Below are 54,213 nucleotides of genomic sequence, written 5' to 3'. Positions count from 1 at the left end.
ACCCAGGTCTACGTTTTGCGATCCGTGAAGGTGGTCGTACTGTAGGTGCTGGTGTTGTTGCGAAAGTAACTGCATAAGCATATTATAGTGACGGATTACGTCTCAGGTTGAGGGCTTTGGCTCTCAACTTGCATTATAGGTCAGTAGTTCAATTGGTAGAGCGTCGGTCTCCAAAACCGAATGTTGGGGGTTCGAGTCCCTCCTGACCTGCATATTTTGAAATAAAAAGCTTGATGCTGGCTTAGTTGTTCATATAATAAGTCGCGAGTTCTACGACGAGTACAAAAATGTCGAATGATAAATCGCGTGACGCATTGAGCGACGCGCCAATTCCTCAAAGAAATAATTCTGCTGAAGTTGTTCGTTCTGGTTCGCCTCTAGACATTGTTCTATGGGTGATTGCAATAGCATTGTTGCTTTTAGCTACCATGGTGAATCAGCACTTACCAGCGTATTGGGCGCCTGCAAATAATGTTTGGGTGCGCGTTGGGGCAATTTTTGCTTGTATCGTTGTGGCTTTAGGTTTATTATACGCCACCCATCAAGGTAAAGGCTTCGTTCGTTTGCTAAAAGATGCACGAGTCGAATTGCGTCGAGTAACTTGGCCAACAAAACAAGAAACAGTCACTACTTCGTGGCAGGTTCTATTGGTTGTAGTTGTTGCATCACTGGTTTTATGGTGCTTTGACTATGGTTTGGGTTGGTTAATTAAGTTGATTATCGGGTAAAAGAGCTATGAAACGTTGGTACATTATTCATGCCTACTCTGGCTATGAAAAACAAGTGTTGCGTTCACTTACAGAACGAATCCAGCGTAGCGCTGTTGCTGATAGCTTTGGTGATGTCCTTGTTCCTACCGAAGAAGTGGTGGAAATGAAGGATGGTAAGAAACGTAAATCTGAGCGTAAATTCTTTCCTGGCTATGTGTTAGTCGAAATGGAAATGAATGATGATACTTGGCATATTGTTAAAGAATGTCCAAAGGTTCTAGGTTTTATCGGTGGTACACCTGAAAAACCAGCACCAATCACTCAGCGTGAAGCAGATGCGATTCTTGCGCGTGTACGTAATACTGGTGAAGCACCACGTCCTAAAACGATGTTTGAGCCAGGTGAAGAATTACTTGTTATTGACGGTCCATTCACAGACTTTAAAGGTGTGGTGGAAGAAGTTCAATACGATAAGTCACGTTTAACGTTGACGATTAATGTATTTAATCGACCAACTCAGGTTGAACTCGAATTTCGCCAAGTCGAAAAAACGATTTAATCTTAATTGGTTGAAAAGCGCCCGATTTTATCGGGCATTGTTGTTGTAACAGTAGTGTTGCGTAAAGATTGGGGAGCCTAGCGGCGTTTGTACCCAGAGGTATTTTAAAATGGCTAAGAAGATTGACGGCTATATCAAGCTGCAAGTTCCAGCTGGTAAAGCAAATCCATCTCCACCAATTGGTCCTGCGTTAGGTCAACGTGGTGTAAACATCATGGCATTCTGTAAAGAATTCAATGCTGCTACACAAAAAGTTGAACCAGGTCTTCCAATTCCTGTAGTGATTACTGTGTACAACGACAAGTCGTTCACATTCATCATGAAAACTCCTCCAGCTTCTATTCTTCTTAAGAAAGCTGCTGGTATTCAAAAGGGTTCATCTGTACCAAACAAAACTAAAGTTGGTAAGTTGACTCGTGCTCAGTTAGAAGAAATTGCGACTACTAAAGAACCAGATTTAACTGGTGCTGATTTAGACGCACGTGTTCGTACCATCGCTGGTTCTGCACGTTCTATGGGCTTGGAAGTGGAGCTATAAGACATGGCAAAGTTAACTAAACGTCAAAAAGCCATTGCTGCTGCTGTTGAAGCAAACAAAGTTTACACTTTGGAAGAAGCGGTACAAGTTCTTAACAGCCTACCTGCTGCAAAGTTCAAAGAATCTTTGGACGTAGCTGTAAACCTTGGTGTAGATCCACGTAAATCTGATCAGGTTGTTCGTGGCGCAACTACATTACCTGCAGGTACTGGTAAAACTGTACGTGTAGCTGTATTTGCTCAAGGCGCTCAAGCAGAAGCTGCTAAAGAAGCTGGTGCTGATGTTGTAGGTTTTGATGACCTTGCTGAAAGCATCCAAGGTGGAAACCTTGACTTTGATGTTGTAATCGCTGCTCCTGACGCTATGCGTGTTGTTGGTAAGCTCGGTACAATTCTTGGTCCACGTGGTTTAATGCCAAACCCTAAAGTTGGTACTGTAACTCCTGATGTAGCGAATGCTGTTAAAAACGCTAAATCTGGTCAGGCCCGTTACCGTGTAGACAAAGCGGGTATTATCCATGCTGCGATCGGTCAATTAGGCTTTGATGCTGCTGCTATCCGTCAAAACGTTGAAACCTTAGTTGCTGACTTGAAAAAGTTAAAACCTGCAACTTCTAAAGGTGTATACATCAAAAAGATCACTTTGAGCTCAACTATGGGTCCTGGTCTTACTGTTGATGTAAACAACGTTTCTAACTAAGTTTAGACTTAGTAAAGAATTTTAAAGTCCTGATAGAGGACAGAGCCTAAATAGAAATATTTTTCTATTAGGTTGGGGGAGGCCAAAGCCTTATCCCTTACTCATCAGGCGGACTTTGAATTGATAAATGAGAATTTATCAGCGTCAAAGACCTCAGGCGAAAAGATGTTGTTTTCGAATAGCACTTTTCTTAATAAAACAGCCTGCGTAGACGCGGTGGTGTGATTTGTTCCTCCTCCGCGTGTAAGTCGAAAGGCTTACGAATTGGGAGTGTGCCCAGTGGGTACATAAATCACCTTAGGAGGTTTTACAATGGCTCTTCTTATTGAAGACAAAAAACAGATCGTTGCGGAAGTAAGTGAAGTTGCTTCTAAGGCGTTTGCAGCCGTTGTTGCTGACTACCAAGGCTTAAGCGTAGAGCAATTAACAACACTTCGTGTTGAAGCTCGTAAGTTGGGTGTTTCTACACGTATTGTACGTAACACTTTGGCTAAACGCGCACTTCAAGATACTCAATTCAATATCTTGAGCGACAACCTTGTTGGTCCAACAATTCTAGGTTTTTCAACTTCTGAAGATGACATGGGTGCAGCTGCACGTTTGTTCGAAGAATTTGCTAAAACTAACAAAGCATTTGAGTTAAAAGCTGCTGCATTTGACGGCAAAGTTTATCAAGGTGCTGACGTTAGCGTAATTGCAAACCTTCCGAACCAAGAGAAAGCTCTTACTATGCTTGCCTCTGTCCTTCAAGCTCCTATTTCGAAATTGGGTCGCCTTATTACAGCGCTCAAAGAGAAAAACGAGTCAGAAGCTGCTTAATCAATTTTACACACCATTCAATATCCATTTGGAGTTATTCTCATGGCTTTAACTAACGAAGAAATCTTAAACGCAGTTGCTGAAAAAACTGTTCTTGAACTTGTTGAATTAATTTCTGCTTTCGAAGAGAAATTCAACGTTTCAGCTGCAGCTGTTGCTGTTGCTGCTCCAGCTGGTGGCGCTGCTGCTGCTGCTGAAGAACAATCTGAATTCAACGTTGAGTTGACTTCTTTCGGTGCTAACAAAGTAGCTGTAATTAAAGCAGTTCGTGAAGCAACTGGCCTTGGTCTTAAAGAAGCTAAAGACCTAGTTGAAGGTGCTCCTCAAGTTCTTAAAGAAGGCGTTTCTAAAGAAGAAGGCGAAGAACTTAAGAAGAAACTTGAAGAAGCTGGTGCTACAGTTACACTTAAGTAATTGTAAAAGGAGTCGGTTTTTAAATCGGCTCCATAAAATGGCTGATGGCTCTTGGGTCATCAGCCTTTTTGCGTTACAATAATCGGCTCGATTTTTGTAAGTTTTGTTTGATTTTTGAGAAAATCAAAATAAAACAATAAATTTCAAATGTTTACCAATATTTTTCTTTTTTAAAAATATTGTTAAGCGTTTTTATACCACTAAAAATTGCAGCATTTGTAAACAGTGGTGGCCATATCGGCCTGCGTAATTCCTTCTGAGCCCGTTCTGCAGGCGGGCTTAGTTTACTTTCCGAGGACTCCAGATGGCATACTCATATACCGAAAAGAAACGGATCCGTAAGAATTTTGGTAAATTGCCCCAAGTAATGGATGCACCGTACTTACTATCGATTCAGGTCGATTCGTACAGAACATTCTTGCAAGATGGCAAAACTCCAAAAAACCGCGAAGATATCGGTCTCCAAGCCGCATTTCGTTCAGTTTTTCCTATCGAAAGTTATTCTGGCAATGCTGCTTTAGAATTTGTTGAGTATAGCCTTGGTAAACCTGAGTTCGATGTACGCGAATGTATTCTTCGTGGTTCGACTTATGCGGCACCAATGCGCGTTAAAATTCGTTTGATTATTAAAGATCGCGAAACTAAATCAATTAAAGACGTACGAGAACAAGAAGTCTATATGGGTGAAATTCCACTCATGACTGAAAACGGTACATTCGTCATTAATGGTACTGAGCGTGTAATCGTATCTCAATTACATCGTTCACCAGGCGTTTTCTTTGATCACGATAAAGGTAAAACCCACTCAAGTGGTAAAGTGTTGTATTCAGCACGTATCATTCCTTACCGTGGTTCATGGTTAGACTTCGAATTTGATGCGAAAGACTTAGTTTACGTACGTATTGACCGTCGTCGTAAATTACTTGCTACTGTTGTATTACGTGCACTAGGTTATAACAACGAACAAATCTTGAATTTGTTCTATGAAAAAGTACCTGTGTATCTTGATATGGGTAGTTACCAGATTGACCTAGTCCCTGAACGTTTACGTGGGGAAATGGCGCAATTTGATATTGCTGACAATGACGGTAAAGTTATTGTTGAGCAAGGTAAACGTATTAATGCTCGTCACGTACGTCAAATGGAAGCTGCTGGTTTAACAAAACTTTCAGTTCCTGATGAATACTTATATGAGCGTATTACTGCTGAAAATATTACTTTACGTGATGGTGAAGTAATTGCTGCTAATACTTTGTTAAGCCATGAAGTTATGGTGAAACTAGCAGAAGGTGGTGTTAAACAGTTCAATATCTTGTTTACGAACGATATTGACCGTGGTTCGTTTGTTGCTGACACATTACGTGCAGATACAACAGCTGGCCGTGAAGAAGCATTAGTTGAAATTTATAAAGTAATGCGTCCAGGCGAGCCGCCAACAAAAGAAGCTGCTGAAAACTTATTCAATAACTTATTCTTCTCTTCTGAGCGTTATGACTTATCTCCAGTAGGTCGTATGAAGTTCAACCGTCGTTTGGGTCGTCCATACGAAGTTGGTACTGACCAGAAGTCACGTGAAGTAGAAGGTATTTTATCGCACGAAGATATCATTGATGTATTACGTACATTAGTTGAAATCCGTAACGGTAAAGGTGAAGTCGACGATATCGATCACTTGGGTAACCGTCGTGTACGTTCTGTTGGTGAAATGACTGAGAACCAATTCCGTGTTGGTTTGGTTCGTGTTGAACGTGCTGTTAAAGAGCGTTTAAGCCAAGCAGAAACAGATAACTTGTCTCCGCAAGATTTAATTAACGCTAAACCAGTTGCAGCTGCAATCAAAGAATTTTTTGGTTCAAGCCAGTTATCTCAGTTCATGGACCAAAACAACCCATTATCTGAGATTACGCATAAGCGTCGTGTATCAGCGCTTGGGCCTGGTGGTTTAACACGTGAACGTGCGGGCTTTGAGGTACGTGACGTACATCAAACTCACTATGGTCGTGTATGTCCAATTGAAACGCCGGAAGGTCCAAACATTGGTTTGATCAACTCGCTTTCTGTATATGCAAAAGCAAATGACTTCGGTTTCTTGGAAACACCTTACCGTAAAGTGGTAGATGGTCGAGTCACTGATGCAGTTGAATACCTATCTGCGATTGAAGAAGTAGGCACTGTTATTGCACAGGCCGATTCTGCAGTAGATAAAGATGGCAACTTAACAGAAGAGTTTGTTTCTGTTCGTCATCAAGGTGAATTCGTACGTATGCCACCAGAAAAAGTGACGCATATGGACGTTTCTGCTCAGCAGGTTGTATCTGTTGCTGCATCACTTATTCCATTCCTTGAACACGATGATGCGAACCGTGCGCTTATGGGTTCAAACATGCAACGTCAGGCAGTTCCTACTCTACGTGCGGATAAACCGCTTGTAGGTACAGGTATGGAAGCGAACGTTGCACGTGACTCTGGTGTGTGTGTGATCGCAAACCGTGGTGGTGCAATTGAATACGTAGATGCTTCTCGTATCGTTATTCGTGTAAACGAAGATGAAATGATTGCTGGTGAGGCTGGTGTAGATATCTACAACCTCATTAAATATACGCGTTCTAACCAGAACACTTGTATCAACCAAAATATTATCGTGAATTTAGGCGACAAAGTTGCTCGCGGTGATATCTTGGCAGACGGTCCGTCTACAGATATGGGTGAGCTTGCGCTTGGTCAAAACATGCGCGTTGCGTTCATGACTTGGAACGGTTACAACTATGAAGACTCGATCTTATTATCTGAGCGAGTACTTCAAGAAGACCGTTTAACTTCTATTCATATTCAAGAATTATCTTGTGTAGCGCGTGATACTAAGTTAGGTGCAGAAGAAATTACTGCCGATATTCCTAACGTTGGTGAAGCTGCACTTTCTAAACTTGATGAATCAGGTATCGTTTATATCGGTGCTGAAGTTACAGCAGGCGACATCCTTGTTGGTAAAGTAACCCCTAAAGGTGAAACTCAGTTAACTCCTGAAGAAAAATTGCTTCGCGCAATCTTTGGTGAGAAAGCAGCTGATGTTAAAGATTCATCTTTACGTGTTCCATCTGGTACAAAAGGTACAGTTATCGACGTTCAAGTCTTCACTCGTGATGGCTTAGAGAAAGATGATCGTGCATTAGCTATCGAAAAAGCACAGCTTGATGCTTACCGTAAAGACTTGAAAGAAGAATACAAGATCTTTGAAGAAGCAGCTCGTGAGCGTGTAATTCGTTTGCTTAAAGGCCAAGAGTCTAATGGCGGTGGTTCAACTAAACGTGGTGACAAACTCGTTGAAGAAGTGTTATCAGGTTTAGAGCTTGTTGATTTACTTGAAATCCAACCAGCAGATGAAGCAATTGCTGAGCGTTTAACTCAAATTCAAGTGTTCTTAAAAGAAAAGAGCGCAGAAATTGATGAGAAATTCGCTGAGAAGAAACGTAAGCTTGCAACAGGTGATGAATTAACAACAGGTGTATTGAAAGTTGTTAAAGTTTACTTAGCTGTTAAACGTCGTATTCAGCCTGGTGATAAGATGGCTGGTCGTCACGGTAACAAGGGTGTTGTATCTAACATCCTACCTGTTGAAGACATGCCACACGATGCTAACGGTGTGCCGGTAGATATCGTATTGAACCCGCTGGGTGTACCATCTCGTATGAACGTGGGTCAGATTCTTGAGACTCACTTAGGGATGGCGGCTAAAGGGCTTGGTGATAAAATCGAGAAAATGTTGAAAGAACAACGTACAGTTTTAGAACTGCGTGAATTCTTAGACAAGATTTATAACAAAGTCGGTGGTGAGCAAGAAGATCTTGATAGCTTAACTGATGATGAAATCTTAGCACTTTCAGGCAACTTGCGTGCAGGTGTGCCTTTAGCTACTCCTGTATTCGATGGTGCTGAAGAAAGTCAAATTAAAGACTTACTTGAGTTAGCTGGTATTTCACGTACAGGTCAAACAGTATTGTATGATGGCCGTACAGGTGAACAGTTTGATCGTCCAGTAACTGTAGGTTACATGTACATGCTCAAATTAAACCACTTGGTTGACGACAAGATGCATGCGCGTTCAACTGGTTCTTACTCTCTTGTTACACAGCAACCGCTTGGTGGTAAAGCACAATTCGGTGGTCAGCGTTTCGGTGAGATGGAGGTCTGGGCACTTGAAGCTTACGGCGCAGCATATACTCTCCAAGAGATGTTAACTGTTAAGTCGGATGACGTTGAAGGTCGTACACGCATCTATAAGAATATTGTAGATGGTAACCATTATATGGATCCGGGTATGCCTGAATCGTTCAACGTATTGACCAAAGAGATCCGTTCTTTAGGTATCAACATTGAACTGAAAAATGGTGATTAAGTCTTAAGACTCACGATTTTTTAGGTAAAAACAATATTTGTGACCCAGTCGGGTAAGCGCTGCTTCCCGACACACGGAGAAAAAAATTGAAAGACTTGCTCGATATCATGCGTAAGAAAACGGACTCAGATGGTCATGCACCAATTGAGTTTGACCGTATCCGTATTGGTCTTGCGTCACCAGAAATGATTAAGTCATGGTCTCATGGTGAAGTTAAAAAACCTGAGACAATTAACTACCGTACTTTTAAACCAGAACGTGACGGTTTGTTCTGTGCCAAAATCTTTGGTCCAGTAAAAGATTACGAATGCTTGTGTGGTAAATACAAGCGTATGAAATACAAAGGCGTCATTTGTGAAAAATGTGGCGTTGAAGTAACTACAGCGAAAGTTCGTCGTGAACGTATGGGTCACATTGAGCTTGCTTCTCCAGTTGCACATATCTGGTTCTTAAAATCGTTACCGAGCCGTATCGGTTTATTACTTGATATGACACTACGTGATATCGAACGTGTATTGTATTTCGAATCATACGTTGTAACTGACCCTGGTATGACTCCGTTTGAAAAGTATCAACTTTTAACAGACGAAGAATACTTCAATGCACTTGAAGAGCACGGTGATGAATTCACTGCGAAAATGGGTGCAGAAGCGGTTCAGGACTTGTTGAAAGATATCGATCTTGAAGCTGAAATCGCACGTTTACGTGAAGAAATCCCTCAAACAACTTCTGAAACGAAGTTGAAAAAGGCGTCTAAGCGCTTGAAATTGATGGAAGCATTCAAAGATTCAAACAACAAGCCAGAATGGATGGTGATGAATGTACTTCCTGTACTTCCACCTGACTTACGTCCATTAGTTCCACTTGAAGGTGGTCGTTTTGCGACTTCTGACTTGAACGATTTATATCGTCGTGTCATTAACCGTAACAACCGTTTGAAGCGTCTTCTTGACCTTGCTGCTCCAGATATCATCGTACGTAACGAAAAACGTATGTTACAAGAGTCTGTAGACGCATTGCTTGATAACGGTCGTCGTGGTCGTGCGATTACTGGTTCTAACAAACGTCCATTAAAATCTTTGGCAGATATGATCAAAGGTAAACAAGGTCGTTTCCGTCAGAACTTATTAGGTAAACGTGTTGACTATTCTGGTCGTTCGGTAATTACTGTAGGTCCTACTTTACGTCTTCACCAATGTGGTCTTCCGAAGAAAATGGCACTTGAATTATTCAAGCCATTTATTTTCGCGAAGCTACAAGCTTCGGGTCAGGCGACTACCATTAAAGCTGCGAAGAAAATGGTTGAGCGTGAGACTCCGGAAGTTTGGGACGTTCTTGCTTCTGTAATTCGTCAACATCCAGTCATGTTGAACCGTGCGCCAACACTTCACCGTTTAGGTCTTCAAGCATTTGAACCTATTCTTATTGAAGGTAAGGCAATCCGTCTTCACCCACTCGTTTGTGCTGCGTTTAACGCCGACTTCGATGGTGACCAAATGGCGGTACACGTTCCATTGACACTTGAAGCACAGTTAGAAGCTCGTGCATTGATGATGTCAACAAACAACATCTTGTCACCAGCAAACGGTGAACCGATCATCGTTCCTTCTCAGGACGTTGTCTTGGGTCTTTACTACATCACTCGTGATGCTGTAAATGCCAAAGGTGAAGGCATGGTGTTTGCGGATACTCACGAAGTAAACCGTGCGCTTGCTACTGGTCAGGTTGCGATCCATGCACGTGTTAAAGTACGTGTACATCAAACTGTTATCAATGAAAATGGTGAACGTGAACACGAAACTATTATTGTTGATACAACTCCTGGTCGTTGTTTGCTTTGGGAAATTGTTCCACAAGGCTTAAGCTTTGACATGATCAACCTTGAGATGACTAAAAAGAACATCTCTAAATTGATCAACTCTTGCTACCGTAAACTTGGTTTAAAAGATACAGTTATCTTTGCTGACCAATTAATGTACTTGGGCTTCCGTCAAGCGACTCGTTCAGGTGTATCTGTAGGTATGGAAGACATGCTCATTCCACCTACTAAGCACACTATTATCGATAAAGCAGAAACAGAAGTTCGTGAAATCGAACAACAGTTCGAACAAGGTTTCGTAACTGCTGGTGAGCGTTATAACAAAGTTGTCGATATCTGGGCGCGTACAAACGACCAAGTTGCTAAAGCAATGATGGATAACTTGTCTTATACACTTGTGAAAAACAAACAAGGTGAAGACGAGAAGCAAAAATCATTCAACAGCATCTATATGATGTCTGACTCTGGTGCCCGTGGTAGTGCGGCGCAGATTCGTCAGCTTGCTGGTATGCGTGGTTTGATGGCAAAACCGGATGGCTCGATTATTGAGACTCCGATTAAAGCGAACTTCCGTGAAGGTTTAACAGTACTTCAGTACTTTATTTCAACACACGGTGCGCGTAAAGGTTTGGCCGATACAGCATTGAAAACTGCGAACTCTGGTTACTTGACTCGTCGTCTTGTAGACGTAGCGCAAGACTTGGTAATTACTGAACCTGACTGTGGTACAGCGGGTGGTTTAGTAATGACTCCATTCATTCAAGGTGGTGATGTCATCGAGCCATTACGTGACCGCGTTTTAGGTCGTGTAACTGCTGAAGATGTACGTCGTGCATCTGATGATGAAGTTGTATTACCTCGTGGTACGTTAATTGACGAGAAAATCGCAGCTCAGCTTGAAGAAGCTGGTGTCGATGAAGTTAAAGTACGCTCTGTAATCGCATGTGAATCAACATTCGGTGTATGTGCTCGTTGTTATGGTCGTGACCTTGCACGTGGTCACTTGGTGAACCCAGGTGAATCAGTAGGTGTAATGGCTGCACAATCAATTGGTGAGCCAGGTACACAGTTAACGATGCGTACGTTCCACGTTGGTGGTGCTGCGAGCCGAACTTCTGCTGCAAACAGTGTTCAAGTACGTAACAAAGGTACTGTACGTTTCCATAACGTGAAAACTGTACAACATGCAAAAGGCCATTTGGTTTCAGTTTCGCGTTCAGGTGAAATTGGTATTGCCGATGATTTAGGTCGTGAGCGCGAGCGTTATAAACTTCCTTACGGTGCAAGCATCTTGTTGAAAGATGGTGAAGCTCTAGAAGCGGGCGGTATCGTAGCGACTTGGGATCCGCATACACATCCATTGGTAACAGAAGTTGCTGGTAAAGCGCGTTTCAGCCAAATCGCTGATGGCGTAACTGCAACATCGAAAACTGATGATGCAACTGGTATGACTACTGTTGAAATCTTGCCTGTAACAGCTCGTCCTGCTTCTGGTAAAGATTTACGTCCTGCAATCGTGTTGGATACAACAGATGGCGGCGAACAGTTCTACTTCTTGCCACAAAACACAATCGTAACTGTCCGTGATGGCGAAACGATCGGTGTGGGTGACGTTATTGGTCGTGTACCACAAGAAACATCACGTACTCGTGATATTACCGGTGGTCTTCCACGTGTAGCTGACTTGTTCGAAGCGCGTAAGCCAAAAGAACATGCGATTCTTGCTGAAGTATCAGGTGTTGTAAGCTTTGGTAAAGAAACTAAAGGTAAAAACCGTTTAGTGATTACTCCTGATGATGGTTCTGAGATTTACGAAGAGTTGATTCCAAAATGGCGTCAAATCAACGTGTTCGAGGGCGAGCATGTGAACCGTGGTGAGACTATTTCTGATGGTCCACAAAACCCACATGACATCTTGCGTTTGAAAGGTGAAGTTGCGTTAACTAACTACATCGTGAACGAAGTTCAAGACGTTTACCGTCTCCAAGGTGTAAAAATCAACGATAAGCACATTGAAGTTATCGTACGTCAAATGTTGCGTAAAGTTGATATCACTGATGGCGGTGATACAAGCTTCATTAAAGGCGAGCAAGTGGATTACATCCGCGTTGTTCAAGAGAACCAAGCTGTCTTGGCTCAGAACAAATTCCCTGCGAAGTTTGAACGTCAATTAATGGGTATTACTAAAGCATCGCTTTCTACTGACTCATTCATCTCTGCTGCATCGTTCCAGGAAACAACTCGTGTGTTAACTGAAGCGGCTGTAACAGGTAAAGAAGATGATTTACGTGGCTTGAAAGAAAACGTTGTAGTAGGTCGCTTGATCCCAGCAGGTACTGGTCTTGCATACCACTTAGAACGTCGTCGTCAAGAAGCAGAAGCTGCGGAACATGAGCTTCATAATGACTTCAGCGAAGTAGACCAAGCATTCAGCCAAGCATTAAACTCAGAACAATTCTAAGTTTAAACTGGCACTAGAAAAGGCACCTCAGGGTGCCTTTTTTATTAATCTTTATTTTTAACAATAAAAAGTTGTCATTACATAAACATATTAAAGAGTCATTAATTTATTACTTAAGCGGGATAAAAACTTCACAAAAATATATTAGGCTACCCGCTTATGAAGACTGGAGTATATCTAATGAAAAAAATGATGATGATTGTTAGTGTTGGCCTGATGTCAACAACTTTATTCGTTGGTTGCCAAAATGCTAGTCCAGAAAGTAAACGTATTGGTTCGGCAGCGATTGGTGGCGGTGCAGGCGGTGCGGTAGGGAAACATGTAGGCGGTAATATTGGTGCTGGCTTGGGAGCGGCACTCGGCGCAGGTGTTGCAGCTAATGCAAAAGGATCTAGCAGTAAAACAGTACGTAACAGTGCAATTGGTGCAGGTTTAGGTGCTGTTTTAGGTGGAGCTATCATCGGCGGCGATACTGGTGCTGCTACAGGTGGAGCACTTGGTGGTAGTGCAGGCGCGGCTTATGAAGAGAAGAAAGGAAAATACTAAAAGTATCCTTAATAAGATTTAAATTAAAGAAGCCTTTATATGAATAGAGGCTTCTTTTTTATAATTAAAATTTGGACGAATAAATAAAAAGAAGAGCTTTACAAAATATCTATCGATTAGGACAGACGAATAACACAATCTGATCAAATTCCTCATAAAAGAGGACTATTCTTTTCATTAGGACAAGTAGTAGTGAGTACGGTCATGAAAAAAACAATTGGATTAGTTTCTGCTTTAATGTTGTCTACACTTATGTTCACAGGCTGTCAAAATATGAGCCCATCTGACCAACGTATTGGTGCAGCGGCAGCAGGTGGAGCACTTGGTGGCGGCTTAGGTAACCATGTCGGTGGCGGTATTGGTGCAGGTTTAGGTGCAGCAGTCGGTGCGGGTGTCGGTTCTAATACTCAAGGTGGTAGTAAACAAACAACGACCAAGAGCGCAATTGGTGCTGGTATTGGTTCTGTAGTAGGTAAAGCATTGATTGGCGGTGACTCTGGTGCAGCGATTGGTGGTGCAATCGGTGGTGGTGCTGGTGCTGCTATTGAAGAGAAAAAATAAAAGGTTTGTAGATTTATAAAATAAGCGCTAATAAGCGCTTATTTTTATTGAGGGAAAGGCTTAGCTTTTTTACGTCTGATATAAAGTGTTTTTTGAACCTCTGCAATTCGTACCCCGGATTCATCAAAGATATTTAGATGATAGGTTCTTAAAACAGGTGCGTAGTTTTCGGCAAGTTCACGAATTTGTTCAATTTCGGCTAAATCGACTCGAATATCTGCATGTACAGTACTGCGGCCAGGCGAAAGAAAATTAATTTCAGCAGCTTTATCCCAAACAATATATTTTGATCCGAGATGATGCATAAGAATCATCATATAAAATGGGTCAACCATTGAATAAAGACTTCCACCAAAATGTGTACCGACTAAATTTTGGTTTTTCCAAGTCAGCTGCATCTTTACACGCACATGGCAAAGTTCTAAATTCATGATTTCAATATAAATCCCTGCACCACGATAAGGGGGATAGTGATTAAATAGAAATTTTGAAATCGTAGGATTGTTCTGAAGTCTTCTTAAAATAGCCATAATAGTCAATTTTTTTTATTGCAACAGTATTCATACTAGATAAGTATCATCTTTTTTATATTGATGGCAATGCTCTATCCGACTAACGACATGATCGATTGAAAAACAAGATAGGAAATGATTATGCAGCCAAAAGTTCATACAGTAACAACAAGTGATCAACAAACGCTTTATGCTAAAGCATGGGGTGATGAAAAAAATACACCATTGGTTTTAGTACATGGCTATCCAGACAATCAAGAAGTATGGGAATCAATCATTGAGCATTTGATCAATGACTTCTATATTGTTACTTACGATGTGCGTGGAGCAGGTTTGTCATCTATACCAAAACGTATACGCGATTATCGTTTAGAGCGTTTATCTTTAGATTTACAAGAAGTAGTAGATGAGTTATTACCGAATCGCCAATTCCATATGGCTGCACATGATTGGGGTTCTATTCAGTCTTGGGAATCGGTCACTGAGCCTAAATTTAAAGGACGTTTATTATCATACACAACCATTTCTGGGCCGTGTCTTGATCATGCTGCTTTATTTTTGCGTGATAAATTTAAATCTTCGCCAGCCCAAATTTTAAAAATATTAACCAAATCTTGGTATATCGGGGCATTTCATCTTCCACTGCTCGCACCAACAGTATGGTCTCTTTTTAGTCCAGAAAAATGGGGTAAAATTCTTACTCAATTAGAAAGAAAAAATAATTTACCTTTAAATAATAATATTAATGCTGATGGTAAATATGGCATTAATTTATATCGTGCCAATTTTATTCCTCGCTTAACTGGCCCACGTCAACGTTATGCACAGTGCCCAGTAAAAGCGGTTATTTTAAAATATGATACGTTTGTGAGTCCTGAATACATCACTGAGGCTATGCCACAGTGGGTTGAAAATTTTGAATATGTAGAGCTTGAGGCAAATCACTGGGCCATTCTGAGTGAGCCTGAGAAAATAGCAACCCATATTCGTGAATTTATTAAAGCTCAAGCTTAAGAATAGAGTGACTGCATAAAACTGTTAATTCGGCGATATTTTCGGCTTCATAGATATGAATCTGCTAGAATATCGCCTTTTGTTTTGCTCTGAACTTATTCATGAATGCTGTCGTTATTGCGATTGCAGTGATGTTCTTATTATCACTGGCGCGCGTTTCTGTCGTACTGACTTTAGTGGTTTCTGCCATTGTGGGCGGCCTCGTAGCAGGTTTAAGCCTTTCTCAAACCGTTGAAGCTTTTAACGCTGGTCTTGGCGATGGTGCTGAAGTTGCACTTGCCTATGCAGTGTTAGGGGCATTTGCTCTGGCACTTTCAAAATCTGGATTACCTGATTTACTTGCCCATAAGCTGATTGGTTTATTGGGAATGGAAGCTGGAAAAAGCCGTCAGACTAAAGTGAAATATCTACTTTTAGGTATTTTATTAATTTCTGCTATTTTCTCTCAAAACCTTATTCCAGTTCATATTGCTTTTATTCCTGTATTGGTTCCGCCTCTATTAAAGGTAATGAACCATCTAAAATTAGACCGCCGAGCAGCAGCTTGTGTACTTACGCTAGGGTTAGTAGGTACTTATATCTTTCTTCCAGTTGGATTCGGTGCAATTTTCCTTGAACAGATTTTGATGGGAAATATTAACAAGATTGGCGCGGCGTACGGCTTACATGTTGATCGGGCAATGATGCCAATTGGCATGGCTATTCCTGTTTTAGGTATGGTGTTAGGCACCTTGGTTGCGGTATTTATTAGTTATCGTAAACCAAGAATTTATGTCGATCGTGCAATTACCCCTGTGGCTACGATTGATTTAGATAAACCTCTTCGCGCAACGACCCAAGCTGAAACAGCAGACTTAAAAGCAGACGCGGAAGAGCTAAAGCATGAAGCAGAGCAAGCACCAGTTATTGCAAAGAAAACGATCTTGATGGCATTACTTGCAATTGGCTTGACGCTTGCCGCGCAGCTGTATTCAGGTTCGATGATTTTGGGTGGTTTAGTTGGTTTTGCTGTTCTATCTACTGCCGGAATTTTCAAATGGCAAGATGCAGATGATGTCTTTGTACAAGGCATGCGAATGATGGCTTTAGTCGGTTTCATCATGATTTCTGCTGCCGGTTTCGCCTCGGTTATGACTCATACTGGTGATATTAATCAGTTAGTAAATGGGGTAGTCGAGATTATCGGAGATAACCGTGCACTTGCTGCTTTCTTAATGCTTTGTATTGGCTTATTTGTGACAATTGGTATTGGTTCATCTTTCTCAAGTGTTCCTGTGTTAGCTGTTATTTATGTGCCTTTATGTGTGCAATTTGGTTTCTCTCCATTAGCAACGATTGCACTTATTGGTACGGCAGCAGCATTAGGTGATGCTGGATCACCAGCTTCTGACTCAACTTTAGGACCAACAGCTGGTTTGGGAGTAGATGGTCAACATGACCATATTTGGGATACAGTTGTACCTACCTTTATTCACTTTAATATTCCGCTATTAATTTTTGGCTGGATTGCTGCCATGGTTTTATAGTTTTTTATAAAATATTAAAATATAAACCTTCTTAATCATAATCTTTAGATTTAAATTAAGAAGGTTTTTTATTGCTTAAATAAAACATGTATTTTAAATAAATTATATTAAAATACTCAGAATTGAAAGTATATTAAAATAGTTGGTAATATAAAATAATCTTGATTAATATGGTTGGAATTAAAGTCTATTAAAACGGTTGGTTAATATATAATTTTATTTAAAACAGTTATTTAAAAATAAATAATAAGATAATTTTATAATGAGTATTGCATGGTTTTAAAATAAATGTTTATTATAAATATAAATAAGGTTGGAGATATTAAAGTGCTCAAAAAAGCTTTGGTTATTGCATTAATGGGGGTTTCTTCTTTTACTTTTGCCGGTAACTGGCAAGTGAAATTTGGTGGCAGTTTTATTGCTCCCTCAGAAGATACAACAACACCTTTAGGTGTAGTAAAAGCAGATCAAGAATATGCATTTACACCATCGGTAGAATACTTTTTTGGTCAATCTCCATTTTCAGCAGAGTTATTATTAGCAACACCAGTTAATCATGATGTTTTGTTAGATGGAAATAAAGTAGCGCGTATTAAACAGTTACCACCAACGATTACTGCTAAATATCATTTTAAAAACTCGACTCGTTTTACCCCATATATTGGTATCGGTGCAACAGCATTTATTCCTTGGGACGAGCAGGGTGTTGCAGACAAAGTAAAAGAAGATTTTGGTGTAGCAGGCCAAGTCGGTTTTAATTTCCAACCTGCTGATGCTAAAAACTGGGGTGTATTTGTAGACGTACGTTATGCTGATTTAAGTCCTGAAGTTACTTTAACAAATGGCGCTAAATTTGATCTAGATATTAATCCTTTTGTTTACACACTAGGTTATAGCTATAAATTCTAAGCATAATAATAAATAGAAAAATATAATAATAAACCTAGACTCAGGCACCTCACATATATTTTATGTGAGGTTTTTTTTATACACTTTATTTGCACTAAAAAAAGCATAAAACAGACAGTTTTATACATATTTAAAGCAAGTTTTTTTCTAAACTAATTTCTATTCATTACAAACATGGGAAGAAAAACATGAATAACAAATTAGCGATTTGTTTCGCATTTCTGAGCGGTATTGCTTTTACACAAAGTTCACAAGCTGCGAGTTTTTCGTGTAATGCTGCAAAAACGAAAACGGAAAAAAGTATTTGTAAAAATCTTTCTTTAAATGATGCTGATGTAAAAATGGCAACAACGTATCAAATTGTCCTGCACGCTTTACCTATGGGTGGTCGTGATAGTCAGAAAGATGCTCAATACCAATGGTTGAAAAAGCGAAATGCTTGTGCGGCTAACGTAAGTTGTATTAGCAATGCTTATCAACAACGCCAAAAACAGTTAGACACGATATTGCAAGATAGAGTGTTAAGCCACGGTCCATTTTAATTAGAGTAAAAATTTTTAATATTCAGGATTGAAAAATTCTAGAAGTACTCCATTCATAAAGCATTCGAGAACAAACAGCTTCAAAATTTAAGGAGTGATTTATGAGTGAACAAGCATCACAAAATTATAGTTTCCAAGCAGAAGTTGCACAGCTTTTACATTTAGTGACGCATTCTCTCTATTCTAACCCTGAGATTTTCTTACGTGAGCTTATCTCTAATGCATCAGATGCATGTGATAAGTTGCGTTTTGAAGGAATTAATCATCCTGAATATTATGAAAATGATCCGGACTTGCATGTACGAATCAGCTTAAATAAAGAAGATAAAACCTTAACAATTTCTGATAACGGTATTGGTTTAAGTCAACAAGAAGCAATTGATAACTTAGGTACGATTGCGAAGTCAGGTACTAAAGATTTCATGTCAAAATTGACGGGCGATCAAAAAGCAGATGCTCAATTGATCGGTCAATTTGGTGTTGGTTTTTATTCAGGTTTTATTGTTGCCGATAAAATTACGGTTGAATCACGCCGTGCGGGTCTAGATGCATCTGAAGGGGTGCGCTGGATTAGTGGCGGTACAGGTGAGTTTAAAGTTCAGCAAATTGATAAGGCTTCACGTGGTACCGACATTATTCTTCACTTACGTGATGACGCGCTTGATTATCTAGAGTCTTATAAAGTTAAGCAGATCGTTAATAAATACTCTGACCACATTAGCTTGCCAATTGAAATGCAAAAAGAAGTTTGGCAGGAAGAAGAGGTTGCTGAAGGGGAAGAGCCTAAAGGCGGCCAAATGGTCAAAACTGACGAGTGGGAAGCAATTAACTCAGCAAGTGCATTATGGACACGTAACAAGAGTGAAGTCACGGAAGAGCAATATGTTGAGTTCTATAAAAACTTAACGCATGACTTTGAAGCACCACTGGCTTGGGCACATAACCGTGTTGAAGGTAGTACTGAATATACGCAATTACTTTATATTCCAAGTAAAGCACCACATGACATTTTTACACGAGAAGCAAAAGCGGGAATTAAGCTATATGTAAAACGTGTCTTTATTATGGATGATGCGGATAATTTAATTCCAAACTATTTACGCTTTGTTCAAGGTGTTGTGGATAGTGCGGATTTACCGCTTAATGTTAGCCGTGAGTTGTTGCAAGAAAGCCGTGATGTCAAAACAATTCGTGAAGGTAATGCGCGCCGTGTATTAACTTTGCTTGATGGTTTAGCTAAATCAGAAGATGAAAAAGACCAAGAAAAATTCAAGACATTCTACAGTGAGTTTGGCTCAGTAATTAAAGAAGGCTTGGGTGAAGACTTTGGTAACCGCGAACGTATTTTAAAATTATTACGTTATGCGACATCGACAAATGATGAAGTGACGACTTCTTTTGCCGATTATAAGGCACGCATGAAAGAGGGCCAAAAAGCCATCTATTATGTGACTGCTGATAGCTTAGCGGCAGCGAAAAACTCACCACAGCTTGAGTTGTTCAAGAAAAAAGGTATTGAAGTATTATTAATGGCAGAGCGTGTTGACGAGTGGGCAATGAATTTTGTTCATGAATTTGACGGTACGCCATTAAAGAATGTATCTAAAGGCGCTGTTGATTTAGGCGACTTGCAAGATGCTGAAGAGAAAAAAGCACTTGAGGAAGCAGCTGAACAGTTTAAGCCTGTTGTTGAGAAATTAAGTGACTCATTGAAGGCTAAAACTAAAGAAGTACGTGTAACGACGCGTCTAGTTGATTCTCCTGCGTGTTTAGTAACGAGCGAAGGTGAGTTATCTCCTCAACTCATTCGTATGCTGAAACAAGCAGGGCAAGCGGTGCCGGAAATTAAACCGATTTTAGAAATTAACCCTGAGCATCCTTTAGTGAAGAAACTTGATGGGTCAGAGCAGTTTGATGATTTGGCAAACGTGATTTTCGATCAGGCTGTCATTGCTGAAGGTGGTTTACCAGAAGACCCTGCTGCTTATGTAAAACGTATTAATAGCTTATTGCTGAAGTAATTTAGCTTAAAAAAAGCCTCTGAATGTTCAGGGGCTTTTTTGTGGATAAAGAAAGAGTTATCCACAACCTGATAATATTTGGCTAAAAATTAGCTTCTAGATTCATTTGGACACTAAGCTGATGCTTAGAGTCATCATCAAGATGGTTAAAAAAATTAAGATCATTTTGCATAAAAATCCAATCTCTCCATATTGGTTGTCGCCATGAAATGTAGGGACCCCAACTATTGAGTCGGATATCATTTTTGGTGTAGATGCCACCGCTATACACACCGTAAGTCAGACTATTATTTTTTACAAACTCAAATTGCTGGAAAGTCCAGTTACCCCAGTTGTAATCTTCATTTTCACTCTTATTCACATTAAATTTGTTAGCGAAAAGGGTATTGTCTTGCATTTTCTGCGTTAAGTTTAGGGTAGTTTCCGAGTAATTTCGGCTAGTAGAGCCGTAACGAAAGATCTGTTCTGTATCAATGCTAATGTTATGTCTCAAATTCCATTTCTTCTTTGCTAAAAATTGTACGTAGATATCACTATCTGAATTTGAGCCTAAATCAAGGTCATTTTCAAAAGGTATCCAAGTTGAAATGGTGGCCCAGCTAGCACTCAGTGGATTTTTGACCGAAACCTGGGTTGATGAGTTCTTCTTTTTTCTTTTACCCAAAGCTTTATAAGTTTGTTCAGGCTGAGTCGCACGTTTCCATAACGTATCATTTCCGAATACAGCCATAAGCTCTTGAATTAAATTAGCATCAGATAAGCTATTGTTTGGCTCTACTTCACAAGGAGAGAGTGAAAGTGATTGTTTTTTTACTTGAGCGAAACTTGTAAAAGAGTAGGGATAACGCCGTGACCTTTTATGTTTTAGAGAGTGATAAAAAAATTGAGAATAGGGAAGTAAAGCCAACACACCCAAACTATAAATACAAATGAAGATAGCCGATCTATTTTGAAATGAAAAAGAAGAAAATTGATTCATTTTTAAGGAGAAGGAATCAAAAATAAAAAATTAGAACAGTACTTTAGAAGGCTAAGCTTAAAATTTTATTTAAAAGTATTTTATTATTCATCACCTTGGATGAGGTTCCAAGGTGACGTTGGCTAGCTTAAAAAAGTGCTTCTAAGCGTAAGAAGGTACTGACAAAATGATTGCGATCTTCGCGGTGGTCATTAAAGTAATTTACATCGCCTTGTACAAAGAACCATTCACGTAAAACGGGTTGACGCCATGAAACAAACGGCCCCCAACTGTTTAAACGCAAGTCATTGTCGTTGTAATAACCGCTTGTATAAATACCATAATTAAAACGGTTATTTGCAAAGAAACTGTGCTCACGGAAAGTTCTGTTTTCCCAAGCTAAATCATCGTCTTGATCATCAGCATAAGTTAAGCTGAACTGATTCGATAAAAACGGTTGATTTGGTCTGGCATGTGTAAGTTCGAGATTGGTACGTAAATAGTTTTCGCTGTCTATTCCATAACGATAAATTTGCTCAGCATAGAACTTAAAATCATTACGGAGTTGCCAATCTCTTGATGCTTTTAAACGAACATAAATATCGTCCCCAGAACGAATACCTAAGTCTGCATCGATTTCAAAAGGCAGTTTTTTAGAGAAATTTGACCAACGTAAAGCAATCGAGCTGTTGTCATCTCGAGTTCGTTTACCATCTAACTTTTTATTTGGATCTTGATTCGGGTTCTGATTAATATTGGCTGGACTGTTATTAAATTCATCATCTAAAGAGTCATCACCAAATACCACACTTAGACGTTTTTCTAGTGTAGGGAGCTTAATCTTACCGCGAATTCTGGGCTTAATTTCAAAGTTGTCGTATTCATTCCAATAGTTGTCGACCATTACCCGAATGGTTGCTGTTGCTGGTTTTTGTGGATCGACGTCGCCAAACCAATCATCAATTTTTTCAGAAGTACGATCGGCCCAATTACGAATTTTCTTTTGTTTACGGTCAACCCAAGTTTGATCTTCTGTTTGTTCGGTAGGTGGAACAATAGGTTGATTAGACTGCTCTGGAAAAATGGTTGGAGTTGCGTCCACCCAACGCGGTATTTTATCTAATACATTTTCATCTGTAGAGGCTTCGGTTTGTACTCCAGCTGAGGTATTCCCTACTTGTTGGTTTACAGAAGAAGAGGTGGTCTCTGCATGAGTGATGCATACTGAACCAAATCCAATTGTTAAAAGTGCAAAAAGCTGCCGGTACGGCATTACATGAAATGTTTTCATATCTATCTTTATGTTTTGTTGTTGTTTCCACTTTTGTTGATTTTTCTAATAAAATCAAGAGGGCGACACAAAAGTTAAGTAAATTTAACTTTTTTTACATATTTGAAATAAAGGAAAAAGTTTAAGCTATTAGCCATTATTTTTAGCCAAAAAAAATCCCCCATTACTGGAGGATGATAGATCAAGGAAACTTCAAATTCCGATCATTAAACACATAAAAAACAGAACATTACAGCGCGAATATTCTAAGCGGCAATAATAAACTGATTTTTGGCAATTGGGTAGTTCTTTTTTTAGAACGCTCTATTGCTAAAATGATGATAAAACATACGATTTGATCACATTTTTAAATGTGTTCATTTATTTCTGTGGAATATCACATGATTCATCAGTACAAACAGCTGCATCATCTTGCTCAACTTCTTCAGTATTTGCCTTGATTTGCGCTTTTTCTAAGACTTGTAAAAAGACTTCACGAGGTTGAGCGCCAGCAAGAGCAATTCTTTGATCAAATACAAAAAAAGGTACACCAGTTACATTGAGTTGTTCACGTGCAATTTTTTCATCATGGCGGACAAAGTCAGCTAGTTCATTAGTATCTAATACATACTCAACTTCGGCATTATCAAGGCCAATACGTGATGCAATTTCTTCTACAACTTCACGCTCGCCAATTGCGAGGCCTTCAGTCATATAAGCATGAAAAAACGCTTCTTTAGCTTCATTACCTAAACCTTTACTTTGAGCAAGGTGAATAATGCGGTGTGCATTGAAACTATTGCCTGAGTTCGCCTTTTGCCATTGGAAATCAATACCTTCAGAGGCAGCCATGGCCGCAATATTGCGCTCCATTTCTTCCATCTCTTCATAAGTACGGCCATATTTTTTAGCTAAGCGCTCAGTATTCGAAGTGTCATGTTTTGCTGGCGCATCAGGATCTAATTCGAAACTATGCCAGTGGATTTCAAGATCAATACCGGCTTCAGCAGCTACATGTTCAAGACGTTTTTTGCCGATATAACAGAAAGGGCAAACTACATCAGACCAGACATCAACACGCATGGGAGAATCTCATAAATTTTAATTACCCATCATAATAGGGATGATGGAACAGGATTTAAAGCTTTGAGTAGCGAATACAGTGTTGCGTATTGTGAAATAAATGGCATATAAAGAAGAATAAGCTCTATTTTATAACTATAAAGAGCAAAACTATAAGAATGGAAATAGGAGGTGTGTATGCGCCGAGTTTTGATTGCGATTGCAAGTCTGATTGTTATCACAAGTATTATTTTTTTCACCTATCAACATATCAAGCAGCAGCAGGCCAAAGACAGTAGTCAAATGTTTGATGTCGTCATGACTGAAAAAATGAATCAGCTTTATGAACAAGCGCAAGATTGGTCTAAACCTGTCCAGCTCGATATTCATGATAAACGTTTGGCAGGACACTATAAGCAAATTTCAGAATTTCTATTAAGTTATTGGATTCAAAATATTAACGCACGAAATGCATATTTAAGAGAACTCAAAGCAGCCAAATGGGACACTTTTTTAAATGTGGACCGGTTAGATCTTGATAAAAAGCAAAAATTTGTAGAAACCGAAAAGATGCTAGCTGATGTTCGTACAGCTTCGAATCAGTATCAAACTGAATATGAAAAAATTCATAAAACTTTCTTAGCAAAGGTTCAAGAATTATCTGTTGATGCAGAGATGAGGCAACTGCTCGAAATGAAATTGGGAACTCAGCAAAAAGCAGATCAAGACCATGCAATTTTTATGATTGAACTACAAATTTTGGATAAAGCAGAACAAATGTTTAAGCTTCTAAAAAATTATGAATGGCAAAAGAAAGATCAGATGATTCTTTTTCATGAAAATGCTCAGGTCAAAAAGTTTAATGGGCTTTATCAAGACGTTCTGAAGCTGAATGCAAAAATTGAAAAAATTAAGAAAAGGAATGTAGCTTCACTCGAAGGAGATTTAAAAGAATAAGCAGAGTATGAGCATCAAGAATTATAGTTTGGTGCTCTCAGCTTTTCCTTTGGTTAAAAAAGATTGTAATAAACTTTGAGAAGTTTGCAGTTTGTTTAACTGCTCAGACACGTGCATGAGCTCAGTTTGCAGTTTTTCTTGAACCACTGAGCACAGTGTAAATACATGTTCATCTAAATCAAAACAAGGTAGCAAAACCTGAATATCTTTTAAGTGCATGCCTGCATCATTTAATATTTTAATTTTCTTAATATTTTCAATATCTTTTTGCGTATAACTTCGATAGTTATTGCTCGCTCGATAAGGCTTTGTAAGCCCTAAACTCTCGTAATAACGCAGCATTCGAGGGCTTACTTTTGTGAGCTCTGAAACTTTAGCTAAGTTCATAAAATGGGGTTGACCTTAACAGTGGTGTCATAGTTTAGCATGTTTTTATCTTTCAAAATGGTACTTGTTCCATGATGAGAAAACTCATTTTATTGGTGTTATTCGGACTAATAGCATTTGTTGCAAATGCCAAAACACTTGAACTTCAGGAGAAGAACATGCGTCAAATATTTGTGCTTCACGGTTACTCTGCTTCTATCGATGATCATTGGTTTCTAGATTTAAAACATCAAATAGAAGATGAACGTACGACTGTCACTCTAATTCCATTTCCAGATTCCGAGAACCCTGATGTAGAGGCATGGCAGAAAGTTTTAGATCAACAGATCCCGAGCGTGGATGAAAATACCTATTTTGTTGCGCACAGTTTAGGGGTAATTACGTTACTGCACTTTTTGCAAAGACATGAGTATCAAAATATTGGAGGAATGATTTTAGTATCCGGATTCTCTGGTTTCATTTCAGATTCTTCTGTACTTAATAGTTATATAACGAAGAGTAAAGTCGATACAAATGACTTTAAGAGCATAAAGAAAAAGCTGGTGTATTTATCCGATAATGATGATTTAGTTCCGCCAAAACTGACGATTGAATTGGCGAAAGAAATTGATGCGCCGTATATTACCGTTCCTAATGGCGGACACTTTTTAGGTAGAGAAGGTTATACGAAATTTCCGCAATTAGTTGATTCTTTAAAAGAGATGTTAGAGAGCAAATAAAATTTATAAGATAAATCGCACTCTATAATCTGAACACTTTTGTTCAAGTTATAGAGTGTTTTATTAGAATGCAGTTTTAATAAATAGAAGAACCCTACTATTACATTAAAAAATTTAATTATATTTACCGTTTATCTGAGCATTACTGAATCAAATTCGACTTTGTTGTAGCCTATTTATAGATACTTTTAATTTAATCATCATCTTTTAATTGGAATAGGATGACTGATTTTTGGAGCAAGTTATGAACTTTCTAAAACAATCAGCCTTCATTGCTGCATTTGCTTTTATGGGTTTACCGACTGTTCAAGCAGAAGAGGTGGCTACCTTACCTACAATTCGCGTTATGGCTGAATCTGAGCTACGTGAAGAGGTGGGCTTTGTACCTTTCCAAGAAGATAAAAAAGTGCGTCAGGCGCTACAACATCATGAGTATAAAACGCATTACGATATACAGAATGCTTTAGTCCCTGAAGGCATGACGACAGTAGATTATCAGCCAGTTATGGCACAACCTGATTTATCTCAACTTTCCCCGTTCTTACAACAATACATTTTAGCGGTAGCGGGTGGAATACAGTCTTCTGATCCAACCAATGGTATCTTTGAAATGCTAAAAGATTTGAATATTAATCGAAGTAATGTCGACGCTTATCGTGAGGGTACGATGAAAGTGAATATTCAAGATATTAGAGATTTACAGCAAAAAATTAAAGATGGTCTTCAAGGCCATTAAAAAAATCCCCGCATTGAGCGGGGATTTTTTATCTTGGTGTTAATTAAACACGTTCGATTACTGTTGCAATACCTTGACCAAGGCCGATACACATAGTTGCAAGACCAATTTGAGTATCTTGTTGTTCCATTACGTTTAACAACGTAGTGGTGATACGTGCACCAGAACAGCCTAGTGGGTGACCCAAAGCAATCGCACCACCATTTAAGTTCACGATGTCTTGTTTGTCATAAAGACCTAGGCCTTTAAGGACAGACAAACCTTGTGCAGCAAATGCTTCATTTAACTCAACAGTCTGGATATCGGCAATTGATAAGCCAGCACGCTTAAGCGCTTTTTGAGTTGCTGGAACTGGACCGTAACCCATGATTGCAGCATCACAACCTGCAACCGCCATAGAGCGGATCACGGCACGTGGTTTTAAACCTAATGCTTGTGCGCGTTCAGCAGACATAAGTAACATAGCAGAAGCACCGTCAGATAAAGCTGAAGATGTAGCAGCAGTTACAGTACCACCTTTCGGATCGAACACAGGACGTAATGCTTTGAATGCTTCAAGGTTTGCATCTGGACGAATTACTTCGTCGATGTCGCAAAGGATTTTAAAGCCATTTGCATCGTGGCCTTCAACACCAACGATTTCGTTTTTGAAACGACCTTCTTGAGTTGCAGCCCAAGCACGGCGGTGAGATTCAACACCAAAAGCATCTTGCTCTTCACGGCTAATGCCATTCATGCGACCTAACATTTCAGCAGTTAAGCCCATCATGTTAGATGCTTTTGCATAGTGTTTAGATGCTTCTGGGTTTAAGTCGATGCCGTGCATCATACCTACGTGACCCATGTGCTCTACACCACCAATAATGAAGATATCACCTTGGTTTGTTGCGATCTGTGCAGCAGCAGTATGAAGCGCTTGCATAGAAGAACCGCAAAGACGGTTTACCGTTTGACCAGCAACAGTTTTTGGTAAGTCAGCCAATAAGCCGATGTTACGGCCAATGTTCATACCTTGTTCTAAAGTCTGGTTTACACAGCCCCAGATCAGGTCTTCAACTTCGTTTACATCAAACTGGTTACGAGCAACGAGTGCACGAACCAATTCAGCAGATAAGCTGTCAGCACGTACATTACGGAACATACCGTTTTTGGTTTTACCCATTGCAGAACGTACGCCATCAACGATGACAACGTCACGTGGATTTAAAGTAGCCATTCACGTTGCTCCTTAACCGTAGAATTTTTTGTTGTTAGCAGCCATGTCACGCAACATTTGTGGCGCTTCATAAGCCTTACCTAAGTGTGCATATTTGTCGCAAAGTGCAACGTATTCAGCAACACCAGTCTGGTCGATATAACGACATGGACCACCACGGAATGGAGGGAAACCTACACCCATAATCATTGCCATGTCTGCTTCAGCAGCAGTAGCAACGATGTTGTCTTCTAAGCAACGAACTGTTTCGTTACAGAAAGCAAGCATCATGCGGTCAATGATTTCTTGGTTATCAAACTCGCGTTTTTCACCAGTAACGAAAGGAGCAATGATTTCATATGCTGTTGGATCAACAGTTTTTGCTTTCTTGCCTTTCTTATCGAGTTCGTATTTGTAGAAACCAACGTCATTCTTTTGACCAAGACGTTTAGCTTCGTACATTGCTTGGATTGAACCTTTGTAGTCTGGCTTCATACGGTCTGGGAAACCTTCAGCCATGACTTCTGCACCATGTACACCCGTGTCGATACCTACAACGTCGATGAGGTAAGCAGGACCCATTGGCCAGCCAAACTTAGACATTACATTGTCAACTTGTTGGAAGTCTGCGCCGTCTTTTACAAGAAGGTCGAACGCACCAAAGTAAGGGAACAATACACGGTTAACCAAGAATCCTGGGCAGTCGTTTACAACGATCGGTGTTTTACCCATTTTTTGAGCAAGAACAACTGTAGTTGCAATCGCTTCTTCAGAAGTCTTTTCACCACGAATGACTTCTACAAGCGGCATCATGTGAACTGGGTTGAAGAAGTGCATACCAACGAAGTTTTCAGGACGTTGTAATGCTTTTGCTAAACGCGTGATTGAAATCGTAGAAGTATTAGAAGCAATGATTGTATTTTCACGAACATTCTTCTCAGTATCCGCAAGTACCATTTCTTTAACTTTTGGATTTTCTGTAACAGCTTCGATCACGATATCAACTTCTTTAAACTCATCGTAGCTTAAAGTAGGACGGATACGTGCAAGCGTTTCACCCATTTGCGCAGGTTTCATTTTCTTGCGTTCAACTTGCTTAGTTAACAAGCTGTTTGCTTCTTTCATACCTAGAGCAAGTTGTGGGTTACCAATATCTTTCATGATAATTGGTGTGCCTTTGCTTGCTGCTTGGTAAGCAATACCGCCACCCATGATACCAGCGCCAAGTACAGCTGCTTGGTTTACAGGGTGAGCACCTTTTTCATGTTTTTTAGCAGTTTTCTTAACCACTTGGTCATTGAGGAATAAACCGATCAATGCACCAGCTTGTGGAGTAATAGCAGCTTTTGCAAAGCCTTCAGCTTCAGCTTTTAACGCTTCATCACGCGCAAGGCTTGCACCTGCTTGTAATGAATCAAGTAGTAATTTTGGAGCAGGGTATTGAGCAGGATTTGCTTTAGCAAGTACTGCACCTTTTGCAGTATTGAACGCCATCATTTGTTCAAGCGGATTCAATTTTACCGCTTCAAGTTTTTCTTGACGTTTTGCTTTCCAGTTTAAACGACCAGAAATTGCTTGCTTAACCAAGTCAGTCGCAGCTTCAAGTAGTTTATCAGCAGCTACAACCGCATCTACAGCACCATCTTTTAGCGCAGCAGCCGGTTTTTTAGGAGCAGCCATCGCCATCCATTCAACCGCGTTGTCGATACCGATCAAACGGCTTAAACGTACGCTACCGCCGAAACCAGGGTAGATACCAAGTTTAATTTCCGGTAAGCCCACTTGTGCAGCTTCTGACATCACACGATAGTCACAAACTAAACACATTTCAAAACCGCCGCCTAACGCCATACCGTTAATAGCAGCAACTTTTGGAATTTCTAAATCTTCAAAGCTATTGAAGATTTCGTGAACAGGCATAAGCCAGTCAACAATCGCTTTTTCGCCTTGTGCGAAGTTTTCACCAAATTCGGTAATGTCTGCCCCAACAATAAATGTTGATTTGCCCGAGGTAACAACTAAGCCTTTAATATCATTATTTGCTTTTACCGCAGCAATAGCAGCTTGGAAATCTTCAATTGTTGCACGGTTAAATTTATTGACCGACTCACCTTGTAAGTCAAAGCGGAATTCTGCAATTCCGTCCGAAAGCATTTGGACGGTAATGGCATTGCCAGCGTGGATCATGCCTGATCTCCTTAGTTTTGGAGGACTTCTAAGTTGATGTTATGAAGCGTGTGTACAGCTTCGGTACACATTTATGCTTCGCTAATCTTACGATAACTATATCTAAAAAAAACCTGACAAGTTGTATCAAGCCGTGACGCAAGGGTCATCTTATTTACTATTCAATTCATCTATATGAAATGCATAAAGGAAATCATAAAGATAGGAGTTAACTTAAGGCAGTTGTTTTAATTTGATTTTTTCTTTATCAGGCATTCAAGTTATTAAATTTTTGTATCAAAACCATTCAGTTTTAAAAGTTAATTTTTTGTCAAAAATGCCAATTGTTAATAGGCTAGACTGTAAATTAGAGTATAAATATTGATGAATTTTAAACTCCTTGAAGTTAGGGAAAAATACAGTCTGTTCTAAATTTTTATTGAAACAATACTGTCTATTATTTGACTTAATTTTTTTACATTCGCTTTTTATAAGTCAATTTTGTTAAAATTTGCGCCAATTAAATAAACTTCCGGTTTCTTTCCCCTTAAATATAAGGTGAAGTCACCCCTAATCTTTTGAAAGAGTAGCAATATGATTAAGTGGATCATATTAGCGATTTTTGTGATATCAGCATTGTATATCCAACATCGCGGCAAAGTGCGTCACTCGTTTTATCGTCAATTTTTTGACCATTCAACCTTGCTCGCACCGATTAACTTTTTAATGTACATCTTTTCAAAGGTGCCGAATCAACCTTATATCGACACACAGCATTTTAAAGATTTAAAAGTGCTGGATGAAAATTGGGAAATGATTCGTGATGAAGCGAAAGCTTTATATGACCAAGGTGGGATTAAAGCCTCAAGTACTTACAATGACTTAGGTTTTAACTCGTTCTTTAAAACAGGTTGGAAGCGTTTTTACCTTAAATGGTACGAATCGAGTCATCCTTCTGCTGCTGAGCTTTGTCCAAAAACCACAGCACTTCTGAAAACATTGCCGACGATTAAAGCAGCAATGTTTACTGAACTTGCACCTGACAGTCGTTTGGTAAGACACCGCGACCCTTATGCAGGTTCACTGCGTTATCACTTGGGTTTAATTACACCAAATGACGATCGTTGTTTTATTGATGTTGATGGTGAAAGATACTCTTGGCGTGATGGCCAAAGTGTCGTGTTTGACGAAACTTATATTCACTATGCTGAAAATAAGACCGATCAAAACCGCATTATTTTCTTTGCAGACGTTGAACGTCCAATGAAAGTGAAATGGATGGAACGTTTCAACCATTGGTTTGGTCGCAAAGTCATGACTGCGGCAAGTTCACCGAATGAGACAGGTGACCAAACAGGCGGTTTAAATAAAGCTTTTGGTTATGTCTATCAAATTCGTATTAAAGCTAAGGCTTTAAAAGCTAAAAACCGTAAGTTGTATTACTTCTTAAAATGGGCCCTCATGCTTGGGATTTTCTTCCTGATTTTTGTTCGACCATACGTATTTTAATTAAAGCGCCCGAAAGGGCGTTTTTTATTGCATAGAGCAATTAAACACTTTTGTGACTCACTTCACAGTGATGGCAATTTGTTACAACTATTAAAAACCAATAGACAATTTTGATTCTACAATGGCGCGGTTTTTTCGAAGACTGGTTAGCGGAAGTAGGTTTTAAAATGGCTCATGCTCATCACGCAGCTCATGCATATGTTCACCATATCAAAGTGAGAAAAGAAAATAGTTCTCAAGGCGATTTAAAAACTAAAGCGATGTTAAGCAAAGCGGCTTCGAAGACTGAAAAATCTAAGCGATCTAAAAGCAAAAGCCATAAATCTGAAGATCAAAATATTAATTTGCATAAGTTCTCAAGTAAGCTTGAGAGTATATCTGCCAACCATAGTAAAGAGAAATGCGCCAAAAATATTCGCATTGCTTTGCAAGCAGCGGGCGCAGATGTGTCTAAGCATCCTGTAGCTGCTTCCGACTGGGGACATACGCTGGAAAAAAACGGTTATAAGAAAATTAAACCTGCTTTTAATCGTCCTCAAGAAGGCGATATTTATATTATTGAGCGAACAAGTGGCCACACATATGGTCATATTGCAGGTTACACAGGCAATGGCTGGTTCTCGGATTTCCGTCAAAAAACCTATGCGGTCTATAAAGAAAAAGACGTGAAATATAGTTACTATCGTCTAGATTCTTAAGCAAGTACGACACAGACCGTCGGGTCATATCCAAAACCGTTTCCAAATTTATATTCTGGCACAGTAAAGCACTTGAAAAGTAGAAGTGAAAACATCACATTAGGTATTCAGTATTAAGCCATGCATGCCAATAGTGAATCAAAACGCTCGTCCCCATATTGAAAAAATTTTAGCCAACATGACCCAACTTCCAGGTGTTTACAAAATGCTAGGGAAGGAGGGCGAATTGTTATATGTCGGCAAAGCAAAAAATCTAAAAAATCGGGTGTCGAGTTATTTTGTTAAAAAGATTGAGCATCCTAAAACGCAAGCTTTAGTTGCACGAATTTATGATATTGAAACTTTGGTTACTCGTTCAGAAACTGAAGCTTTACTCCTAGAACAAAACTTAATTAAACAACATCGCCCGCCGTATAACATTATGCTGCGGGACGATAAGTCCTATGTCTATATTTTTGTTTCGGCCGATAAGCCTTATCCTCGGCTTGCCAGCGGCCGTGGTAAAGGTAAGCACCAAATTGGTAAGTTTTTTGGACCTTATCCAAGTGCTTATAGTGCACGTGATACATTACTGGTTTTGCAAAAACTTTTTAATGTACGTCAGTGTGAAAATAGCTATTTCTCACAGCGCAAGCGCCCATGTTTGCAATACCAGATCAAGCGGTGTTCAGCTCCTTGTGTAGGTCTGATTTCGCCCGAAGATTATAAAGAAGACGTTAATAATAGTATTCGCTTTTTGCAAGGTGATACCAAAGAGCTTAATCAAGAGCTCATTGCCAAAATGGAACAAGCGGCGGCTGAGCTCGAATTTGAAAAAGCTGTTTTTTACCGTGATCGTTTATCTTTATTGCGTGAAGTACAAGCCCAACAAGCCGTATTTAAGGTCAAAGGCGAAGCAGATATTCTGGCAATTGCATATCAAGCAGGCGTGACATGCGTGCAAATTATGTATGTACGTAATGGGCGAATGCTAGGAGGGAAAAGCTATTTCCCTGACATGCTGGGTGATGATCTTGGGCAAATGCTCAGTGACTTTATGGCTAACTTTTACTTTCAAGTTGCAGATGAAGTGCCTAATGAGCTCATCGTGAACATCGCATTGCCTGACTGTAAAGAATTAGAAGAAGCATTAGCGCAGCAGTTTGGGAAAAAAGTTCAGATTAAGAGTAATGTTCGAGAAACTCGTGCCGAGTGGCTAGAGTTAGCTGAAATGAACGTTCAACATGCCATTAAAGGGCAGTTGAGTAATCATTTAGAACTTAATGAACGTTTCCATCAGTTAGAGCAAGTGGTGGGAAGGCCTGTCGATCGTATTGAATGTTTTGATATTAGTCACACCATGGGTGAAGCTCCAATTGCTTCATGTGTCGTGTTTGACCAAGGCGGAGCGCGTAAGCGTGACTACCGCCAATTCGCGATTCAAGACATCACGGCAGGCGATGACTATGCTGCTATGCGACAAGCTTTAACACGCCGTTATAAAAAGGCCATATTGCCTGATTTACTGTTGATTGATGGTGGTAAAGGTCAACTCCATATGGCAATGGAAGTTATGCAAGAGCTTGGACTAGATGCTTTTATGGTCGGTGTATCCAAAGGTGAAGGGCGTAAACCCGGACTTGAAACTCTGCATTTTACTGATGGCACCAAAATCCAGTTACCGGAAGACCATAAGGCATTGCATTTAATTCAACAGGTGCGTGATGAGGCCCATCGTTTTGCGATTACTAAACATCGTGCTAAACGTGATAAACGCCGTAGTACCTCAGTTTTGGAAGCAATTCCAGGATTAGGACCAAAGCGTCGTCGAGATTTATTAACTCATTTTGGTGGGATTCAAGGTGTTTTAAAAGCATCTGAAAAAGAGCTCACTCTTGTGCCCGGTTTTGGTGAGATGATGGCGAGAACGATTTATAAAATTCTGCATGAATAAAGCTATGTTTCTGCTGAGTGACCAAATAGTTGCTATATAAGTAGAAGAATGACCATTCACATTCCCTTTAAAATGATGAAAGATGTTTCATCAAGAGTCAGAGTGCTTTAGGGAAGTGAATGTCATTACGGCAATTATTTGAAGAAATAAAACAAAAGGAATGGATTGAAATACCTGAAGGGTGGTTACAAGGGCGAACCGTTTTTGGTGGTCTTGTCGCTGGATTACTCATGCAAAAGGCCTGCAGCAATATTCAAGATCCAAATAAAAGATTATTAAGCTGTAGTATTACTTTTGTGGGACCTGTACAGCAGGGGCCTGCTCAATTGACTAATGAAATTTTAAGGGAAGGTAAGTCGGTCACTACGCTTGAAACCCGTTTATGGCAAGATGGGGCGGTACAAACTATTTTGGTTGCGAGCTTTGGTGTACCTCGTGCATCGAGTATTAATGTGCGGCAAGAACCTAGAGTTCCAGTTTATGCACCACCAGAAGATTTACAACCTATTCCTTTTGCTAGACAAATGCCAGAATGCTATCAACATTTTGATGTATGCTGGGCAGAAGGTCACTATCCTGTTACAGGAAGTCAGTATGCTGACTTTGGAGGATGGTCAAGGTTCTCTCCAGAGAAGCATGAAAATCGTCAAATGACTTTGCCAGATTTAATTGTTTTGATGGATATTTGGCCACCTGGTGTATTGCCGATGTTTAAGCAAGTTGCTCCTGCAAGTTCTTTAACTTGGCACATTACCTATGTCCATCCGTTCCAACATCAATTGTATGACTGGTTTAAATATAAAGTGGTAACTGAATATGCGGGTGAAGGTTATTCCACAGAAGCTGCCCATCTTTGGGACCAAAATGATCATTTAATTGCAATTTTACGGCAAACTGTTACGGTATTTACTTAAGCAGTCCACTTCCTCGATTCATATATTTCGTATAAAGTGGCTGTTACAGATAGATACAATATTGAAGAAAGTATTTTTGTCTGTTACAAGATGCTTGAAGACTTAATTGGCGGTGTTTATGACCACAGGGCGAATCCTGAATATCCCAAATATCCTAACGTTGGCGCGTATCGCGCTTATTCCTGTATTTTTGGTGATTGCGTATTGGCCGCCTGCAATGGGTATTGGTGAGCACGAAGGAAGTATGAGTCGTCATATTATCTTGACGGCTATTTTTGTGTTTGCTGCTATTACCGATTGGTTTGATGGCTATTTGGCACGAACTTTAAACCAGACTTCAGCATTTGGCCGTTTCTTAGATCCAGTTGCAGATAAGCTCATGGTGGCGGCTGCACTGATTGTTTTAGTACAGTGGAATCCAACCATTTCAATGGCTTTTGCAGCAATTGTGATTATTTCGCGAGAAATTACAGTTTCTGCTCTACGTGAATGGATGGCTGAACTGGGTGCACGCACCAGTGTGGCAGTATCGACTGTAGGTAAATATAAAACAGCCTTTCAGATGATTGCCATTAGTGTGTTCTTGCTCAATTGGGAACCTTTAGAAATGCTTGCCTATGCTTTGTTATATACAGCGGTCATTTTAACTTTATGGTCTATGTTTATTTATCTCAAAGCAGCTTGGCCTTATTTAAAGCAACCTTAAGTGCATATTGAATGATGAAGCCTTTCTACAATGAAAGGCTTTTTTATTTTTGAAGAGTGCAAGAATCGGGTCGTCACAAGACTTTGGCTACTTTAATGTAAGATATAAGTGCTAAGGAGGTGACACATGCAAATGCTTTCTTCTCGGCAATTTGCTGTAATTGCCACTGTAATTGAATATTTATATGAACATCTGGACCAGCAACCCAGTCTGGACGATGTGGCGAGTCATATGAATTTAAGTTCAGGTTATATCCAACGTCAGTTTCAGGAATGGGTAGGGATCAGCCCGAAAAAATTCGTTCAATATATGAGTTTGCAGCAGGCCAAATATTATCTGTTACAACAACGGAGTTTATTAGAAACTGCGTTAAATACGGGTTTATCTGGGACCGGTCGTTTACATGATCTGTTTGTTCAGCTTGAAGGGATGACACCCGGTGAATATAAACAGCAGGGCGAAGGCGTTATTCTTAATTATTCGGTTGAGACAAGCCCATTTGGTGAGTTGTTGGTGGTCAGCAGTGAAAAAGGCATATGTTCTATTCGATTTATCGAAACTCACGAGAATATTGAACATCTCATTCAACAGTCTTTTCCGAAAGCTCAATTAAAAAATCAGTCACCGATTTGGCATCAACAAATTGCAAAGTGGTTTGAACAGGATTTTTCAGAACACTTACAGCAAAAACTTCCTCTTAATTTGGCTGGAACCCCATTTCAGCTACAAGTATGGGAAGCCTTGCTCACCATTCCAGAAGGACAATTGCGGACTTATCAAGATATTGCTGAGCAAATTGGCAAGCCTAAAGCAGTTAGAGCCGTTGCTACTGCAATTGGACAAAATCCGATTGCATATTTGATTCCTTGCCATCGCGTGATCCGTGCCACAGGTATGGTTGGAGAATATCATTGGCAAAAAGGTCGTAAATTGGCATTGTTAGCTTGGGAGATGTCAAAGCAACATGGAGAGACCGTATGACCTTGGATTTATTTTCTCCAGAGCCTTGTGAGAATTTATTACCCTACGATGGTGAAGTTCAGGACTATGGATGTATTTTAAGCCCTGAAGAAGCTGAACAATATTTTCACTATCTTTATCAACACCTCGCGTGGAAACATGACGAGGCTAAGTTGTATGGCAAGCACTTTATTACAGCTCGAAAAGTTGCATGGTATGGAGATGACTACTATCAATATAAATATTCGGGTGTCGCACGTGATTCCTTGCCGTGGGACAAAGCACTTACCAAACTAAAACAACAGGTAGAACAAATACTTTCAGAAAAATTTAATTCTTGTTTGGCAAATCTTTATGAAGATGGGACCCAAGGAATGGCTTGGCATAGTGACTCAGATGTGTCTTTGGCAAGAACAACCACAATCGCTTCTTTAAGCTTTGGTGCTACCCGAAAATTTTCTTTTAGACATATTCAAAGTAAAGAGAAAGTTGAATTGTGGCTACAGCCAGGCCAACTCATTGTGATGCGTGGTGAGACTCAACAATATTGGCAACACCGTTTAAATCGCTCAACAAAAATTTTACAACCGCGTATTAACCTTACTTTTCGGCAATTTCAGTTTTTATAACCTTCATTAAAAAGCGGGCAAGAAAAAAGCCCATGATGGCAGCATGAGCTTATTCCTCTGAGGGGGATGCTTCTATTGATGAGCTGCTGATGAAAAGAATCACCAATAGGAGCTAAAATCATAATATGAGAATATTGTGATATATTCAATGTTTTAAAGTGTAAGAAAAGTTTAAATTATCATAAGATGGGGTTTTAGATTTCACCTTTTTCAGATAATTCCATAAAACGTTGTTCAATAAGTGCTGCATTTTCTTGCAAAATTTCAATGAGCTTTTCAACATTTAAAAAATCAAAACGATTTTTAGAAGCCACTAGAGTCAAAGCTAAAGGCACTTCTTTGGTTGAAAATCGAACAGGAACAGCAAGGCCTGAAACATTCGGGTCAATCTCACCTTGTGAGAAATAGAACCCTTGTTTTTTAATTTTACGCATACGTTGAATAAAGCTTGGTTCATCTTCAGCAAAGCCTGATTGTTTTAATTCTTGCTGGTAACGATGGTAGTAGTCCTGCATTCGTTGTTTACTTAAATGCGAAACCATTGTTTTTGGAGATGATCCGACGTAAATCGGTCTTGGGCAACCTCGGCCATATGAAAGTAATTCAGTGTCTTTAAATATTTCATGATGTATGTCAATGCAATAGTCATCATTTAAATAAGTAAGCAAACAGCACAGTTCGGTACGTTCTACAATATTTCGCATAAACGGTGTGCTGATCTGAACCAGTGGGTCGGTGGTTCTAGAGATATAGTCAAGAACTGCAATTTTTGAGCCTAAGGTATAATCGCCAGAGGTTCCATTAATGCGCTTTAATAGGTCAGCCGATACTAGCTCTTTGAGGTAACGGTAACTCGTTGGTTTGGACAAGCCAAGTTCTTCGCAAATAATATCGACATTAATGATTGGACGCGAAACCGAAAACAGGTCCAGTACAGTTAGAATTTTGCCAAAACTTGAAATTGCCATAGTGTCTTGTTCGTATCCTTTAACAACGAGTCATCTTTGAGTTTTTATAACAGAAAAAAAGAAGATTTGTCTCAATTCTAAAATAAATGCTTGATGTGAGTATTTTACTCTGACAAAGAGAAAACTTCTCTGGGCTTATACATCATATACGATAATTAAAAAATATATCAAATTATCAAATAGAGATATTTTAGTTGACTAAATCACTTTATTTTGAAAAAATTGCCAAACAAAATATCTAATCGAGAAATTGGTCTGTTCTGGGCAGGTTTCTTGATACCTCTTCTTTCCAAAGCTTGGCCGTTTAAATAGCGCCCAAACTGAAATCATCTCGGCCAATCAGGCGAGATGTGGAAAAATCATTGTATTGAAGGATGCTCCTCATATCATTTGCTTTTAAGCAAATGGCAAAGTTGTGTTGTCTTTAGAAAGGCAATCAAACATTGAAGGGCATGCTCATCAGTTCAAATCTGTATTTGAGATGAGTTCATGTTATTAAAGCAAATACTGGCGTTCCGCCCGAGTAGGCTTGATCTGATCTTTGCCTTAAAAACATTTATTGCCGGAATGTTGGCACTATTTGTTTCTTTTGAATTAGATCTAATTAACCCGATGTGGTCGATTGGTACAGTCCTGATTATTGCCAATCCATATTCAGGAATGGTTTCCTCTAAATGTGTCTACCGAGTGGTAGGGACGATTGGTGGGGCTGTAATTGCCTTAACGCTAACGCCACATCTAATTAATACACCTTGGATATTTACCGTGGTGTTGTCGTTGTGGGTGGGGTTTGCGCTTTATGTGTCGCTACTCGATCGTACTCCACGTAGTTATGCTTTTATGCTGGCGGGTTATTCGACAGCCATGATCGTCTTCAATGCAATTACCTATATTGATCAATACAATATATTTGATATTGCTTTAGCTCGGGTCATAGAAATCTCGATTGGTGTAATTTCAAGTGCCGTGGTGTCTGCCACGATTCTTCCAATGCATATTGGCTCGGCAATTAAACAGCGGGTGATCAAAACCCTCAAAGATACAGAAAATCTGTTTGCTAATTTATTAACTACAGATTCCCAGCAAAACAATACTCAGCTTCTGGCTGCCATCACTCGTGACACCACCGATATTCATGCCTTGGCAGTACATTTGAGTTATGAGAAGGGTGAATTGCATGGCATGACCAAACCCTTGCAGGAAATGCTTCATCAAATCTCAATGGTGGTGGCTAATCTAGTCGCTTTATCTGAGCGTATTAAGCAGCTTCAAGAACTTCGGTTTATCGAGACTCATGCAGAGAAATTGCAACAGCTTTCAGCTCATGTTGTTCATTTTCTGGAGCAAAAAGATTTAATTATTGATGAAAATATTTTGCAGTTGCCTGATGAGTTTGAAAGCGATTTCGCAAGTTTGATGGAGTCGGCTTCTACACATCAACAAGTTTTGGTTGCAGCTATGAAAATGGATGTGCGCCATTTCATTAGCAATGTGTTAGCCGTTAAAGTCTTGTGGCAGCGAATTCAGCAAGGTAATAAAGAAATTCCTGACAACATTACTCCAATGACCACCAAATATCCAAGTTTACACCGTGACCATGGTGTGGCGATACGCGGTGGTATTAGTGCAGTCCTTATTACTTTTATTGTGACTGGCGTCTGGATTGTGTCGGGGTGGAAAGCTGGATTTATGATGGCACAAATGGGTGCAGTAACGGCTTGTATTTTAACGGCCTTAGATAACCCCGTGCCAGTTTTGCGTATTTTTATCTGGGGCAGTATTGCTTCAGCAGTTTTAGTCTTCGTTTATGCATTTGGTATTTTTCCGCATGTCACTACATTTTGGGAACTTGGACTGGTTTTGTTGCCAATGTTCTTATTCGCAGTGTCGATGATGGCCAACCAAATGCTGATGCCAGTAGGTATGGTATTGGGTATTAATACCATGATGGGACTAAACTTGCACAATGCTTATAGCATGGATGCGGTGTCTTATCTTGATAGTTCATTCGCCATGATCTTAGGTGTTTTAGTATCTTTGATTGTCATTGACGTTGTTCGTGCCATGTCACCAGACACGAGTGCAAGCCGTATTTTAGCGTTGCATTATCGTGCCATGCGACAAGCGATTTATCTACCGTATGGCCTAGATTTTAAAGTTCATCTACGCAGTATGCTGGATCGAATCGGGATTCTAAACAGCAAAATGGTGCAGTCCAACGAGATTAAAACCTCAATTCAACAAGCATTGATTGAGTCGAGTAGTATTGTCGATTTAAGCCGACTGCAAGAGTTAGCTAATCAGTTCCCTCAAACATCCGAACTCACTCAGCATATTGGTGATTTGCAACAAAATCTGGATGAGCTGTTTAGAGCGAAAGAAAATGACAGAAACGATACAACAGCTTTAGTAGAGAAAATCTACCGAGCGTTATTTGAATTAAAACAGCTTGCTTCAAATGTTGAAGATATGACTATGCGACAAAGATTACTCATTTCACTGAACAATATTGCTTATAGCATGTGTCATGTTTCATCAGATCAAATGAGTGAAAACAGCACCCTGAGAGGAGCCCCAGCAAATGGGTGAGTTTAATGTTTATGGTATTTATGTGCCTTCTTTGCTCGTTCAAGCACTCTTGGCATATATCTGTTTCCGAGGGTTAAGCCCTTTGACAAACAAGTTGATTGCAAAAGGCTGGATTGCTTTACCTAGTATTTTCAATTTGTGTTTTTACCTGTTACTGCTTTTGGTAATACATCAAATTTTTGTTGGGGTCGGTGCGTAGAGATGTTTGCGAAATTAAAGATTGAGTTAGGTGAGTGAAATGAATCAGGTGGATTTGAAAAAAGTCATCCGTCCAGTAATTTTGATTGTCGCATTAATGGTGGCGGTCTATACCATTGTGCATTTATGGAATTACTATAATGCGGCGCCGTGGACACGCGATGGTCGTGTTCGTGGGGATGTTATTCAAGTATCTTCGGATGTCGCAGGGCTTGTTACAGAAGTATTGGTTCAAGATAACCAGACTGTGAAAAAAGGTCAGGTGCTCTTTAAAATCGATGTTTCCCGCCGAGCTTTAGATGTAGAACAAGCAAAATCTGATTTAGCAAAAGCAAATGCAGCCTTTGCCCAAGCGCAAGCTGGTTTAGCACAAGCAAAAGCGAACCTAATTAAATCTGATACGAATATTAAATTAGCCGAGAAAAACGCAAGCCGCTATTCAAATCTTATGGATGGCGCCATTTCTAAACAAGAACAAGATCAAGTTTTCGCAACACGTGATCAATCCCATGCTGAACATGAGCAACTCCAAGCTGCCATTCAGCAAGCAGAAGCAACTGTTAAACAACAACAGGCTCTCATTGAGGCGGCTACGAGTAATTTGCATTTGGCCGAGCTTAATATGCATCGTGCTGCGGTGATTGCCCCAGCTGATGGTACTTTATCTAACTTTGATATGCGCCCAGGTAACTATGTTCAGGTCGGACAAGCTGTTGCGGCACTACTTGACCGTAAACAACTCTATGTGGTGGGTTATTTTGAAGAGACGAAATTAAACCGTATTCATGTAGGCGATCAGGCTACTGTGCAATTAATGGGTGATAACCAGAAAATTAAAGGCCATGTACAAGGGATTGCATCGGGTATTGAAGACCGTGAACGTTCAAGTAGCTCTAAGCTTCTTGCTAATGTAAATCCAACTTTTAGTTGGGTTCGTTTAGCGCAGCGTGTACCTGTGAAGATTGTGTTAGATGAAACACCGAAGAATGAACTTGCTTTTGTCTCTGGACGAACTGCGACTGTGCATATCGTTGAAAAATAAAATCGAAGTGATTTAATTAAAAAAGCATGTAGTTTTAATTACATGCTTTTTTGTTTTATGGCGTTAATCCAACTGGATTTCGATACCAACTCTGAATGAGTAGTGCAGCAGCAAAACTATCCGCCGAGAGCTTTTTTGCTCGACCTTGCTCTTGGTAAAAACCGAGCTCTTCTCTCGCTTCACGTGTAGTTAAGCGCTCATCTACCATCAACGTTTCTATGTTGGTTTGATGGCGTAAACGTCTTGCAAATTTGCGGGCACGTGTAGAGAGCTCTGACTCGCTATCATCCATATTTAAAGGCAAACCCACCAAAAATAAATCAGGTTGCCATTCTTTCACGATTTTTAATAGCTGATCCCAGTTTGGAATACCATCTTTCATCACAAAAAGAGGGAGGGGATTGGCACTTTCAATTGAAGACTGGCCAATCGCCATTCCCATTTTTTGAGTACCAAAGTCAAAAGCCATAATCGATTTTGATGGTGTCTCGGTCATTAAGCGTGTCCGATTTCAGAAGCTAACCACGCACGATCTACACCGATTTTTTTATAAGCTGCATCCCAACGGTCGTCGTAAGGCAGGTTAAAAATTAAGTCCATATCGGCATCACAAATGAGCCAGTCACCACGCGTAATCTCATCTTCTAACTGATTTTTGCTCCAGCTTGCATAACCTAAAGCAATCTGATATCGACCGACACCTTCATTATGGGCAATCGCATCCAGAATATCTTTACTTGTGGTAATACAAACATTTTCACCTACAGCAATAGATGAATGCCATGTTGGTTGTCCGGTATGAAGAACAAATCCAGCTTCGGGACGTAATGGGCCACCTTGTAAAACCGCATGTGGGTTTACATTGTCTGCTTCAATGTCGAGATCATTGAGTAATTCTTTAATTTGGATACCGGAAGGACGATTAATAATAATGCCTTGAGCACCTTCTTCATCATGACGGGCAAGATAAATTACAGTGTTTGCAAAAAAGTCATCTGCCATTTCTGGCGGGGCAATCAGACAACGGTGAGTCAGATATTGTTTGGTCACCTAAGCGGTTCTCCCTCAAAAAATGTCATTAGAGGGCCTCTCGACCCTTTTATCTATATAGGTTCTTTTTATCAACATACAAGAGTTAATCGGATTTCGCCAATCTTTTTCACTCATTTTCTTTATTAATTTGAAGAAGCCTGAAATTTAAGTTGGCGTAATTGTTTGGCGTGTTGCAAGGTTGTTTCATTAATTTCAACACCGCCTGACATACGTGCTAACTCGAAAATGATTTGATTTTCGTCTAGTTCCACAATTGTACTGCTGGCTGGGTCAGTTTGTTGTTTCTTCACTAATAAATGCTGATCGGACTGTGCTGCAACTTGTGCTTGGTGCGTAATACATAATAGCTGAACATGTTGGGCTAAATCAGCAAGTAAACGTCCCACAACTTCTGCGGTTCCACCACTAATCCCGACATCAATTTCATCAAACACCAACACTTCTGCTTCGGTTTTTTCAGCATTCATGACTTGCATAACTAATGCAATACGTGAAAGTTCACCGCCTGAAGCGACACGTGCTAGTGGTTGTGGTGGAATACCTTTGTTGGCCGTAAATAGAAGCTGAATAAAACTTAAGCCTTCAGCGGTAGGTTGCTCTAATGGCTCAAACTTAAACTCGAAGTGTGCCTCCGGTAGTGCTAAAGGTTTAACCTGTTCAGTTAATTGTTTAGCAAGCGGAGCAGCAGCTTCACGACGAATATGGTCTAAATGCTGAGCTTTCTCTAAGAACTCTTCATGCGACTTTTCAACTTGTTCTGCCAATGTTTCTGGGTCTTCAAGCTGATGTAGTTGCTCAAGCTCACTCTGCCAAGCTTCATATTCTTCTTTAAGTGTTTCCGGTTGAGTGCGGTATTTACGAGCCAAACGATGGAAAACTTCAAGTTTAGAGTTAAGTTCTTCCATTCGTTCAGGGTCAAAGCTTTGACGATCAATAAATTGACGCAAGTTTGCTGTTGCATCATCTATTTCACTTTGAGCATTGAGTAAAGAATTATAAATTTCAGAAAGTTGTTCACTACGCCCCGCGTGAGACTCTAGACGGCGAATAATCGAAGACATTTCTTGAGTAATATTCTGCTCAGCTTCATCTAAAACATTTAAGCTATAGCTACAGTCTTGCATGATATGTTCATGATGACTTAGCCGATCGAACTCTTGCTCAATTTCTTTATAGTCGGTTTGAATGACCTCTTCGAGTTCTTCAATTTGATGTTCTAAAGTACCAATGCGTTGTAGACGAGTTGCTTGTGCATCTAGAGCCGCTTGGTGCAAACGAATGGTACGTTGCCATGTGCTATAGGCTTCACGTACATCATTTGCTTCAGCATAAAAATTGTTATAGCGGTCTAACCAATGCTTTGGATAAGGCGGTTCAAGAAGCTGTTGCTGACTATGCTGACTATAGAGTTGAACCAGCAAACGTCCTAACTCTTTAAGTTCAGATAGGCTACTTGGACGTCCATTGACCCAAGCTTTACTGCGTCCAGTTGCAAAAATAACACGACGTAAATGAATTTCCCCAGAATCATCATCTAGCTCGTGGTCTTGGAGCCATTTTGCTTCAGGACTATTATTTTGATAGGTAAAAACAGCGGTAATATCCGCTTTGTCCGAACCATAGCGGACATAATTTGTATCTGTACGTTCCCCTAGGCAGGCAGAAAGTGCATCCAGTAATAATGATTTTCCGGCACCTGTTTCGCCTGTTAGAACATTAAATCCTTGTTCTATATCAATAGCCAAATGATCAGCTAATGCAAAATTAATTAAAGTTAAATGTGTGAGCATAAACGCATCCAACGCGCCAAATTATGGGTTAAAGATAGAGAAGTTTTGAATTTGCTACAAGTGATCTATTATTCTAACTGAAATTATAGAACAGCAAGATTGCGGATATTTACAATGAAAAAAACATTAAGCTTACCGAAACCACCAATAGGGATGATGAACCGCCATAAAAAAAACAACCCTGCGGAAATGAATAAAATTTTAAATCAGCATTTTAATGCATTTAAACAAGCCGCAGCACAAGGGAATTATGCCAAAGCTTATCAACATGTTAAACAAGCTGTTAGCTTAGTTCCTAAGCATCCAGGTGCCTTGTCAGATTTAGCTTATACCGAATTACGCTTAGGCCGTTATAACGATGCCTATCAACATTATTTACAAGCGATTCAGGCCAGTGGAGCTAACGTAAATACAAACTTATATGATGGTCTTACAGAAGTTTGCCACCATTTAAATAAAAAAGAAGAAACGATGAAATTTGGGCGCTTGGCAATTGCAACTAAAAAAGAATTAGCGAAGAGCGAACCTATCTTATCGATTCCGGATCATGCACCACCTGAGTTTAGTGCAAATCCTCAAGAGAATATTATTGCTTTTTCATTATTTGGAGCAAATCCCCGTTATTGTGAAACCTCTATTTTAAATACTCAGCTTGCCAAACAGATTTATCCAGAATGGACATGTCGATTTTATGTCGATGAAAGTGTGCCAGTACTTGTACAACAGCGCTTAAAAGAGAAAGGTGCACAAGTCATCCAAGTTACAGATTCTCAGAAACAACTATCTGGCCTGTTTTGGCGCTTTTTGGTGATGGATGACCCGACAATTAAGCGTTTTTTGATACGTGATGCCGACTCTATTGTGTCGCATCGTGAAAAAGCGGCTGTAGATGCATGGCTCAAAACTGATAAGTGGTTTCACTTAATGCGAGATAATTATTCTCATACTGAGTTGGTTTTGGCCGGAATGTGGGGCGGATGTACGGGGATTTTTCATAATATTGAAGCACATATCAGAGATTATGTTGCCACCGGACGTTATCTGGATAACCGGGTGATGGATCAGCATTATTTGCGTTACTGTATTTGGCCGACTTTAAAACAAAGTGTGTTGATACACGACAGTCAGCAATTTGATCCGGAGGCTATCGATTTTCCAGCTTATGATCTGGCGTTAATGCAAAACGACAGTGAAAGTTTTCATGTAGGGATGAATGACGGTTCACCGGTAATTGCTACAGCAGTTGCTCATCCAACCGCGCAAAAAGTGTGTTGGATACTCCTAGATGAAAATCAGGTCGAAGTTTGCAGATACGATGCAATTGTGTCTACTAGTCGAAATATTGAGATTAACTTACCTCATGCTTTTGCCAAAAAAATTCAGGCAGAGCAGTGGAAATTACAAGTCTATCCGTATGAAAACTGATTGATTAGTTATTTAGGCACAATTAAACTACATTCATCATAATTTATATAAATACGGCATTATCTGGAGAGTGTGCATGAGTTCAACCCAATTTGATCATGTAACGGTCATCAAAAAATCAAACGTTTATTTTGGCGGAGCTTGTATTAGCCATACCGTACAATTTGAAGATGGAACTAAAAAAACATTAGGTGTTATTTTGCCGACTGAGCAGGCTTTAACTTTTGAGACGCATGTTCCTGAGCGTATGGAAATTATTTCAGGCGAATGTCGCGTAACAATTGCGGACAGCACTGAAAGTGAGTTGTTCCGTGCAGGCCAATCATTTTATGTGCCTGGTAATAGTCTTTTTAAAATCGAAACTGATGAAGTCCTCGATTATGTGTGCCATTTAGAAGGCTAAGAAATTCCTATTCAAATCGGGTACACTATGCCCAAAGAAATCCTGTGAAGTTGGCTTTGCAGGATTTTTATTTTTTTGCTCAAACGTTGTTAGAGGTCATGCATGGCAAAACCGGAATATTATTATGGCGTTCATTCAGTGGAGTCATTGTTAGAACTTGAGCCGGAACGTGTGCTAACCCTGTTTACTTTAAAAGGACGGGATGACCAGCGTTTGCAAAAGATTTTGCAATTGGCAGAGCCTTTTGGAATCAGTGTACAAAAAGCAAGCCGTGATAGTCTCGAAAAGCTTGCAGGTCTACCATTTCATCAAGGTGTAGTTGCAGCAGTACGTCCGCATCCAACTTTAAATGAAAAAGATCTAGATCAGATTTTGGCTGAAACCCCAGATGCATTGTTACTGGCATTAGATCAGGTGACAGACCCGCACAACTTAGGGGCCTGCATTCGTACAGCCGCTGCAATGGGCGTGCAAGCCGTGATTGTGCCTCGTGATCGTTCGGCAAGCTTAACTCCCACAGCGCGTAAAGTTGCAGCGGGTGGAGCCGAAAAAGTTAAATTCATTCAAGTCACAAACTTGGCTCGTACATTAGCCCATTTGAAAGAAACGACTCATACGCGTGTGATTGGTACAATGCTTGATGAAAGTGCAATGCCAATTCACAAATGTGATTTCGCGGGCCCAGTTGTGATTGTTATGGGAGCCGAAGATACAGGTTTGCGTCCAATTACACAGGCACAGTGTGACCATAAAGTTTATATTCCGATGTCTGGAAATTTACAAAGCCTCAATGTGAGCGTGGCAACGGGTATGGCACTTTATGAGGCTTGTCGTCAGCGTTCTGAGGTATAATCTAGCTGCCTTTCTAGTTTCTAAGCAGTCTTGATATGTCTCCCCGTAAGCAAGGTTATTTTTTTGTATTGGTGACCATGTGCATTTGGGGCGGGTTTACACTTTTTGCCCGTTTAAATGCACAGTGGCACATCAGTGCCTGGGACATTGCTGCACTGCGCTTTGCTATTGCTTTCCTAATTTTGATGCCTATTCTGATCTATAAGAAAGATCTCGCTTTTTTATGGAGTAAGCACGCCGTTATTTTGGCGCTCATTGGCGGGGTCATTTATTGTCTTACCGTCTACACAGCGTTTCTCTACGCGCCTGCTGCGCACGCTGCAATTTTTTTAAATGGTTGTATTCCTATTTGTACTGCAATTGCGGCATACATTTTATTTAGGCAACCATTTGATAAACATACATGGATTAGTCTAGCCATTATGATCACTGCCTTGGCTCTCATGAGTGTTTTGATGTTGCAAGGTAATGCTTCTGCTTTTGGCGTGGGGGATTTACTTCTTTTTATTAGTGCGATTTGGTGGGGCATTTTTACTGTATTACTTAAACAGTGGAAACTTTCCGCATGGCACTCTATGGCAAGTGTAGCGATTTGGTCTGCAATTATTTACTTACCCATCTATGCTTTATTTTTACCTAAACATTTCATGGAAGTCAGTCCTGTTCATCTAGCGATACAAGGCATTTTCCACGGTGTATTTGTCGTGATTATTGCGACATTAACCTATGTTGCAGCTATCCAAAGACTTGGTGCTTTCAAAACAGGAAGTATTGTTACTTTAGCGCCGTTTATTGCTGCCATTTTAGCTGTCCCTTTACTTGGCGAGTCATTAAGCCCATCGATTGTTGTGGGCTTGGTCGGAATGGGAATTGGTGCCTTACAACCTTGGCGCTGGTTTCGACAAGATAGCTTGGCGCAAAAGATTCAGCAGCAAAATAAGCAAGATTAGTTTGTACGTTTCAAATAGCTTTGATGTAAAGGCTCTAATTGCTGATATAAATGCTCGAGTAGTCCGTCATTAAACACAATGTCATTGGCAAGTTCACGTTTGCGCTCGCGTGGCATTTGTGCAGCAATAATTTTCTGAATTTGTTCTTGGTTTTGCCCATCGCGTTGGCTTGCACGCTGAATTTGAGTTTGTTCACTCGCATCAACTAATAAGGTGTGGTTAACCAGCTCATGCTGGTTGGTTTCAAAAAGTAGTGGTGAAACTAAAATCACATAAGGGCTTTTAGGGTTTTGTAGCTGTTGAATAATAGATTGGCGAATGGCTGGATGTGTGATTTTCTCAAGGGTCTGTCTTGCTTCAGGGTTTTGAAAAATATATTCACGTAGGGCACGGCGGTCTAGATTGCCGTCGGATTGAAGCACCCAATCTCCAAAAGTTTGTTGAATTTTTTGAAGGGCAGGTTGGCCTTTTTCAACCACTTCGCGAGCAACAATGTCGGCATCGACGACTTGGATTCCTTGGGACTCAAACCATTGTGTTGCTGCAGATTTTCCACTGCCAATTCCACCTGTGATTCCCAGAATAAAAGCCATCTTAACCTCCCAAATAAATTTTCATAATATGGTCACCCCATAAAAAGGCAACCCAACCCGCAATGGCAATATAGGGCCCAAAAGCAAAGGGCTGATTGTCATTACGTAACTTTAATAAAATGATGCCAATAATTGCACCTAGTAAAGATGACAATAGCACAATTAATGGCAGCATCAATGGCCCCATCCATGCGCCTAAGGCAGCAAGCAATTTAAAGTCGCCGTAGCCCATACCTTCTTTGCCTGTAATCACTTTAAATAAGTAATAAACAATCCAAAGGCATAAAAAACCGATTAAATATCCCCAAATAGCTGAGTTAGGCGAGGTATAAATATTAAAGGTGTTAATGCCTAAGCCGAGTGCAGCCAAAGGCAAGGTAAAACGGTCGGGGAGCAGTTGAGTATCAAAGTCTATAAAGGTGAGGGCAATCAGGACCCAAGTCAGGACTAATCCCCAAAGCATTTGTAGGGTTGGGCCAAACACTATGACGACTACCAATGAACATAGCATGGTGAGTAGTTCAACCGCTGGATAACGAATACTAATAGGATGCTGGCAATGACCACATTTTCCTCTTAACATCAGCCAGCTTATGACAGGAATATTTTGATACCAACGGATAGGTTGATGGCACTCTGGACATGATGAAGCAGGTTTACTTAATGTTAGTTTTTCATGCTCAATGATGGGTTGCTCAGGATTAAGCAACATTTGACATTCTTGCTGCCAATCTTGTTCCATCATTTTTGGGGTGCGATAAATCACCACATTCAGGAAGCTACCAATACATAGGCTCACGAGTGCAACTGCAATATAGAGTGCAGATAAGTTTTGAATAAAATACGCAATGATGTCTTGCATTATACAACTGAACCCATTTGGAAAATTGGAAGATACATAGCAATCACTAGACCGCCTACGAGCACCCCTAAAATTGCCATGATTAAAGGTTCCATCATAGAAGTTAAACCATCAACGGCATTATCCACTTCATTTTCATAGTAAGTGGCCACTTTATCGAGCATGCTATCTAGTGCACCAGATTCTTCACCAATTGCGACCATTTGTATAGCCATCGATGGAAAACGATTTGAAACACGCATTGCAAATTGAAGTTGCTGGCCTGTGGCGACATCTTCACGAATTTTCATGACGGCTTGTTCATAAATAACATTGTTGGTAGCACCGGCAGTTGATTCAAGCGCATCAATGAGCGGGACACCTGCGGCAAACGTGGTGGCTAAAGTACGGCTATAGCGGGCAATAATCGCCTTATAAACCAGATCACCAAAGATAGGCAGTTTCAGGGTAAGTTTATCTAAGCCATCACGAAACTTTTTACTACGCTTTTTAGCTTCGAGAAATGCAGCAATAATTGCCCCAATCGCAATAATCATAATGAACCAGTATTCCTGCATCCATTTCGACATATTCACAACCATTTGGGTGAATGCAGGTAGATCTGCGCCAAAAGAAGAAAACAGGTCTTGAAACACTGGCACGACTTTAACCATCAAAATAATGGTAACAATCACAGCAACTACAATAACCGTTGCGGGATATTTCATAGCTTTTTTGATTTTCTGCTTAAGCAATTCACTTTTTTCTTTGTAAATTGCTACGCGGTCTAACATGGTTTCAAGCGCACCAGATTGTTCACCAGACTCTACAAGAGAACAAAACAAGTTATCGAAGTGTTGAGGATACTTTCTTAAAGCCGAAGCAAAGGTACTACCACCTTCAACTTCGCCTTTAATACCGAGTACTACCTCGCGCATAGCTGGGTTTTCTAGACCTTCCGCTACAATTTCAAAGCCTTGTACCAGTGGAACCCCTGCTTTCATCATCGTTGCAAGTTGACGGGTGAAAATCGTGATATCGAGTGTCGATACTTTCTTCTTGAATAAACCTTCAAGAATATTTTTACGCTTTTCCCGAATGTTACGGACAGTTACCCCTTGTTTGCGTAGGGTGACTTTGGCTAAGGCCATATTCTTAGCCGGAAGTTCTCCCTTAATTTTTACGCCCTTACGGTCAACCCCTTCATAAGCAAAAGTCGGCATCATTTGTGCCTTTTTGACAGTCATGAATTATCCTTATTTTTAAATTGTCTTTTATTCACTGGTCACGCGGTTGACTTCTTGTAAAGAAGTAACACCTTGCATGACTTTCTTTAATCCTGAACGACGCAGATTATTAAACCCCAGCTTTTCAGAAGCAGCAGCGATTTCTAAAGCATTGCCATCTTCCATAATAATCTTGGAAATTTCAGGTGTAACTTTCATTACCTCGTAAATACCTACTCGACCTTTATAGCCTTCACGACACTCGGTACAACCGATAGGCTGGAAAACTTGAAAATCGGGATGAGTCAGATCTTGTTCGGTAAAGCCCATTTCTAATAGGCTCTGTTTAGGAATGTCAGCAGGTATTTTACACTGTGGGCATAGCCGACGTGCTAAACGCTGTGCAATAACCAAGTTGACTGATGTTGCGATATTAAAGGATGGAACACCCATATTGCGTAGGCGAGTCAGGGTTTCTGGAGCACTATTGGTATGCAGTGTCGACATGACCATATGACCAGTTTGTGCAGCCTTAATCGCAATTTCAGCCGTTTCTAAATCACGAATCTCACCGACCATAATAATGTCCGGATCTTGACGTAAAAATGATTTAAGTGCAGCAGAAAAAGTTAGACCTACTTTCGGGTTGACGTTAACCTGATTAATTCCTTCAAGGTTAATTTCAACTGGATCTTCGGCGGTGGAAATATTCGAACTTTCAGTATTTAAAATATTTAAGCCCGTATATAAAGATACCGTTTTACCGGAACCTGTAGGACCTGTAATTAAAAGCATGCCTTGTGGTTTATCCAGTGCTTCTAAAAAAAGAGCTTTCTGATCTTCTTCATATCCTAAAGCATCAATTCCGAGCATCGCGCTAGATGGATCGAGAATACGCAGAACCAGTTTTTCGCCAAACAAGGTTGGAAGTGAGTTCACACGAAAATCGATTGCTTTAGTTTTTGAGAGCTTAAGTTTGATACGACCATCTTGAGGCACCCGTTTTTCGGAAATATCCATTTGAGACATGACTTTCAAACGTGAAGCTAAACGGTTAGCCAACTGTAAAGGCGGATTTGCAATCTGCCGTAATACACCATCGACTCGGTAACGAACCCGATATGATTTCTCATAGGGTTCAAAATGTAAGTCTGAAGCTCCCATACGAATCGCATCTATGAGTAATTTATTAATATATTTAACAATAGGTGCTTCATCGCCTTGAGGTGTTTCTTCCTCCTCTTCTTGTGAAGATGGAGCTTCAAGGTCTACATCAAGATCAAATTCTTCATCACTAAACTCGAAACTGCTTTCTTCGGTAAATTGCTGCGTCAGAATTTTCTCAAGCTTATGGTGCTCGACAATAACTGGCTCAACCATCAGCTTGCTATTAAAGCGAATCGCATCAATTGCTTCAATGTTACTTGGATTGCTGGTCGCGACATATAAAATCTGCCCTCTTTGTATAAGAGGTAAGACCCGATGTTTTAAAATCAGTTTCTGGTCAACCAAATTTTTAGGAATTTGGCTGGTATCGTAAACATCCAGATCAAAATATGGTTCAGCAAATTCAATAGAAATAGTTTCAGCTAATAAAGAAGGGGAGAGATGAACCTCTTCAATCAGGTACGCAACCGTATCCCGTTTAGCTCTTTTTGCTGCATCTAACGCTGTTTGCATGGTCGCTGCCGACACATGTTTTTCTTCGACTAATCGTCGAAAAAACCCCGAAAATTTTGGAGATGTATGTATGACTGACATCTGCCTACCTATGCTCATATGTTTATAATTGGTATATAAAAAATTATACTTTTGTTATCTAAAATTACTACCTGAGAAAATGATGCTCTGGTCTTGGTCCATTCGCCAAAGCTTGAACTAGTCGAAGTTTTTATTCATTAATTTTTGAAAGATGATTCTTTAGATTCAATAAAGTTTTATAACTGTTTTCAATGAGTAGAAAAGATATGGGTAAAGCCGTTAAAGAAAAGTATCTGAAATTTGTATAAATGCGTGTAGAATGTGCTGCATTTTTGATGAAAGGTGAGCCGTATGTCGGGTTCGACGATTACGCCTTGGGTAGTTGGCAACTGGAAAATGAACCCAATGCGTGCCAATGCCAAACAACTTATAGAAGAATTTAAACAACTATTGCAACAAGACCAAATTGCAGATGAAAACTGCCATGTAGGGGTTGCTCCGGTTTCTATTGCACTTGCAATGGTACAAACACAATTGCAAGATGCTGCAAGAACAGTATATACAGTTGCACAAGACGTATCACGTGTAGCAGGTACTGGTGCTTATACTGGCGAAGTCAGTGCAGAATTATTAAAAGATAGCCAAATTAACTTTGTATTGGTGGGTCATTCTGAACGCCGTGATATTTTTGGTGACAACGTTGAAATCTTGAAGGCGAAACTCCAAAATGCTTTAAATGCAGGCTTGACTGCCATTTATTGTGTTGGTGAAAGCCTCGAACAACGTGAACAAGGTTTGGCAGAGCAAGTTGTATTGCAACAAATTTGTGATATTGCTCCTGTAGTTACTGCTGAGCAGTGGCAAAAGCAAATTGTAATTGCCTATGAACCAATCTGGGCAATTGGAACAGGTAAAACTGCTTCTCCACAAGATGCACAGGCAATGCATGCTAAGATTCGTGAAGGTTTAAGTCAGATTACTTCAGCGGGTTCAGACATTGCGATTTTATATGGCGGTAGTGTAAAAGCTGAAAATGCAGTCGAATTGGCAGCATGTCCAGATATTAATGGTGCGTTGGTAGGTGGTGCTTCACTAAATGCAGCATCTTTTTATCAAATTGTACAAGCCTTTGCACAAAGTAAATAACGAGGATAGGGTATGCACTCTTTTGTACTGATCGTACATATTATTTTAGCGGTACTGATGATTGCCTTGATTCTAGTGCAACACGGTAAAGGTGCTGATGCTGGTGCTTCTTTCGGCGGTGGCGGAGCTGCAACTGTATTCGGTGCATCGGGTTCAGGTAACTTCCTTACTCGCCTTACTGCAGTTTTAACAGCCTTGTTTTTCGTGACAAGTTTAACTCTTGCTGTTTTTGCAAAAAAACAGACCACGGATGCATATAGCTTGAAAACTGTACAAACTACAGCACCTGTTCAAACGACATCGCCTGAAACTTCACCAAATGCACCAAAATCGAGTCAATAATTCGAAATAAGGCTTTCCTTTTGCAGTTGGAAGGACTAGAATGCGTCCCACAAGCTGCGGTGGTGGTGGAATTGGTAGACACGCTACCTTGAGGTGGTAGTGCCTTCGGGCGTGGGGGTTCAAGTCCCCCCTTCCGCACCAACTTTGAACCAGAAAGTTGAGTGCAAGCAGTTTATTGATGCGGGATGGAGCAGTCTGGTAGCTCGTCGGGCTCATAACCCGAAGGTCGTTGGTTCAAATCCAGCTCCCGCT

Annotated in this window: 49 protein-coding genes, 3 tRNA genes and 3 pseudogenes; 39 read left to right on the top strand and 16 right to left on the bottom strand. The window is 40.1% G+C overall.

What is annotated here, in order from left to right; translation table 11 throughout:
* From KTI78_RS15775 to KTI78_RS15720, 12 genes and pseudogenes are all read left to right on the top strand, one after another.
* Positions 1–77, top strand: a pseudogene (locus KTI78_RS15775) (elongation factor Tu); the annotation flags it as partial.
* Between the two features lie 60 nt (positions 78–137).
* Positions 138–210: transfer RNA gene (locus tag KTI78_RS15770), tRNA-Trp, on the top strand.
* 77 nt (positions 211–287) lie between these two features.
* Positions 288–728, top strand: a complete 441-nt coding sequence (secE, locus tag KTI78_RS15765) for a preprotein translocase subunit SecE (protein WP_002114837.1) — start codon at positions 288–290, stop codon at positions 726–728.
* 7 nt (positions 729–735) lie between these two features.
* Positions 736–1,269 carry a transcription termination/antitermination protein NusG gene (nusG, locus tag KTI78_RS15760; RefSeq protein WP_016142418.1) on the top strand — a complete coding sequence of 178 codons (534 nt, stop codon included), beginning with the start codon at positions 736–738 and terminating at the stop codon, positions 1,267–1,269.
* A gap of 109 nt (positions 1,270–1,378) precedes the next feature.
* Positions 1,379–1,807, top strand: a complete 429-nt coding sequence (gene rplK / locus KTI78_RS15755) for a 50S ribosomal protein L11 (protein ID WP_001074682.1) — start codon at positions 1,379–1,381, stop codon at positions 1,805–1,807.
* Between the two features lie 3 nt (positions 1,808–1,810).
* Positions 1,811–2,506, top strand: coding sequence for a 50S ribosomal protein L1 (rplA, locus tag KTI78_RS15750; protein ID WP_005065788.1), 696 nt, complete (start codon positions 1,811–1,813; stop codon positions 2,504–2,506).
* A 312-nt stretch (positions 2,507–2,818) separates the two neighbouring features.
* Positions 2,819–3,325, top strand: a complete 507-nt coding sequence (rplJ, locus tag KTI78_RS15745) for a 50S ribosomal protein L10 (RefSeq protein WP_262446670.1) — start codon at positions 2,819–2,821, stop codon at positions 3,323–3,325.
* A gap of 42 nt (positions 3,326–3,367) precedes the next feature.
* Positions 3,368–3,739, top strand: coding sequence for a 50S ribosomal protein L7/L12 (gene rplL, locus KTI78_RS15740; RefSeq protein WP_001229360.1), 372 nt, complete (start codon positions 3,368–3,370; stop codon positions 3,737–3,739).
* A 304-nt stretch (positions 3,740–4,043) separates the two neighbouring features.
* Positions 4,044–8,132, top strand: a complete 4,089-nt coding sequence (rpoB, locus tag KTI78_RS15735) for a DNA-directed RNA polymerase subunit beta (RefSeq protein WP_016142416.1) — start codon at positions 4,044–4,046, stop codon at positions 8,130–8,132.
* A gap of 86 nt (positions 8,133–8,218) precedes the next feature.
* On the top strand, positions 8,219–12,412 hold the full coding sequence (gene rpoC / locus KTI78_RS15730) for a DNA-directed RNA polymerase subunit beta' (RefSeq protein WP_262446669.1): 4,194 nt from the start codon (positions 8,219–8,221) through the stop codon (positions 12,410–12,412).
* A 180-nt stretch (positions 12,413–12,592) separates the two neighbouring features.
* A complete protein-coding gene (locus KTI78_RS15725) occupies positions 12,593–12,958 on the top strand; it encodes a DNA transfer protein p32 (RefSeq protein ID WP_224992403.1) in 366 nt (121 codons plus the stop codon).
* Positions 12,959–13,162: 204 nt separating this feature from the next.
* Positions 13,163–13,519, top strand: a complete 357-nt coding sequence (locus tag KTI78_RS15720) for a DNA transfer protein p32 (protein ID WP_224992402.1) — start codon at positions 13,163–13,165, stop codon at positions 13,517–13,519.
* A 44-nt stretch (positions 13,520–13,563) separates the two neighbouring features.
* Here KTI78_RS15720 and KTI78_RS15715 read toward each other — a convergent pair whose 3' ends face one another.
* Complete coding sequence (locus KTI78_RS15715; RefSeq protein ID WP_262446668.1) at positions 13,564–14,049, bottom strand: DUF4442 domain-containing protein; 486 nt, start codon at positions 14,047–14,049, stop codon at positions 13,564–13,566.
* Positions 14,050–14,166: 117 nt separating this feature from the next.
* Here KTI78_RS15715 and KTI78_RS15710 point away from each other — a divergent pair, with 117 nt between their 5' ends.
* The 5 genes from KTI78_RS15710 (at position 14,167) to htpG (ending at position 20,043) form a co-directional block, all read left to right on the top strand.
* A complete protein-coding gene (locus KTI78_RS15710) occupies positions 14,167–15,045 on the top strand; it encodes an alpha/beta fold hydrolase (RefSeq protein ID WP_224992400.1) in 879 nt (292 codons plus the stop codon).
* Between the two features lie 101 nt (positions 15,046–15,146).
* Positions 15,147–16,571, top strand: a complete 1,425-nt coding sequence (locus tag KTI78_RS15705; protein ID WP_262446667.1) for a Na+/H+ antiporter family protein — start codon at positions 15,147–15,149, stop codon at positions 16,569–16,571.
* A gap of 327 nt (positions 16,572–16,898) precedes the next feature.
* Positions 16,899–17,480, top strand: coding sequence for an OmpW/AlkL family protein (locus KTI78_RS15700; protein ID WP_262446666.1), 582 nt, complete (start codon positions 16,899–16,901; stop codon positions 17,478–17,480).
* A gap of 188 nt (positions 17,481–17,668) precedes the next feature.
* Positions 17,669–18,022: a lysozyme inhibitor LprI family protein gene (locus KTI78_RS15695; protein WP_262446665.1), complete on the top strand. Its 354-nt coding sequence runs from the start codon at positions 17,669–17,671 to the stop codon at positions 18,020–18,022.
* A gap of 101 nt (positions 18,023–18,123) precedes the next feature.
* The gene (gene htpG / locus KTI78_RS15690) at positions 18,124–20,043 is read left to right on the top strand and encodes a molecular chaperone HtpG (protein ID WP_262446664.1); all 1,920 of its coding nucleotides are present in this window, start codon (positions 18,124–18,126) and stop codon (positions 20,041–20,043) included.
* An 82-nt stretch (positions 20,044–20,125) separates the two neighbouring features.
* Here the strand turns inward: htpG and KTI78_RS15685 are convergent, their stop codons facing one another.
* The 3 genes from KTI78_RS15685 to KTI78_RS15675 all read right to left on the bottom strand — a co-directional run bounded on the left by KTI78_RS15685 (position 20,126) and on the right by KTI78_RS15675 (position 23,354).
* Positions 20,126–21,022, bottom strand: a complete 897-nt coding sequence (locus KTI78_RS15685) for a selenocysteine synthase (RefSeq protein ID WP_262446663.1) — start codon at positions 21,020–21,022, stop codon at positions 20,126–20,128.
* Positions 21,023–21,149: 127 nt separating this feature from the next.
* Positions 21,150–22,292 (bottom strand): hypothetical protein, encoded by a 1,143-nt coding sequence (locus KTI78_RS15680; RefSeq protein WP_262446662.1) that lies wholly within the window; start codon positions 22,290–22,292, stop codon positions 21,150–21,152.
* Positions 22,293–22,652: 360 nt separating this feature from the next.
* On the bottom strand, positions 22,653–23,354 hold the full coding sequence (locus KTI78_RS15675; RefSeq protein ID WP_224992394.1) for a DsbA family oxidoreductase: 702 nt from the start codon (positions 23,352–23,354) through the stop codon (positions 22,653–22,655).
* A gap of 177 nt (positions 23,355–23,531) precedes the next feature.
* Between KTI78_RS15675 and KTI78_RS15670 the strand changes: the two genes are divergently transcribed.
* Positions 23,532–24,290: a hypothetical protein gene (locus KTI78_RS15670; protein WP_016142403.1), complete on the top strand. Its 759-nt coding sequence runs from the start codon at positions 23,532–23,534 to the stop codon at positions 24,288–24,290.
* Positions 24,291–24,311: 21 nt separating this feature from the next.
* Here the strand turns inward: KTI78_RS15670 and KTI78_RS15665 are convergent, their stop codons facing one another.
* Entirely contained in the window at positions 24,312–24,677 is a 366-nt protein-coding gene (locus KTI78_RS15665) for a MerR family transcriptional regulator (protein ID WP_224992393.1), read from the bottom strand.
* Positions 24,678–24,748: 71 nt separating this feature from the next.
* Between KTI78_RS15665 and KTI78_RS15660 the strand changes: the two genes are divergently transcribed.
* Together KTI78_RS15660 and KTI78_RS15655 are read left to right on the top strand one after the other, a co-directional pair.
* Positions 24,749–25,396 (top strand): RBBP9/YdeN family alpha/beta hydrolase, encoded by a 648-nt coding sequence (locus tag KTI78_RS15660; protein ID WP_224992392.1) that lies wholly within the window; start codon positions 24,749–24,751, stop codon positions 25,394–25,396.
* 244 nt (positions 25,397–25,640) lie between these two features.
* Positions 25,641–26,132 carry a hypothetical protein gene (locus tag KTI78_RS15655; RefSeq protein WP_224992391.1) on the top strand — a complete coding sequence of 164 codons (492 nt, stop codon included), beginning with the start codon at positions 25,641–25,643 and terminating at the stop codon, positions 26,130–26,132.
* Between the two features lie 43 nt (positions 26,133–26,175).
* On the opposite strand, the gene fadA is transcribed toward KTI78_RS15655, so the two are convergent.
* The 3 genes and pseudogenes from fadA to KTI78_RS15640 form a co-directional block, all read right to left on the bottom strand.
* On the bottom strand, positions 26,176–27,348 hold the full coding sequence (fadA, locus tag KTI78_RS15650) for an acetyl-CoA C-acyltransferase FadA (RefSeq protein ID WP_016142399.1): 1,173 nt from the start codon (positions 27,346–27,348) through the stop codon (positions 26,176–26,178).
* Between the two features lie 12 nt (positions 27,349–27,360).
* Positions 27,361–29,514 (bottom strand): fatty acid oxidation complex subunit alpha FadB, encoded by a 2,154-nt coding sequence (fadB, locus tag KTI78_RS15645; RefSeq protein WP_016142398.1) that lies wholly within the window; start codon positions 29,512–29,514, stop codon positions 27,361–27,363.
* 150 nt (positions 29,515–29,664) lie between these two features.
* Positions 29,665–29,769: pseudogene (locus KTI78_RS15640) on the bottom strand (hypothetical protein).
* Positions 29,770–30,087: 318 nt separating this feature from the next.
* Here KTI78_RS15640 and lpxO point away from each other — a divergent pair.
* From lpxO to KTI78_RS15600, 7 genes are all read left to right on the top strand, one after another.
* On the top strand, positions 30,088–31,002 hold the full coding sequence (lpxO, locus tag KTI78_RS15635; RefSeq protein WP_224992390.1) for a lipid A hydroxylase LpxO: 915 nt from the start codon (positions 30,088–30,090) through the stop codon (positions 31,000–31,002).
* Positions 31,003–31,169: 167 nt separating this feature from the next.
* A complete protein-coding gene (locus tag KTI78_RS15630; RefSeq protein ID WP_224992415.1) occupies positions 31,170–31,700 on the top strand; it encodes a CHAP domain-containing protein in 531 nt (176 codons plus the stop codon).
* A gap of 133 nt (positions 31,701–31,833) precedes the next feature.
* Positions 31,834–33,633 (top strand): excinuclease ABC subunit UvrC, encoded by a 1,800-nt coding sequence (gene uvrC / locus KTI78_RS15625; protein ID WP_182003163.1) that lies wholly within the window; start codon positions 31,834–31,836, stop codon positions 33,631–33,633.
* Between the two features lie 119 nt (positions 33,634–33,752).
* On the top strand, positions 33,753–34,547 hold the full coding sequence (locus KTI78_RS15620; protein ID WP_224992389.1) for a thioesterase family protein: 795 nt from the start codon (positions 33,753–33,755) through the stop codon (positions 34,545–34,547).
* Positions 34,548–34,665: 118 nt separating this feature from the next.
* Entirely contained in the window at positions 34,666–35,253 is a 588-nt protein-coding gene (pgsA, locus tag KTI78_RS15615; protein ID WP_016142390.1) for a CDP-diacylglycerol--glycerol-3-phosphate 3-phosphatidyltransferase, read from the top strand.
* 126 nt (positions 35,254–35,379) lie between these two features.
* Positions 35,380–36,234 (top strand): methylated-DNA--[protein]-cysteine S-methyltransferase, encoded by an 855-nt coding sequence (locus KTI78_RS15605; RefSeq protein ID WP_410374420.1) that lies wholly within the window; start codon positions 35,380–35,382, stop codon positions 36,232–36,234.
* Complete coding sequence (locus tag KTI78_RS15600) at positions 36,231–36,842, top strand: alpha-ketoglutarate-dependent dioxygenase AlkB family protein (protein WP_239974960.1); 612 nt, start codon at positions 36,231–36,233, stop codon at positions 36,840–36,842. The genes KTI78_RS15605 and KTI78_RS15600 overlap by 4 nt, the downstream gene beginning before the upstream one ends.
* Positions 36,843–37,036: 194 nt before the next feature.
* On the opposite strand, the gene KTI78_RS15595 is transcribed toward KTI78_RS15600, so the two are convergent.
* Positions 37,037–37,810 (bottom strand): IclR family transcriptional regulator, encoded by a 774-nt coding sequence (locus KTI78_RS15595; RefSeq protein ID WP_016142387.1) that lies wholly within the window; start codon positions 37,808–37,810, stop codon positions 37,037–37,039.
* A gap of 367 nt (positions 37,811–38,177) precedes the next feature.
* On the opposite strand from KTI78_RS15595, the pseudogene KTI78_RS15590 reads away from it, so the two are divergent.
* The 4 genes and pseudogenes from KTI78_RS15590 to KTI78_RS15575 all read left to right on the top strand — a co-directional run bounded on the left by KTI78_RS15590 (position 38,178) and on the right by KTI78_RS15575 (position 41,639).
* Positions 38,178–38,309, top strand: a pseudogene (locus tag KTI78_RS15590) (hypothetical protein).
* Positions 38,300–40,399 (top strand): FUSC family protein, encoded by a 2,100-nt coding sequence (locus KTI78_RS15585; RefSeq protein ID WP_239974958.1) that lies wholly within the window; start codon positions 38,300–38,302, stop codon positions 40,397–40,399. Before KTI78_RS15590 ends, KTI78_RS15585 begins: the two are co-directional and overlap by 10 nt.
* Positions 40,392–40,598 carry a DUF1656 domain-containing protein gene (locus KTI78_RS15580; RefSeq protein WP_032054272.1) on the top strand — a complete coding sequence of 69 codons (207 nt, stop codon included), beginning with the start codon at positions 40,392–40,394 and terminating at the stop codon, positions 40,596–40,598. Before KTI78_RS15585 ends, KTI78_RS15580 begins: the two co-directional genes overlap by 8 nt.
* Before the next feature lie 39 nt (positions 40,599–40,637).
* Positions 40,638–41,639, top strand: coding sequence for an HlyD family secretion protein (locus KTI78_RS15575; RefSeq protein ID WP_262446660.1), 1,002 nt, complete (start codon positions 40,638–40,640; stop codon positions 41,637–41,639).
* A 55-nt stretch (positions 41,640–41,694) separates the two neighbouring features.
* Here KTI78_RS15575 and ruvX read toward each other — a convergent pair whose 3' ends face one another.
* From ruvX to recN, 3 genes are all read right to left on the bottom strand, one after another.
* Positions 41,695–42,135 (bottom strand): Holliday junction resolvase RuvX, encoded by a 441-nt coding sequence (gene ruvX, locus KTI78_RS15570; protein WP_016142383.1) that lies wholly within the window; start codon positions 42,133–42,135, stop codon positions 41,695–41,697.
* The gene (locus KTI78_RS15565) at positions 42,135–42,689 is read right to left on the bottom strand and encodes a YqgE/AlgH family protein (RefSeq protein ID WP_003654562.1); all 555 of its coding nucleotides are present in this window, start codon (positions 42,687–42,689) and stop codon (positions 42,135–42,137) included. The genes ruvX and KTI78_RS15565 overlap by 1 nt, the downstream gene beginning before the upstream one ends.
* A gap of 125 nt (positions 42,690–42,814) precedes the next feature.
* Positions 42,815–44,482 (bottom strand): DNA repair protein RecN, encoded by a 1,668-nt coding sequence (gene recN, locus KTI78_RS15560; protein WP_016142382.1) that lies wholly within the window; start codon positions 44,480–44,482, stop codon positions 42,815–42,817.
* 114 nt (positions 44,483–44,596) lie between these two features.
* On the opposite strand from recN, the gene KTI78_RS15555 reads away from it, so the two are divergent.
* The 4 genes from KTI78_RS15555 to KTI78_RS15540 all read left to right on the top strand — a co-directional run bounded on the left by KTI78_RS15555 (position 44,597) and on the right by KTI78_RS15540 (position 48,112).
* The gene (locus tag KTI78_RS15555; RefSeq protein WP_262446659.1) at positions 44,597–45,907 is read left to right on the top strand and encodes a tetratricopeptide repeat protein; all 1,311 of its coding nucleotides are present in this window, start codon (positions 44,597–44,599) and stop codon (positions 45,905–45,907) included.
* Positions 45,908–45,983: 76 nt separating this feature from the next.
* Entirely contained in the window at positions 45,984–46,310 is a 327-nt protein-coding gene (locus tag KTI78_RS15550) for a pyrimidine/purine nucleoside phosphorylase (RefSeq protein ID WP_004795031.1), read from the top strand.
* A gap of 102 nt (positions 46,311–46,412) precedes the next feature.
* On the top strand, positions 46,413–47,162 hold the full coding sequence (gene rlmB / locus KTI78_RS15545) for a 23S rRNA (guanosine(2251)-2'-O)-methyltransferase RlmB (protein WP_262446658.1): 750 nt from the start codon (positions 46,413–46,415) through the stop codon (positions 47,160–47,162).
* 35 nt (positions 47,163–47,197) lie between these two features.
* Positions 47,198–48,112 (top strand): DMT family transporter, encoded by a 915-nt coding sequence (locus KTI78_RS15540; protein ID WP_016142379.1) that lies wholly within the window; start codon positions 47,198–47,200, stop codon positions 48,110–48,112.
* Here KTI78_RS15540 and coaE read toward each other — a convergent pair.
* From coaE to pilB, 4 genes are read right to left on the bottom strand one after another with little or no spacing between them, the layout of a single operon-like run.
* Positions 48,109–48,705, bottom strand: a complete 597-nt coding sequence (gene coaE / locus KTI78_RS15535) for a dephospho-CoA kinase (RefSeq protein ID WP_062849621.1) — start codon at positions 48,703–48,705, stop codon at positions 48,109–48,111. The genes KTI78_RS15540 and coaE overlap by 4 nt on opposite strands.
* Position 48,706: 1 nt before the next feature.
* A complete protein-coding gene (locus KTI78_RS15530) occupies positions 48,707–49,567 on the bottom strand; it encodes a prepilin peptidase (protein ID WP_262446657.1) in 861 nt (286 codons plus the stop codon).
* Positions 49,567–50,793 (bottom strand): type II secretion system F family protein, encoded by a 1,227-nt coding sequence (locus tag KTI78_RS15525; protein ID WP_239967971.1) that lies wholly within the window; start codon positions 50,791–50,793, stop codon positions 49,567–49,569. The genes KTI78_RS15530 and KTI78_RS15525 overlap by 1 nt, the downstream gene beginning before the upstream one ends.
* A 27-nt stretch (positions 50,794–50,820) precedes the next feature.
* Complete coding sequence (gene pilB, locus KTI78_RS15520) at positions 50,821–52,533, bottom strand: type IV-A pilus assembly ATPase PilB (RefSeq protein ID WP_262446656.1); 1,713 nt, start codon at positions 52,531–52,533, stop codon at positions 50,821–50,823.
* A 291-nt stretch (positions 52,534–52,824) separates the two neighbouring features.
* Here pilB and tpiA point away from each other — a divergent pair, with 291 nt between their 5' ends.
* From tpiA to KTI78_RS15500, 4 genes are all read left to right on the top strand, one after another.
* Positions 52,825–53,619 carry a triose-phosphate isomerase gene (tpiA, locus tag KTI78_RS15515; protein ID WP_016142374.1) on the top strand — a complete coding sequence of 265 codons (795 nt, stop codon included), beginning with the start codon at positions 52,825–52,827 and terminating at the stop codon, positions 53,617–53,619.
* 12 nt (positions 53,620–53,631) lie between these two features.
* Positions 53,632–53,961, top strand: coding sequence for a preprotein translocase subunit SecG (gene secG / locus KTI78_RS15510; RefSeq protein ID WP_016142373.1), 330 nt, complete (start codon positions 53,632–53,634; stop codon positions 53,959–53,961).
* A gap of 56 nt (positions 53,962–54,017) precedes the next feature.
* Positions 54,018–54,102: transfer RNA gene (locus KTI78_RS15505), tRNA-Leu, on the top strand.
* A gap of 39 nt (positions 54,103–54,141) precedes the next feature.
* Positions 54,142–54,213 (top strand) — tRNA-Met (locus tag KTI78_RS15500).

Origin of the sequence: Acinetobacter sp. WU_MDCI_Abxe161, assembly GCF_025514355.1 — a bacterium.
Classification (GTDB): domain Bacteria; phylum Pseudomonadota; class Gammaproteobacteria; order Pseudomonadales; family Moraxellaceae; genus Acinetobacter; species Acinetobacter pittii_E.
Note: the sequence above shows the minus strand (reverse complement) of the source record. Positions and strands in the feature narration are given on the sequence as shown.

Excerpts from the sequence above, each read along its gene's own strand:
- KTI78_RS15675 (WP_224992394.1), bottom strand. The coding sequence starts at position 23,354 with ATGCGTGTTGATGTCTGGTCTGATGTAGTTTGCCCTTTCTGTTATATC.
- KTI78_RS15705 (WP_262446667.1), top strand. The coding sequence starts at position 15,147 with ATGAATGCTGTCGTTATTGCGATTGCAGTGATGTTCTTATTATCACTG.
- KTI78_RS15580 (WP_032054272.1), top strand. The coding sequence starts at position 40,392 with ATGGGTGAGTTTAATGTTTATGGTATTTATGTGCCTTCTTTGCTCGTT.
- KTI78_RS15530 (WP_262446657.1), bottom strand. The coding sequence starts at position 49,567 with ATGCAAGACATCATTGCGTATTTTATTCAAAACTTATCTGCACTCTAT.
- KTI78_RS15715 (WP_262446668.1), bottom strand. The coding sequence starts at position 14,049 with ATGGCTATTTTAAGAAGACTTCAGAACAATCCTACGATTTCAAAATTT.
- KTI78_RS15660 (WP_224992392.1), top strand. The coding sequence starts at position 24,749 with ATGATGAGAAAACTCATTTTATTGGTGTTATTCGGACTAATAGCATTT.
- rplK (WP_001074682.1), top strand. The coding sequence starts at position 1,379 with ATGGCTAAGAAGATTGACGGCTATATCAAGCTGCAAGTTCCAGCTGGT.
- KTI78_RS15555 (WP_262446659.1), top strand. The coding sequence starts at position 44,597 with ATGAAAAAAACATTAAGCTTACCGAAACCACCAATAGGGATGATGAAC.
- recN (WP_016142382.1), bottom strand. The coding sequence starts at position 44,482 with ATGCTCACACATTTAACTTTAATTAATTTTGCATTAGCTGATCATTTG.
- KTI78_RS15620 (WP_224992389.1), top strand. The coding sequence starts at position 33,753 with ATGTCATTACGGCAATTATTTGAAGAAATAAAACAAAAGGAATGGATT.
- KTI78_RS15540 (WP_016142379.1), top strand. The coding sequence starts at position 47,198 with ATGTCTCCCCGTAAGCAAGGTTATTTTTTTGTATTGGTGACCATGTGC.
- KTI78_RS15595 (WP_016142387.1), bottom strand. The coding sequence starts at position 37,810 with ATGGCAATTTCAAGTTTTGGCAAAATTCTAACTGTACTGGACCTGTTT.
- KTI78_RS15695 (WP_262446665.1), top strand. The coding sequence starts at position 17,669 with ATGAATAACAAATTAGCGATTTGTTTCGCATTTCTGAGCGGTATTGCT.
- rpoB (WP_016142416.1), top strand. The coding sequence starts at position 4,044 with ATGGCATACTCATATACCGAAAAGAAACGGATCCGTAAGAATTTTGGT.
- KTI78_RS15630 (WP_224992415.1), top strand. The coding sequence starts at position 31,170 with ATGGCTCATGCTCATCACGCAGCTCATGCATATGTTCACCATATCAAA.
- fadA (WP_016142399.1), bottom strand. The coding sequence starts at position 27,348 with ATGGCTACTTTAAATCCACGTGACGTTGTCATCGTTGATGGCGTACGT.
- tpiA (WP_016142374.1), top strand. The coding sequence starts at position 52,825 with ATGTCGGGTTCGACGATTACGCCTTGGGTAGTTGGCAACTGGAAAATG.
- secG (WP_016142373.1), top strand. The coding sequence starts at position 53,632 with ATGCACTCTTTTGTACTGATCGTACATATTATTTTAGCGGTACTGATG.
- KTI78_RS15725 (WP_224992403.1), top strand. The coding sequence starts at position 12,593 with ATGAAAAAAATGATGATGATTGTTAGTGTTGGCCTGATGTCAACAACT.
- coaE (WP_062849621.1), bottom strand. The coding sequence starts at position 48,705 with ATGGCTTTTATTCTGGGAATCACAGGTGGAATTGGCAGTGGAAAATCT.
- lpxO (WP_224992390.1), top strand. The coding sequence starts at position 30,088 with ATGATTAAGTGGATCATATTAGCGATTTTTGTGATATCAGCATTGTAT.
- KTI78_RS15670 (WP_016142403.1), top strand. The coding sequence starts at position 23,532 with ATGCGCCGAGTTTTGATTGCGATTGCAAGTCTGATTGTTATCACAAGT.
- KTI78_RS15550 (WP_004795031.1), top strand. The coding sequence starts at position 45,984 with ATGAGTTCAACCCAATTTGATCATGTAACGGTCATCAAAAAATCAAAC.
- fadB (WP_016142398.1), bottom strand. The coding sequence starts at position 29,514 with ATGATCCACGCTGGCAATGCCATTACCGTCCAAATGCTTTCGGACGGA.
- KTI78_RS15655 (WP_224992391.1), top strand. The coding sequence starts at position 25,641 with ATGAACTTTCTAAAACAATCAGCCTTCATTGCTGCATTTGCTTTTATG.
- KTI78_RS15680 (WP_262446662.1), bottom strand. The coding sequence starts at position 22,292 with ATGAAAACATTTCATGTAATGCCGTACCGGCAGCTTTTTGCACTTTTA.
- KTI78_RS15585 (WP_239974958.1), top strand. The coding sequence starts at position 38,300 with ATGTTATTAAAGCAAATACTGGCGTTCCGCCCGAGTAGGCTTGATCTG.
- rplJ (WP_262446670.1), top strand. The coding sequence starts at position 2,819 with ATGGCTCTTCTTATTGAAGACAAAAAACAGATCGTTGCGGAAGTAAGT.
- rplA (WP_005065788.1), top strand. The coding sequence starts at position 1,811 with ATGGCAAAGTTAACTAAACGTCAAAAAGCCATTGCTGCTGCTGTTGAA.
- KTI78_RS15710 (WP_224992400.1), top strand. The coding sequence starts at position 14,167 with ATGATTATGCAGCCAAAAGTTCATACAGTAACAACAAGTGATCAACAA.
- KTI78_RS15665 (WP_224992393.1), bottom strand. The coding sequence starts at position 24,677 with ATGAACTTAGCTAAAGTTTCAGAGCTCACAAAAGTAAGCCCTCGAATG.
- secE (WP_002114837.1), top strand. The coding sequence starts at position 288 with ATGTCGAATGATAAATCGCGTGACGCATTGAGCGACGCGCCAATTCCT.
- KTI78_RS15685 (WP_262446663.1), bottom strand. The coding sequence starts at position 21,022 with ATGAATCAATTTTCTTCTTTTTCATTTCAAAATAGATCGGCTATCTTC.
- KTI78_RS15600 (WP_239974960.1), top strand. The coding sequence starts at position 36,231 with ATGACCTTGGATTTATTTTCTCCAGAGCCTTGTGAGAATTTATTACCC.
- KTI78_RS15605 (WP_410374420.1), top strand. The coding sequence starts at position 35,380 with ATGCAAATGCTTTCTTCTCGGCAATTTGCTGTAATTGCCACTGTAATT.
- KTI78_RS15575 (WP_262446660.1), top strand. The coding sequence starts at position 40,638 with ATGAATCAGGTGGATTTGAAAAAAGTCATCCGTCCAGTAATTTTGATT.
- htpG (WP_262446664.1), top strand. The coding sequence starts at position 18,124 with ATGAGTGAACAAGCATCACAAAATTATAGTTTCCAAGCAGAAGTTGCA.
- rplL (WP_001229360.1), top strand. The coding sequence starts at position 3,368 with ATGGCTTTAACTAACGAAGAAATCTTAAACGCAGTTGCTGAAAAAACT.
- KTI78_RS15525 (WP_239967971.1), bottom strand. The coding sequence starts at position 50,793 with ATGACTGTCAAAAAGGCACAAATGATGCCGACTTTTGCTTATGAAGGG.
- pilB (WP_262446656.1), bottom strand. The coding sequence starts at position 52,533 with ATGTCAGTCATACATACATCTCCAAAATTTTCGGGGTTTTTTCGACGA.
- KTI78_RS15720 (WP_224992402.1), top strand. The coding sequence starts at position 13,163 with ATGAAAAAAACAATTGGATTAGTTTCTGCTTTAATGTTGTCTACACTT.
- nusG (WP_016142418.1), top strand. The coding sequence starts at position 736 with ATGAAACGTTGGTACATTATTCATGCCTACTCTGGCTATGAAAAACAA.
- ruvX (WP_016142383.1), bottom strand. The coding sequence starts at position 42,135 with ATGACCGAGACACCATCAAAATCGATTATGGCTTTTGACTTTGGTACT.
- rlmB (WP_262446658.1), top strand. The coding sequence starts at position 46,413 with ATGGCAAAACCGGAATATTATTATGGCGTTCATTCAGTGGAGTCATTG.
- pgsA (WP_016142390.1), top strand. The coding sequence starts at position 34,666 with ATGACCACAGGGCGAATCCTGAATATCCCAAATATCCTAACGTTGGCG.